Here is a 56,368-nt window from a genome sequence, read left to right as displayed (position 1 = left end):
GTCACGCCGTCATGCAGGTCTTCGCCCGGATGGATCTCGTAGCAAACGTCGACGCCGTTTTCGTCGGCGTGGTTGAGGATCGGCGTCCAGCGCTTGGCAAGTTCGTCGAAGGCGGTCTCGACGAGACCGGCGGGGCGCTGCGGCCATGGATAGATGAACGGCCAGGCAAGTGCTCCGGAGAAGGTCGCATGTGCCTTGATGCCGAGGTGCTTCGACGCCGTCAGCGCCATCTTCACCTGCTCGACAGCCCATTCCTGGCGGGCCTTCGGATTTCCACGCACTTCGGGCGCGGCGAAACCATCGAAGGCTTCGTCATAGGCTGGATGCACGGCGACCAGCTGGCCCTGCAGGTGGGTGGAAAGCTCGGTGATTTCGACGCCGTTCTGGCGCGCAACGCCCGCGAACTCGTCGCAATAGTCCTTCGAGGATGCAGCCTTCTTCAAGTCGATGAGCTGGCCCGCCCAGGTCGGAACCTGCACGCCCTTGTAGCCGATATCGGCCGCCCATTTGGTGATCGAATCCCACGAGTTGAAAGGTGCGGCGTCGCCCGCGAACTGCCCGAGGAACAAGCCTGGGCCCTTGATCGTTTTCATGTCAATTCCTCCCTGAATGACGACCGTAAACGTTTCTGGTAGAGTTCTACCACGCAATTTACCGTCTGCAAGCCGATTTCGGCGAAACAGTGAATTTGCCCGACGGGGCGAAAACCTGACGTGCCAGACTTAATCACGGCATGCCCTCACCCGCAAGATGTACGTACCGCATTTATGCCTTCTCCCGGCGATTGCCGATCGGAACGAGCCGTTTCGATGGACTTCCGGCCGCCCCGTGATACTCTCCTTGCACCAGGAGGTTAGCGCATGACGCGGCGACTGGCAGCAATCTTGGATGCGGACGTCGTTGGCTTCTCCCGATTGATGGGAATGGACGAAGCGGGCACCTTCGCGACGCTGAAAGCTCACAACAGCGAGATCATTGTTCCCGCGATCACGCGCCAGCACGGACGCGTGGTGAAGTTTGTGGGCGACGGCCTGCTGGCGGAATTCGCGAGCGTGGTGGACGCGCTGGCCTGCGCAATGGAAACCCAGATCGCGCTCCGCGAGCGCAATGAGAGTATCGCGTCTGAACGACAGATGCTCTGGCGTATCGGCATTCACGTCGACGATGTTCTCGTGGAGGATGACGACATCTTTGGCGAGGGCGTCAATGTGGCGGCGTGCCTGCAAGGCTTGGCACCGCCCGGCGGGATCTGCGTCTCGCAGCAGGTTCGCGACCAGGTGGGCTCGAGGCTCGCATTTCCCGCGACCGACTTCGGCAACAGGCGGCTGCAACACATCGATCACCCTGTCCGCGTCTGGCGCTGGTCGCCCTACCAGAACGGACACGTGTGGCCGGAGCCCGTGGCGAGTTCTCCGCCGCCTGTTCAGAAGCGCCCCTCGATTGCCGTACTCCCGTTCGCCAACATGTCGAGCATCGAAGGGCAGGAGCATTTTTCGGACGGCTTCACCGATGAGCTGATCGCGACGCTGGCGCGGTGCCGCTGGATGCTCGTCGCTTCGCGCAATTCCTCCTTCAGCTTCAAGGGACAGGCGGTGGATGCGCGAAAGGCCGCGCAGGACCTCGGCGTGAAGTATGTGCTTGAAGGCAGCATCAGGCGGTCGGGCGCAAAAATTCGGGTGACGGCACAGCTGCTCCACGGCAGCGACGGAACGCTCCTTTGGGCCGAGCGCTACGACCGCATGCTGGCGGATATTTTCGAGGTTCAGGACGAGATCGCATCCGAGATCACCGGAACGATCGAACCCGAGCTCGGCGTCATCGAATTCGCCGCCCTTCGCGAGCGCCCGCCGGTCGATATGACGGCATGGGAAATCTATCTGAAGGGGCTCTGGCACCTCTACAGGTTCACGCTCGACGATCTCAACATGGCCAAGGATCTGTTCGAGCAGGCAATCCGCGTCGATCCGAGCTTTGCCCAGGCACAGGCGCGGCTCGCCTACGTGCATATCCAGCTCGGCTGGTACGGCTCCGTGGAGGAGCGCGGCGGACGCATTTGCGAAGCGATCGACCTTGCCGAGCACGCAATCCTGCTCGACCAGAAGGAGCCGGCCGCGCATATGGCGCTTGGCCGGGCGCTCGCGCTTGACGGCGCGACGCAGGCCGGCATCGCGCATCTGCGCAATGCGATCGCATTGGACAGCAGCTTCGCGCAGGCACATTTCGCTCTCGGCCAGGCGTTGTGTTACGCGCAACGGCCCGAGGAGGGAATGCCTGAGATCAGGGAAGCCTTTCGCCTCAGTCCGCGCGATCCGCATTTATGGACTTTCTACAACATGCTTGCGATTGCCCATTATCAAATGGGGAACATGAACGAGGCCGCCGAGGCGGCGCGGGCATCGCTGCGATCTCCGAACGTGACCTTCTGGCCGGCGCTGATCCTGGTTGCCATTCTCGGCCGACAGGGCAAGGCAGACGAAGCCGGCGAGGCCATCGGCATTCTTCATCGTTTTCGTCCGGGAATGAATCTCGCTGCTGCGCGACGGGAATTCTACTTCGGCGACAATGCCACCATGACAGAGGCGTTCGTCGATCAGTTCGCCGCCGATCTGGCGAGCGCCGGTCTACCGCAGTGACGAAAAGAGCGCCCGTTCCTTCGAGCGGGCGCCCTCGACTATCAATGGATCAGAACGGCGAATCCGGGAAGTAGAAGTCCTTCGCGTTGTCCTTCGTCACCAGCGTCGCATCGAGGATATAGGTGCCGCGAACCGGAACCTGATCGTAGAGCGAAGCAGCAGTCAGTTCCATGGCGGTACCCACCATCGCCGGCGGATAGAGAACGTCGACCGGGATCAGCTTGTCGCCGTCCATGACCTTCTTGACCATGTCCTTCGAGCCGGCACCGGCCACGACATACTTGATGTCGGTGCGCTTGGCCTGCTCGATTGCCTGCAGCACGCCGACAGCCATGTCGTCATCCTGGCACCAGACCACGTCGATCTTCGGATACTTGGTCAGGTAGTCCTGCATCACCTTGAAGGCATCGTCGCGGTTCCAGTTGCCGAACTGGCGGTCCAGAACCTTGACGTTCGAGCCGGCGATACCCTTGTCGAAGCCATCCTGGCGCTGCTGGTCGATCGGGATCGGCAGGCCGCGGATAACGACAACCTGCGCATCAGGCGTCGTGTCCTTGATGTACTTGCCGGCGACTTCGCCGAGCGCCGGATTGTTGCCGGCAACGTAGATGTCACGGACGGAGTTGTCGTTGGTGCTCGGTGCACGGTCGACCAGCGCCACGAAGGTGCCCTTGTCCTTGACTTCCTTGATGGCGTTGACCAGCGGATCCGGATCCGACGGCAGGATGACCAGCGCGTCCATGCCCTGCGTCGCCAGATCCTGCACGGCGTTTGCCTGGCTTGCGGCATCAGGCGACGTCTTGACGATCACGGTGAGGTCAGGGTGCTCGGCCATCAGAAGCTTGGCGACGCGCTCGGCATGGAACACCACGCCGGAGGTCCAGCCGTGGTCGGCCGCCGGGATCGATACGCCGATGGTCTTCTTGTCCGCCGAGTGAGCGACGCCGGCGAGCAGCGCCGCTGTCACGACCGCCAAACTGAATAGTGTCTTACGCATGTCTATTTTCCTCCCATTAAACCCCAGGGCTTGCGAATCTTGAGACCGAGCGCCCCGCCGACCCGGCCAATCCCTTGCTACCTGCGCGCCAGCGACCGCTGCACGAGCATGGCAATGATGATGATCGAACCCTGGATGGCGCCGATCAGATATTCCGAGATGAAGTTGGACAGCAGCATGATGTTGCCGACGAGTTCCAGGATGAAGGCACCGCAGATCGTGCCCCAGACACGCCCTGCCCCACCCTTCAAGGCCGTGCCGCCGACGACGACCGCGGTGATGGCCTGCAGTTCCCACAGGATGCCCGTCGTCGCCGATGTCGAACCGAGACGCGGCACATAGAGCAGCACGGCGATCGCCACGCAGAGTCCCTGGATGACAAAGGCGATGGTGCGCACGCGGTTGACCGCGATACCGGAATAGCGCGCCACGTCGCGGTTCGAGCCGACGGCCACGACATGGCGACCGTAACGCGTGCGATAGAGAATGAAGGCAGCGACGGCGGTGACGGCGAGGATGACGACGATCGGCACCGGCACGCCGGCGATCGAGCCGAAATAGACCGGGCGATACAGTGCCTGCTGCTCCGCCGAGCGCAGCGTGATCGCCCCGCCCTGCGACAGCCACGTCGTCAGCCCGCGATAGATCCCCATGGTTCCGAGCGTAGCGATGAACGGCTCGATCTTGCCGAGTGTCGTGATCAGCCCATTGGCGAGCCCGCACAGCGCGCCGGCAACGACAGTGAAAACCACGGCGACCACCAGCATCAGCACCGGATTGGCGATGATCCCGGAATTCATCAGCAGGATCATAAGGCTGGCAACGAAAGCCACCATCGAGCCGACAGAAAGATCAAGATCGCCGGACGAGATGACGAAGGTGGCGCCAACCGCGATGATGGCAATGAAGGCGCTGCGGGTGGCGACATTGGCGAGATTGGTAATGCCGATGAAGTTCGGATTGACAAGCGCACCGACGACGAGCAGCAGGGCCAGCGCCGCGAAAGGCGCGACTGCCCTGAGGTCGATATCCCGCCAGGAGCGTCGTCTGATCTCCCTGGTCTCCTCGTTCACAGTCATGTCCAAAACCATCCTCCCGTCGCGTCCCTGCTGGGCACGTAATCTGTCTTGCCGCGTGCGCCGCGGCTGTTGTTATTTGTCGCCTCAGGCAGCCTTCTTCTTCAGGCCCGCTGCATAGCGCATGATCTCCTGTTCGGAGATTTCGTCACCTTCAAGCACGCCGACGATACGCCCCTCGCGCATGACCGCCACCCTCGTACAAAGGCCTATGACCTCCGGCATTTCGGATGACACGACGATGATTGAGCGGCCGTCGCGGGCCAGCGCCGAGATGAAGTGATAGATCTGCTGCTTGGTGCCGACATCGATACCGCGCGTCGGCTCATCGATGATGATGATCTCAGGCTCCGTTTCCATGACCTTGGCCAGCAGCAGCTTCTGCTGGTTTCCGCCCGACATGCGACCGGCGACGATATTGGCGTCGCGCACCCTGATATCGAAGCGACGCCGCGCCTTGGCCAGCGCCGACGCCTCGCTGCTCGGGCTGAGATAGCCGTGGCGCGAATGTTGACCGAGCGATTGCAGCGTCAGGTTCGCCATCATGTTGGAGCCGAGCAACAGCCCCTTCGACTTGCGATCCTTCGTCATGTAGGCAAGCCCGCAGCGGTTGGCTGCGTGCACATCACCGGCCGGAACCGTCTCGCCCTTGATGATGACTTCGCCCGATGTACGGCTGCGCAGCCCGGCGATTGCCTCCATCAACTCCGTGCGACCCGATCCGATCATGCCGGAGAAGCCGATGATCTCGCCCTTGCGCACCTCGAAGCTTGCATCCTGGACATAGCCGGTCGACACGGATTCGACCAGCAGCACGACTTCCTCGTCGACATCGGGCTCCACCTTGGTCGGATAGAGACTGGAAAGTTCGCGACCGACCATCAGCTGCGCGATCGATTCTCCGTCGAGCAGCGAGGTTGGCGACGTCTTCACCCATTGGCCGTCGCGCAGTACCGTGACGCGATCGGTCAGTTCCATGACCTCGTCGAGCTTGTGCGACACGAAGACGAAGCTCGTGCCCTTGTCGCGCAGCTTGCGCACCTGCTTGAACAGGAAATTGGTTTCTTCCCGCGACAGAACGGCGGTCGGCTCGTCCATGAAGACGACGCGGGCATCGCGGCTGATCGCCTTGGCGATTTCGACCATCTGCTTGTCGGCGATGGACAGCGTGCTGATCAGAGCGTTCTCATCGACATGCGAACCGAGAAGATCGAGCGCCTTGCGCGTTTCCGCACGCATGTACTTGCGGTCGAGAACACCGAAGCGCGTGACCTCGCGGCCGAGAAACAGGCTTTCGGTAACGGTCAGGTGTTCCGCGAGATTGAATTCCTGGTGTATGATCACGATGCCGAGTGCTTCGGCGGCTCCGTTGGGCGGCAATGTCACCGGCTTGCCGTCGAGGATGATTTCGCCCGAGGTCGGCTGCTCGAAGCCCGACATGACCTTCACCAGCGTCGATTTGCCCGCGCCGTTCTCACCCATCAGCGCATGGATTTCACCAGCGCGAAGATCGAAATTGACGCTGAAGAGGACCTGCACACCATTGAAGGACTTGCATATGCGCCGGGCGGACAACACCACCGGCGCCGCCTCGACAGTCTCCACACTCATGATTTCCTCCCTGCGGACTCCCATCCGCCTGAGCCTATGTAAACCTTTACATACCGCATGTAAAGGTTTACATCATTGCTTTACACAGATCTGTCTGGTTCGACCTTTGACGTACCGTTCAGTCTGTGTAGTGTCGCCGCGAATGCAGCCCCAAGGCAGAACGCAGTGTCGAATTCCGCGCCCGCAACAATCGAAGACGTCGCCAGAATCGCCGAGGTTTCCATCGCGACGGTATCGCGGGCAATCCACACGCCGGAGAAGGTCGCGAACTCGACTCGGCTGAAGGTCAACCAGGCGATCGCAATCACAGGATACACGACGAACGCCATGGCGCGCAGCCTGCGACTTGGCCGTTCGAACATGATTCTGGTGGTGGCGCCCGACATCGGCGACCCCAATTTTTCCAACATTCTGGTCGGCCTGGAGAATGAAGCCCGCGCCCATGGCTACGGCATTCTGATCGGCCATACGCAGAACGATGCCCAGCGCGGCCTCGAATATCTCAAGTTCCTGAATTCGAACCAGGCGGCGGGACTGATTCTCTTCACCGGCATCCTGCCCTTCGGCCATCAGACAATGACGGCGAGACTGCCGCCGAGCGTCGGCGTGTTCGAGCCGGTCTTCAACGGCGGCATTCCCTATGTCGGCGTCGACGATACCGAAGGCGCGCGCAAGGCCGTGGACCTGCTGCTTGCCGAAGGCCACCGCAAGATCGCCTTCATCGGCGATAGCAGAACCCGACTTGCCTACTCCCGGCGCCGACAGGGCTATGACGAGGGGCTCGATGCGGCCGGCGTTGCCCCGGATCAGCGCATCGTGCTCGAGGGCGACGGCACGCTTGAAAGCGGACGCCATGCCGTCGAACAGCTTTTCATGCGCGATACGCTGCCGACCGCATTCATGTGCGTCAACGACCAGACCGCCATCGGCGTCATGATCGGCCTCGGCGCCCGCGGCTATGACATTCCCCGCGACTTCTCCGTCACCGGTTTCGACGACGTGCCGCAGGCCGTCTTCATGTCGCCACCGCTGACGACGATACGGCAGCCTCGGACAGCTATCGGCAAGCAGGCGATGGCCCTGCTGCTGGAACTCCTGTCGGACGGACGGCCAACAGAGACCGAAATCCTGCTGCGCCCGGATCTCGTGGTCCGCAACTCCGTTTCGGCGCCGTCGCGCAAATGGACGAAGCGTTGAGTTCTGACGCCATGGCCCAACCGCAATCGGAGGGGCTGGATTTGAAGATACACCCGGCATCGCCTGGAGAGCGCTCGTGCGGCAATTGTACCCTGTGTTGCCGGCTGCCGGATATCGACGAACTGTCGAAGCCGGCAAACACGTGGTGTGTAAACTGCGTCGCCGGACATGGATGCGCGATCTACGACGACCGGCCGAAGCTTTGCCGGGATTTCCTTTGCCTCTGGATGACGGACGCCAGCCTTGGCCCTGAATGGGAGCCGTCAACGGCAAACATGATGGTGTATGGCCAAGGCCAGCAGACGACCATTCTCGTCGACCCCGCTCACCCCTCGGCATGGAAAGAGGAACCATATCAGGCGCAGCTCCGCCAATGGGCAATCGATGCCGAACAGCGCGGTGGCTACGTCATCGTCTTCGTCGGTGATGACGTTTTCAAGATCGACCCAACAAGATCCGCCACCGCGTCTTGATTGGGGTACGCGCCGACGTTTGACATCGGGCGCCGCGACAGCAATCAATACGCGAAAAGCGTTGGAGATCTGCACTGTGTGGGAACTGACCCAAAATCTGGCCGGCGTACTTCTGATTGCGCCTCGGCTGCTGGTTGCTGTCGTGCTCGGCTCGCTGGTCGGCATCGAGCGCCAATGGCGGCAACGGCATACGGGACTGACGACGCACGCGCTCGTCGCCCTGGGTGCAGCCATCTACACCTCGTTGCCTGCCCTGCTTCACGACATTCCTGACGTCAGAATGGGCGGACAGGTTGTCACCGGCATCGGCTTTCTCGGAGCCGGCCTGATCATGCGGGATGGCACCAACGTGCGCGGGCTGAGCACCGCCGCAACGGTCTGGGCGACCGGCGCCATCGGCGTGCTCGCCGGCTACGCCATGCTGCTTGAAGCGATCGAGGCGACGATCCTGATCATTGCGATCAACATCGGCCTCCCCCGTCTGGCCGTCTATATCAGCGCCCTGGCGCCCTCACATGAGGCGATCGAGCGCTTCTACGTCATCGAACTGAAATGCGCCGCCCATGACGAAGCCAAGGTACGCACGCAGCTTCTGCAGGCGCTGACCGCCAGCAAGCTTCGCCTTCATTCCATGGAAAGCCATGCGGTCGAGGATGCCAGCACCGCCGAGGTAAAAGCCGTGGTCTTCAGCGTGCGCGAAGAGGACAAGCTGATCGAGCAGGCGATCGGCCAGCTCAGCCTCGCGCCCCACGTCTTTTCCAGCAGTTGGACGTCCACCGGCCCGCCGGAATAATCGGTCAAGTGGCAGTGTTGCCCGACGCCATTGCCGCGGTCATGATGGCGGCGATTCCATATCGGATAATGCGGGTTGGTTGATGCGTATCTTTCTCGTTCGCCACGGCGAATCCCTCGGCAACCTCAACGAACAGGCGTACGGCCAATTCGGCGACCACAATGTTCCCTTGAGCCAATGGGGCCATCGTCAGGCGCTGGACGCCGGCCGTGCCATCGCCTCGCATCTGGCCGCAGCACGAGACATCGGCTCCGTGAGGTTGAGCATCTGGTATTCGCCCTTTCTGCGCACCCGACAAAGCAAGGACGCGCTTCTCAAAGCACTCCCGGCCGAATTCGTGGGCGATGTCAGGGAAGACTACCTGCTGCGGGAACAGGATTTCGGCCTGTTCACCGAAATCTATGACCATGCCGAGCAGAAACAGAAATTTCCCGATGAATTCGAGAAATGGGCAAGGCTGCGCAACAATAGCGGCAAATTCTACGCCCGACCGCCGGATGGCGAGAGCCGTGCCGATGTGGCGCAACGCGTTCGCCTGTTCCTGCAAACGCTCGCGCAGGACATCGATTTCGGCAACGACAACATCGTCATCGTCGGCCACGGCGTGACCAACAGGGCGTTCGAAATGAACTTCCTGCATCGATCCGTCGACTGGTTTGAACGCTCCGACAACCCGGCCAATGCCGACGTCACTCTCATCGAAGGCACGCGAACGGACGGCTTTACCTCAACACTTCTCCACCACGCCGCCGATCGCCAGCCGGAGCAGGAAGCCGAATTGCGGGACGCGTATGGGGCGGAGGTGATCTTGACCACCCCGCCTCGGCGCTGACGCGACCAACAAAAAAGGCCGGGAAACCTTCGCTCCCCGGCCCTCTCCTCCACAATCAACCGCCGATCAGACGTAACGGTTGACGATGTTTTCGAGCAGTTCCTGCTTGCCGGACTTCGGCTGCGGGTTGATGTCCTTTGCTTCGACCCACTCGGCGATCTGCTCGAGCGAGTATTCGCCGCGGGCGAGCTTCTGGCCTTCGGCCGAATCCCAGCCGGCGTAGCGGGCGTCGAGCGGGCCGGACAGAGCCTTGTCCTCGATCATGTTGGCGGCAGCCTTGAGACCGCGGGCGCAGGCATCCATGCCGCCGATATGGCCGATCAGCAGATCTTCCGCGTCGAGCGACTGGCGGCGCAGCTTGGCGTCGAAGTTGGTGCCACCGGTGGTGAAGCCGCCGCCCTGCAGAACCTGATAGTAGGCGAGTGCCATTTCAGGAACGTTGTTCGGGAACTGGTCGGTATCCCAGCCGGACTGGTAATCGTTGCGGTTCATGTCGATCGAGCCGAAAATGCCGAGCGCGTTGGCAAGTGCCAGTTCGTGCTCGAAGGAGTGGCCGGCGAGGATCGCATGGCCCTGCTCGATGTTGACCTTCACTTCGTTTTCGAGGCCGTGGTTCTTCAGGAAGCCGTAGACCGTCGCGACGTCATAGTCGTACTGGTGCTTGGTCGGCTCTTGCGGCTTCGGCTCGATCAGGATCGTGCCCTTGAAACCGATCTTGTGCTTGTACTCGACGACGAGGTTGAGGAAGCGGCCGAGATGGTCGAGTTCCTTCTTGAGGTCGGTGTTGAGCAGGGTTTCATAGCCTTCGCGGCCGCCCCAGAGAACGTAGTTGGCGCCGCCGAGCTTCATCGTGGCGTCCATGCAGGTCTTAACCGTCGCCGCGGAGTAAGCGAATACATCCGGATCCGGATTAGTGGCGGCACCCGACATGAAGCGGCGGTTCGAGAACAGGTTAGCCGTGCCCCAGAGCAGCTTGGTTCCGGTCGCGGCCTGCTTTTCAGCGAAGTAGTCGACGATCTCGTTCAGGTTCTTGGTGTTCTCGGCGAAGTTCTTGCCTTCCGGACGCACATCGGCGTCGTGGAAGCAGTAGAACGGTGCGTCGAGGATCTGGAAGAGTTCGAACGCGACGTCGGCCTTCAGCTTGGCAGCCTTCATCGAGTCTTCGAACCAGGGGCGCAGGAAGGTGCGTCCGCCGAAGGGGTCGCCCCCCTCCCAGGCAAACGTGTGCCAGTAGGCGACGGCAAAGCGCAGATGGTCTTCCAGGCGCTTGCCGAGAACGACTTCGTCCTTGTTGTAGTGGCGGAAGGCGAGCGGATTGGTGCTCTCAGGGCCCTCATACTTGATCTTCTGGATGTCGCCGAAGAATCCGGTGCTCATGTGTGTTTCCTCCTATGGAACGAATGCAACTGTCAAAGTTCCCCTATGCCTGCCGGCATCTCCCCCACAAGGGAGGAGAAGGCTGGTGGTCCGCCTCTCGTCTCGAAAGGTCGGCCCTGGGGCAAGAAGCCCCTCCCCCTTGTGGGGAGGGGTTGGGGAGGGGTCTTCCGACACCTCCCGGTATTTAAGTCTCAGTGCTGCAGCGATTTGATCGCCGGGTAGAGAGCGCGATAGCGCTTGTAGGCATCCTCGTAGGCGCCGGAGAGCGCCGCGACAGGTTCGATCGTGCCCGCCGTCTTCGGCGGCGTGCAGACGGCAACCGGATCAGCACCGGTGGCGGCGATCAGGCCGAGGCGCGCTGCGCCGAATGCCGCGCCGAAGTCGCCATCGGCGGGCAGGTCGACGGGAACACCCAGCGCCGTTGCGATCGAGGCCAGCCAGTAGCGCGAGCGCGAGCCGCCGCCGATCGCCGTGACGCGGGAAATATCCGTGCCCGCAGAGCGCAGCGCTTCGAGATTGTCGCGAATGGCGAAGGACACGCCTTCGAGAACCGCCTGGGTCAGCACCACACGGCTGCTCTCATGCTCGAGGCCGATGAACGCGCCGCGGATGACGGCATCGTTATGCGGCGTGCGCTCGCCGGAGAGATAAGGAAGGAAGGTGACGCCTGACGGAGCCTTCAGCGTTTCGCCGAGTTCAGTCGTCAGATCGGCAGCCGACTTTCCAGTCACGCTGGAATGCCAGTTCAGTGCGTCCGTAGCCGAGAGGATGACACCCATCTGATGCCAAGTGTTGGGCAGCGCGTGGCAAAAGGCGTGTACGGCGCTTTCCGGCTTCGGCAGATAGGCAGCATTGGCCGCAAAGAGAACGCCCGAGGTGCCGAGCGACACGAAGGCCGCGCCATCGCTGACTGTGCCCATGCCGCAAGCCGAAGCCGCGTTATCGCCGGCGCCACCGGCAACGACGACGCTTCCAGACATGCCCCAATGACCGGCCAGCTCGCCGCGCAGCTTGCCGCCCTGCTCCGTGCCTTCGATCAGGTGCGGCATCTGCTTTTCATCGAGACCGGTCGCAGCAAGCAGCTCCGAAGACCATTTGCGCTTGCCGGTATCGAGCCAGGAGGTGCCGGCGGAATCCGACATCTCCGAGATGTGCTCGCCAGTCAGCCAGAGGCGCAGGTAATCCTTCGGCAGCAGCACCTTGGCGACCCTGGCAAAGATCGCAGGCTCATGCTTGGCAACCCAGGCAAGCTTCGGTGCGGTGAAGCCGGGGAAAACGATGTTGCCGGTCAGCTTGCGGAAGCGCGGATCGGAATCCAGCGCAGCCGCTTCGACGTAGGAGCGCGTATCGTTCCAGAGAATGCAGGGGCGCAGCACCTTGTCGTCGGCATCGAGCAGCGTCGCGCCGTGCATCTGTCCGGAGAGACCGATGCCCTTCACGGCGGCGAGCTCCTTCGGGTGCTTTGCCTTCAGTCCGGCAACGGCTTCTTCCGTCGCGCGGATCCAGTGCGAGGGTTCCTGCTCCGACCAGCCGGAATGCGGGCGCGAGACGTCGAGCGAGCCATTGGCCGAGCCGATGATCTTCTGATCACCGTCGATCAGCATGGCTTTGACGCCGGAGGTTCCGAGATCGAGACCCAGATACATGTGTTTCTCCCTTTGCCGTTACGGCAGATTGTCTTTTAGGAATATGTCGAGACGGATGCGCTCCTGCGCCTCGATGACGGCAAGCCCGTCCGCCTTCGCCTTGAGGACGCGGATGGCGCTGCGCACCTCGTGGCCGGCATCCTGGTTCAGGATTGCGTCAATGGTTCCGTCGAGCAGCGCCGCGCGCGTATGTGTCGTCAGCTCGTGGGCGATGACCGTCAGCGACCGATCGACCGCCTTTTCCTTCAACGCCCGGATCAGACCGCGATTACCTGCACCGAGGCTGTAGACCCCGATGATACCGCTTTTCTTCGACAGCGCGTCCGCCACCAGCATATGCGCCATTTCGGGGTCGTCGCGGCCTTCGATGACAGGCAAAATGGAAAGCGATGGAAACTCCGCTGCCATGACCGCCGCAAAACCCTCGAGGCGCTCACGATGGTCGCGTACCAGCATCGAGCCCGCCAGCACCGCGATCTCGCCCGTGGCGCCACCGAGGAAGCGCCCGAGCAGCCGCGCAGCCGTGCGCCCGGCGGCAATATTGTCGACGCCGGCATAGTGGTGGCGCTGCGAACCGGTGAGATCGGAAACGAGCGTCACGACAGGAATGCCATCCTGCACCAGACGGTCGACGGCATCGCGCACCTCCGGCGCATCGGTCGCAACCAGCGCGATCCCCGAAGGCCGCTCCTCGCCAAGCTCATTGAGGATCTGCACCAGCGCGCCCGGATCGAACGCCGGCACTTCGATCGTTCTGATATTCGTTCGCTCCACCGACGAGCGCGCAACGGCCGCGCGCACCTCGTCGTTCAGCCCATGCATGAAGGAATTGTCGCTGGCCGGCAGGATGAAGACGAATGAGTACGTACGGCCCTTCGCGAGGTTGGCGGCAGCGACATCTCTGATGTAGCCGATCTCGCGGATCGCGTTCTCGACCTTCTCCCGCGTCACCTTGCGCACACCAGGACGCTGGTTCAGCACCCGGTCGACGGTCGCAAGGCTGACGCCCGCGGCAGCGGCAATATCGTGAACTGTGGGCCTCATCACTCCTCCTGACGAGACCTTTAGCTCCAAATTTGATGTACGTAAATCAAAATTTGCAAGTACGCCTTCTTATCGAAGGTCCGCCGGCAATTTTTCAATGAATGAAGCCCGATTTCCAGCTGAGCTGGAAGGCCAGAAACAACAACGCCGGCCTAGTGTCCCTGGCCGGCGTTGCGAAAATAACTATCGGATCGTCAGTGGCCTCCGCCACCCCCGCCGCCGCCCTGCGGCGCCGGCTTATCGATCAGCACGATGCCGACGATCATGGCGACAAAGAGCACGGTCAGCAGCATAAAGATGTCGGCGAACGACAGCACCATGGCCTGCTTCGTGACCATGCCGACCATCTGCTTGATCGCGACAGCCGCACCGTCCATGCCATAGGTATCAAACTTCGACGTCATATTCTTGATCTGGTCGGTGACGATCGGGTTGCCCCAATCGAGACCTTCCCGAATACGCTGGTAGTGCACGTCCTGACGGTTTGTCAGAAGCGTGTTGATGACCGCCAGACCCACCGCCCCGCCGAGGTTACGGGTAAGGTTGAACAGACCCGAGGCGCCGCGCATGCGCGAAGGCGGCATGGTTCCAAGCGCGATGTTGTTGATCGGCACCATGCACATCATCAGACCGAAGCCGCGCAGGATCTGCGGAATGAAGAGTTCGTAGAAATCCCAATCCGTCGTCACGCCGGTCATGATGTAAGTGCCTGCGGCGAAGCTCATGAAGCCGAACGCCATCATCAGCCGCAGGTCCATCTTCGCCGAAAGCTTGCCGGCGATCGGCGCGGTGAAGAACATCGCAAGACCGGACACGAACATCGTTTCCCCGATCATCAGCGAATCGTACCCCCGGATGCGACCGAGATAGAGTGGATAGATGTAGGTCAGGCCATACAGACCGATACCCATGACGAAGGAAAACAGCGAGCCGACGGCGAAGTTCCGGTTGCTGAATGCCCTGAGATCCACGACGGGGAAATCGACCTTGAACGCACGGTAGAAGAACACCACGCAGCCGATGGCCGAAGCCACGGCACCGATCGTGATGTTCTGGTCGTTAAACCAGTCGTTGGAATTGCCTTCTTCCAGCACGTACTCAAGCGCGCCGAGGAAAACGCCCATCGAGAGCAGACCCCACCAGTCGAACTTCTTGATCAGCGCAAATTCAGGCTTGTCGAAATCGATGAAATTCCAGGTCACGATCGTGACGATGATACCGGGGATGATGTTGACCAGGAACAGCCAATGCCAGGAGAAGGCATGGCTGAGATAGCCGCCGACCGTCGGGCCGATGGTTGGCGCCAGCGTCGCGATCAGGCCGATGATCGGCGAAACGATGCTGCGCTTGGACGGCGGGAAGATCGTGAAGGCTGCGGCAAACACCGAGGGGATCATACCGCCGCCGATGAAGCCCTGAATGGCACGATAGACGATCATCTGGTCGATGTTCGTCGCCGTCGCGCAAAGCGCGCTTGCCAGTGTGAAGCCGGCGGCTGAGGCAGCGAACAGATATCGCGTGGAAACGATGCGCGCCAGCGTGCCGGACAGCGGAATCATGATGACTTCCGCGATCAGGTAGGAGGTCTGCACCCAGCCGATTTCGTCCGTACCGGCGCTCAGACCAGCCTGGATTTCCGCCAGCGAAGCCGACACGATCTGAATGTCGAGGATCGACATGAACATCCCAAGCACCATCGCGAAGAATGCGATGAGCTTGCGTGGATCCATGTGGTCCGTTGCGGCCGGGGTGGCCGGAACGGTTCCAACTGTTGCGCTCGCGGCCATGGGCCTACCTCGTCAGACGATATTACTTGGCGGCTTCCGGTGCCGTGCGCGTGTCGACGTCGACGACGACGCTGAGACCGGCGCGCAGGCGGCCGCTGTCGAGCGCGTCCTGCGGAAGCGCAATGCGAACCGGAACGCGCTGGATGATCTTCGTGAAGTTGCCGGTCGCGTTTTCCGGCGGCAGCAGCGAGAAGACCGAGCCTGATGCCGGCGAAATCGATTCGACGGTACCGACGATCGGGTGATCGTCATAGGCGTCGACATGGACGTTCACCTTCGAACCAGGAACCAGATGCTGGATCTGCGTTTCCTTGAAGTTTGCGTCGATGTAGAGCTGGCGCACCGGAACGAGTGCCATCAGGCGCTGGCCGGGCGATACCAGATCGCCTTCCTGAACCGAGCGGTTACCGACGACACCATCATAAGGCGCCTTCAGAACGGTAAACGACAGGTCGCGGGCTGCCTTGTCACGGGCAAGCTCGAGCTGGCGGATCGTGCCTTCGGCTTCGCGGCGCTGCGCCTGCAGCAATGTGACGTTTGCCTCGGCCGACGCGATCGCCGCGTCACCACCGACGAGGTTGGCCTTCGCCTGGTCGAGCGCGATATTGGCGGTATCGAGAGAGGCCGTGGTACCGACAGACTTGGCCTGCAGGTCGCTGGCGCGCGTCTGGGTGATCTGGGCACCGCGAACGGTGGCTTCCAGGGCAACCTTCTGTGCCTTCGCCTGATCAAGGCTTGCCTCGCCGCCGGCGATCTGCGCGTCGATGCGCTGCAGCGACAGCTTTTCGGTATCAAGCGAGGCTTCCGCCTGATCGAGCGCAATCTTGTAGTCGCCATCGTCGAGCGTGGCGAGAACGTCGCCGGCCTTGACCTGCTGGTTGGCAACCGCGTTCACCTTGGCAACGTAACCGGTGACCTTGGGAGAGATCGTCGCGATATCGCCTTCGATATAGGCGTCGTCGGTCGAAACCATGAAGCGGCCGGTGGTCCACCAGTCGTAGCCATACCAGGCGGCGCCTGCCAGAAGGGCAAGACCCACGATCGGCAGGACAAGGCTGCGCTTTTTCTTCTTTTCACCGGGTGCTGCCTGCACGTCGGCAGGGGTCTGCGGCGTGCGCGGAGCCTCTGCTGTGGTGACTACTGCTTCCTCAGCCCGAGCCTCGCTATCAGCGGTTTCGCTAACGATGCGGGCGACATTGGCTTTTTGGCTGAACGACATGGGCGACTACCGGTAAATCGAGTGAAACTAATCGAACTGAACGGTTCGGTTCAGTTGACATAGAACCTTTTTACGTTCATATCAAGATGTATCGAACCACCGGGTTCGATTTTGTTAACGAAACATTCGCAATTGCGAACATGGTTAAGGAGCTATGACAGAGCTTTCCGACACGCACGTAGAAGAGTCTCCCTCGACCGGCGGCAGATGGGCCGCGGGTGAAGACCCTGCGAAGCGCAGGCAGATTCTCGACGGCGCTCGCCGCGTCTTCATGAAACTCGGCTTCGACGCCGCAAGCATGAACGATGTAACGCGCGAAGCCGGAGTGTCAAAGGGTACGCTCTACGTCTACTTCGCCAACAAGGAAGAACTCTTCACCGCAATGATGGAAACCGAACGCGCGGCCTTCGTCGCAAGCGTTCGCAACACATTGAAGGAAACGAGCGATCCTGCCACCGCGCTTCATAATTTCGGCATCACCTTCGTCGCGCACCTGACCGACGAAAAGGTCATAAACGCGATGCGCACCGTGATCGGCGTGCGCGACCGCATGCCACACCTCTGTCAACGCTTCTTCACCGGACCGGAGAACATTCGGACCGTGTTGAAGGATTTCCTGACATCGCAGGTTCAAGCCGGCCGGTTCGAAATCGACGATATCGATCTTGCCGCGCGCCAGTTCCTGGAGCTCTGCGGCGGCAGTTTCTTCAAGCTGCGCCTGTTCGGCGATATGGACGTGCCGCCCCCGCAGCATGAGATGGATCATGTCGTCACCGGCGCGATACGCGTCTTCACCGCCGCTTACGCTGTGAAACCGCAGGGCTGACCGCCCGTTGATATCTTCGCGGGTCTATTCGAAAATCCCGCAATAGCGATCAAACCCGGTTGGCGGCTATTCCTTATGAAGGAAGCCGCAACCAAGGGAATGACAATGAGCGCTATCGGCAGGGCAATCTGGTTTATCGAAAGCCACTTCGGCGACGATATCTCGCTGGAAGAGATATCCGACGTGGCCGGGCTTTCGCGCTACCACCTGTCGCGCGTTTTCGGCCTTGTGACCGGCCACTCGATCAGCGGCTATATTCGTGCCCGGCGCCTGAGCCTCGCAGCGCTTGCCCTGATCAAACATTCATCGAGCATCCTCGAGGTTGCCCTCGACGCGGGCTACGGCTCGCACGAGGCTTTCACCCGTGCCTTTCGTGACCAGTTCGGCATCACGCCCGATGCTGTGCGCAAGCAGGGGCACACACGCAACCTCATGTTACTGGAGCCGATCAGAATGGACCCCGCCCGCCTTACCGATCTCGAACCGCCCCGCTTCGAAACGCTGCCTTCGATGCTTTTCGCCGGCCTGCAGGAAATTTATCCCTATGGGGGCAACGCCGCGATCCCATCGCTTTGGCAGAAGTTCAACACCTATGAAGGCAGTATTTCCGGCCAGCGCGGCACCGCCGCCTACGGCATATGCACCCACATAGCTGGCGAAACCGAGAAGTTCCGTTACATGGCCGCCGTGGCCGTCGATGACGGCAGCGATCTGCCGGAGGGTTTTGCGACCCTGAAGATCCCGTCGCAGCGCTACGCGGTCTTCGCCCATCGCGGCCACGTTTCCGGTATTCCGGCAACGATGCACCAGATCTTCGGAACCTGGTTGCCCGTCTCCGGCATCGAATTCGCGGACATGCCCGATATGTTCGAACGCTACGACGAGCGCTTCGATCCCTATACCGGCATGGGCCTCACGGAAATCTGGATCCCTGTCAGGGAATAAAGACCGGCTTGCTTTCGTATATCCCCTTGCGCCCTTGCCAAGGCAGGCGGCGTCTTTACATTGCGAGCGTCCGTTCATGTGGCGCAGGGGGAAACATACGCCGATGCAAGACATCATGCTGCTCGTTCAGGACCCCGCCGCCTGGGTGGCGCTCATCACCCTGGTGGTGATGGAAGTGGTCCTCGGGATCGACAACCTCATCTTCATTTCCATTCTCACCAACAAGCTCCCGCCGGAGCACCGCGAAAAGGCCCGCCGGATCGGCATCGGCCTTGCGCTCATCATGCGCCTGGCGCTGCTCGGAACGGTTGCCTGGATCGTCAAGCTGACGACGCCGGTCTTCGAGCTCTTCGATCACGGCTTCTCGTGGAAGGACATCATCCTCATTGCCGGTGGTCTCTTCCTCCTGTGGAAGGCGACAAAGGAAATCCACCACAATGTCGACCCGGCCGATCACGATGAGGATTTCATTGCGACATCGGCGACGGCCGGCTTTACCGCCGCAATCGGCCAGATCCTCCTGCTCGACCTGGTTTTCTCGGTCGACAGCATCATCACCGCCGTCGGTATGACGCCGCATCTGCCGATCATGATCGTCGCCGTCATCGCGGCCGTCACCGTCATGCTGGTGGCAGCAACGCCGCTCGCCAACTTCATCGAAAGGAACCCTTCGATCGTCATGCTGGCTCTCGCCTTCTTGATGATGATCGGGACGACGCTGATCGCCGAAGGCATGGGCTTCCATGTACCGAAGGGCTACGTCTACGCCGCCATGGCCTTCTCGGCGCTCGTCGAGCTCCTCAACATGCTCGCGCGCAACGCGCGGAAACGAAAGAAGGCCGCCGCGAGCGGGCATTGATCCAACGACGCCCGGCATCGCCATGATGCCGGGCGACATGGCCCAATGGCTCAGAGGTCGAGCCGCATGCGCAGGCAGACCCCGGTCGGATCTTCTGCCGCCGCTCGCTGGCCGAAGTCCCGGAAGCCGGCTTGCTTATAGAGCCGGCGCGCTGCGGTGTTGGAACCATAGACCCAGAGCGACAGCCACGGCGCGCCCTGCGACCGCGCGAAATCCGCGATCTGCCTGATCAGCAGCTTCCCGGCACCCTGCCCTCTCAATCTCGGCGCCACGGCAAAGCGCCGGAGATGCAGGACGTTTTCGTCGAGCGTTTTCAGACTATAGATGGCGACGATATCGCCCGCATGATCGACGCCGACGAAATAGGAGCCATCCGCGATCTCGCTTTCGAGCCAATCCGCCGTGAGCGGGTTCGGAACCTCTGGACCGCCCCAGCGTGTCGCATCGTCGTGGTTGGCAAACCATCCAGCAACGATCGCGGCGTCGCTCCCCACGGCGCGACGATGGCCGATGTTCTCGATGCCGGATGCGGGCTGTCCCATTCCTCTTCGTCCATTTGGGAGGACAAGCCGTCAAAGCATGTCCCCGAGGCTCCAGTGATTGCCCCAGCGAGCGTCGATCTCGTCATCGACGTTCTGGTAGCGGATATCTGTCGATAGCCTGATTCGGTTGGCAGCGCTCTGGTTTGCCGTTGAGGCGTGGATCATGTATGGACTGTGCAGCATGACATCGCCCGCCTCATAGTCGGCAACGAGCCACCGCGTATCGAAGCGTTCCGCCATCTCGGGCAGGTCCTTGGATACCCAGCCGCCCGCCGTCATGTTCCGGTTGAACGCACTGATCCTTTCTTCCGGCGAAAGCCCCTTGCTCTTCTCCTGAAATTCGACCTCCATGCGCGTACCGATCGCATGCGACCCCTCGAGATAAACCAGTCCTCCCATCTCGACAGGCGTATCGCCAAGCGGGATCCACGCGGTGACGATCCGGCTGGTGCCGCCGCGCAGATAGACAAGATCGTAGTGCGCGGGCGTCACCACCGGCGTTCCCGGGCGGGTGAACCGCATGATCTTGCGCTTGTGCAGATAGGAGATCCCCGACAGGAACTGATCCATGAACTGGGCCAGGCGTGGCTGGGCACAAAAGCCTTCGAAAACGACCGAGCGCACCAGCGACATCAATATCCGATCGGCCAATTGCTTCTCCGGCTCCCCACTGGAGGCCAAGCCCAACACCGGGTCAGACCCGGCTTCGGTCAGACCGGATTTTTCCAGATGCGAGAACACCCAGCCGCGAAACGCCAGAACGTCATCCCGCTTCAGAAAACCTTTCAGCCACACATATCCGTGCTGATCGTAGCGCTCCCGGATTTCTTGCAGCCCGATCGCCGGATCCGTCGGCATCAGCCTGCCCATCCGGTTCGGTGCCGTCGACAGCCGCTTGCCCTCGGCAAACAGCTCAAGCGCAGGCTCGTTCGTGGATTGAAGCGCAAGACTTGACATTTCGATCGCCTCCCAAGCGAATGCAATATCGAATTCTCACTCGGAAACATGATAAAAGCCATGGACGGAAACACAAGCTGGACTTTTCGCTCATGAACGACGCAGCCATCGCGCTCTATCGCTCGCCGCCGGCCGGTGCAGCAAGCCTTGCCGTGACCGGCTTCGGACGCCAGCGCGTCGCGACCCGAATAGATAACCGCCGACTACCGACGCATGCCGTGGTGCTGGTGGAAAAGGGCGGCGGCACATTGCACACGGGCAAGACCGGCACGGTCGAGGTTACCGGCCCGGCGCTTTTCTGGCTTCCCGCCGGAACACTGCATGGCTATGGGCCCCATCCGGGCGAAACCTGGCAGGAGCGCTGGGCATTGTTCGCCGGCACCTTCGCCGACGAGTGGATCCGCCAGCGCCTGATCGAGGAGGCGGCGCCCTTGGTGCCGCTCGAAAACCTGCGCGAGATGCAACATCTCTTTGCTAGCCTTCATACCGAATTCGCCGAAGACAATCCGCTGGGTCTTGCCGCATCGTCGGCTACCTTGCACCGGATCGTCGTGGAAGCCGCCCGGCAGGCAGCCCGCGCGGCAGAGACCAGGAAGACAGACGCGGTCATCGAGGAGGTGATCGAGGCGCTGCAGTGGCGGTCGTTCCAGCCGGTCGACATGGCGGCGCTCGCCAGGGAATTCGGCCTGTCGCCGGCAACTTTGCGCCGCCGCTTCGCTGCGGCAACAGGTCTATCGCCCAAGGCCTTCCAGCTGCGCCTGCGCATCGACCACGCCAAGCAACTGCTGACGACATCGGACCTGACAATCGAGGCGATCTCGCTTGCCACCGGCATCGACGACGCCTTCTACTTTTCTCGGTTGTTCCTGGATAGAGAGCGGTGCTCGCCGAGCGAATTTCGCCGCCGGCACCGCCGCGGCTGATAGGATCAGCCGGCCGCCAGTTCCTTGTCGATCGCCTGCAGCAGCCGCTGGTCGTCGGCCGTAACATCGGGCGCGAAACGAGCGACGACCTTGCCGTCGCGGCCGACGAGGAACTTCTCGAAGTTCCACAGCACGCCCTTGTCGCTTTCGGTCGCGAGGCCGCGATCCACCAGCTTCTCGCGCATCGGCCCTTCGCCCGTGGTCGGGAGGCCCATTCCCGTCAACAGTTTGTAGAGCGGATGCTGGTCGTCACCCTTGACCGAGATCTTCGAGAAGATCGGGAATTTCACGTCGTAGGTCAGCGTGCAGAACTCGACGATCTCTGCGTCCGTGCCCGGCTCCTGGCCCTTGAAGTTGTTTGCCGGAAAAGCAGCGATTACGAAGCCGCGCTCGCGCTTGTCCTCGTACAGCTTCTCCAGCCCCTCGTACTGCACCGTGAGGCCGCACTTGGACGCGACATTGACGACAAGCACCACCTTGCCGCGATACTCGCTCAGCGTCGTTTCGCGGCCATCGGCAAGCGTCACGGGCACAGACAAAAGATCGGTCATTGAAATTCTCCAACATGAAATTGCGACGGGGAAGCTATACCCACTCATTCGTTTGTCCAGCGGATAGATGGACGCCTGCCCGCAAAAATTCGCGAACGAGCCGCGATCGGAACTTTGCCCGGGCCCCGGCATTGATAAGTGGTTCTTCCGGCACAGTTATCGGACGAACCTCGCCGCCAGCCCAGATCCTCGGAGCAGCATGACAACCCCGCAGATTCTCGCCTTCAGCGTCATTGGCCTCATGATGATGGTCTTCATATGGGACCGATTTCGCTACGATCTGGTGGCCTGTTGTGCACTGGTACTGGCGGTTTGCGTCGGCATTGTACCCTTCGACAAGGCATTCTCCGGTTTCAGCGACGATATCGTCATCATCGTCGGCAGTGCGCTCGTGGTCAGCGCCGGCGTTGCCCGTTCAGGCATTGTCGACATTATGATCAAGCGCTTCTTTCCGAACCTCAACACACCGCACACGCAGCTTGCGCTTCTGCTCGTGGTGGTCGCGGTGCTCTCGGCCTTCATCAAGAACATCGGCGCGCTGGCGATCATGATCCCGGTCGCCTTCCAGTTTTCGCGCAAAAGCGGCAAGCCGCCATCGCTCTACCTGATGCCGATGAGCTTTGCCGCGCTGTTGGGTGGCCTCATGACGCAGATCGGCACATCGCCCAACATCGTGGTTTCGCGTTTGCGCGCCGAGATCACCGGCCAGCCGTTCACGATGTTCGACTTCACCCCTGTCGGCGCCACGCTGGCGCTGGTCGGCGTGGTCTTCCTGATCTTCTTTCATTGGCTCGTGCCCGAGCGCCGCAACGAAAATCCTTCGCTGGAAGAGGCGCTGGATACCAAGGCGTACTTTTCCGAGGCCACGATCGGCGAAGCATCGCCAGCCGAGGGCAAGCCGCTCAACGACCTCCTGAAGCTTGCCGATGGCGATGCGGTGGCCACCGCCATCCTGCGCGGCCATACCCGGATGTCGCCGTTTCCCGACGTCGTGCTGAAAAGCGGCGACACGGTGCTCCTCGAGGGCAGCCCGGATGCACTCGACCGCATGGTCTCGAACGCTAAGCTCAAACTATCCGGCAAGCCGATCGTCGAACCGACCGAACGCAGCAACCTCATCTCCATCGAGGCGGTCATAACATCGGAATCGCAACTGGTCGGCTGGTCGGCACGGCAGCTGTCGCTGTCCAACCGCCGTAACGTCAATCTCCTCGCCGTCTCCCGGAAGGGGCACCGGCTGAACGAACGCTTGAGCGAAGTGCGGCTGCGCGCCGGCGACGTGCTGGTATTGCAGGGCAGCCGCCGCACGCTGCCGGCTTTCCTGCAGGAATTTGCCTGCCTTCCGCTGGCCCAGCGAGAAATCATGCTCGGCACGTCGCGCCGTGCCTACCTGCCGCTGCTCATCCTGCTTGCGGCAATGGGCGCAACGGCAACCGGCTTCGTGCCGGTCGCTGTCTCCTTCTTCTGCGCGGCCCTCGCAATGGTCGTCTTCCGGGTGATCCCGCTGGTCGATGTGTACAAGGCGCTTGATGCGCCGATCCTGATCATGCTCGCCGCCCTGATCCCGGTATCCGACACCTTGAGAACAACAGGCGGCAGCGAGCTGATCGCCGGTTGGCTTGGCCATCTCGCCGCCCAGATGCCGCACTACGGCGCGCTGGCACTGATCCTGATAACGGCAATGGCGGTAACGCCCTTCCTCAACAACGCCGCTACCGTGCTGGTCATGGCGCCGATCGCGGCGAGCTTTGCCCAGACGCTCGGCTACAAGCCCGACGCGTTCCTGATGGCGGTCGCCATCGGCGCCGGCTGCGATTTCCTCACCCCGATCGGCCACCAGTGCAACACGCTGGTCTTCGGCCCCGGCGGCTACCGCTTCAGCGATTATCCGCGTCTCGGATTGCCGCTGTCCTTCATCATCATTTTCGTCAGCGTGCCGCTACTGCTCTTTGTCTGGCCCGTCACCTGAGCTGACTGGGCGGCATTTTCCTTGACGTGTGCAACCGAATATGGCCTTAAAGCCAGCCAAACGGACAATTGGCGGAAGAAGCACCCAAAATGCCCTTTTCCGGCCGGTTTCCTGATCCAGTTATCTGCATTCTTTCCGGCCGAGCGTCGCTTTCTCTCAGAAAGCCGTCCGGCATCTATTTGACGGGCACATAAAATGACAGCTTCCGGCGTCCGCGTCCGCATTGCTCCCTCGCCGACCGGCGAGCCGCATGTCGGCACCGCATATATCGCACTCTTCAATTATCTTTTCGCCAAGAAGCACGGCGGCGAGTTTATCCTGCGTATCGAAGACACCGATGCCACGCGCTCGACACCAGAGTTCGAGACCAAGGTGCTCGACGCTCTGAAGTGGTGCGGCCTGAAGTGGTCGGAAGGTCCGGATATTGGTGGTCCCTATGGCCCTTACCGCCAGAGCGACCGCAAGGATATGTATCAGCCCTACGCCCAGCAGCTGCTGGACAAGGGCCATGCCTTCCGCTGTTTCTGCACGCCTGAGCGTCTGACCGAAATGCGCGAAGCCCAACGCGCCGCTGGCAAGCCGCCGAAGTATGACGGGCTATGCCTCAAATACTCTGCCGAGGAAGTCTCTTCCAAGCTCGCATCGGGCGAAAGCTCCGTCATCCGCATGAAGATCCCGACCGAGGGCTCCTGCGACTTCACCGACGGCGTTTACGGCGACGTCTCGATCCCGTGGGATTCAGTTGATATGCAGGTCCTCATCAAGGGCGACGGCATGCCGACCTATCACATGGCCAACGTCATCGACGACCATCTGATGAAGATCACCCACGTCGCTCGCGGCGAGGAGTGGCTGGCTTCCGTGCCGAAGCACATCCTGCTTTATCGCTACTTCGAATGGGACCAGCCGGTGTTCATGCACCTGTCGCTGATGCGCAATGCTGACAAGTCGAAGCTGTCGAAGCGCAAGAACCCGACTTCGATTTCCTATTACACGGCGCTCGGCTACATCCCCGAAGCGTTGATGAACTTCCTTGGCCTGTTCTTCGTGCAGATCGCCGAAGGCGAAGAGCTGCTCGATATCGATGAACTCGCGGGCAAGTTCGACCCTGAAAACCTCTCGAAGGCCGGCGCCATCTTCGACATCCAGAAGCTCGACTGGCTGAACGGCCGCTGGATCCGCGAGAAGATGTCGGAAGAAGAGTTCCAGAGCCGCGTACTGACCTGGGCGATGGAAAACGATCGCCTGAAGGCCGGCCTGGCGCTGTCGCAGTCGCGCATCTCGAAGCTCGGCGAGCTTCCCGATCTGATGGGCTTCCTTCTGAAGTCGGACCTCAACCTCGATCCGTCCGCCTTCGCCAAGATCAAGTCGCCGCCCGAAGAGATCCTTGAGATCCTGAATACCGTGCAGCCGGATCTGGAAAAAATCCTCGAGTGGAACGTCGAATCCATCGAAGCCGAACTGCGCGCCATCGGCGACCGCATGGGCAAGAAGCTCAAGGTCATCGTGGCCCCGCTCTTCGTTGCCGTATCAGGCTCGTCCCGCTCGCTGCCGCTGTTCGACTCGATGGCAATCCTCGGCCGTTCGGTCGTGCGCCAGCGCCTGAAGCTTGCCGCCCAGGCCGTTGCCTCCCTCGTCGGCCCGAAGAACTGAACCGGACGTTTGCATCATGACTGATAAGACCGAAACAGCGACCCTTTCCTCCGACGCAACCGAAGTCCGCGCCCAGAAGCTGAAGCTGCTGCGCGAACAGATCGGAGACGTCTATCCGGCGCATTTCCACCGGACGATGACGAACGCCGAGCTGGCGGAGAAGTACAAGGACCTCGAGGCAGACGTCGAGACGCAGGATGTCGTGACCGTCGCCGGCCGCGTCTATTCCTCGCGCAACTCCGGCATGTTCATGGATATCCATGACGCCGGCGGCAAGATCCAGATCTTCAGCCACAAGGATGTGACGCCGGAAGAAGCCCGCAACATGCTGGGTATGATCGACATCGGCGACATCATCGGCGTAACCGGCACGGTGCGTCGCACCAAGCGCGGCGAGCTGTCGATCAACGCCCGCGAAATCACCATGCTGACGAAGTCGCTGCTCCCCATGCCGGAGAAGTGGCACGGCGTTTCCGATATCGAGATCCGCTATCGCAAGCGCCACCTCGACATCATGACCAACGAGGAATCGAAGCTCCGCTTCCAGCAGCGTTCGAAGATCGTCTCCGGCATCCGCCGCTTCATGGAAAACGACGGTTTCATGGAAGTCGAAACGCCAATGCTGCATTCGGTATACGGCGGCGCCACGGCAGACCCATTCAAGACGCACCACAACACGCTGAAGCAGGATATGTATCTGCGCATCGCGCCGGAATTGTTCCTGAAGCGCACGCTGGTTTCCGGCCTCACCGACAAGGTGTTCGAGATCAACCGCAACTTCCGCAACGAAGGCGTCTCGACCCGGCACAATCCTGAATTCACGATGATGGAGTGCTACTGGGCCTACGCCGACTACGAGGACATCATGGACCTAGTGGAGCGGCTGTTCGAAGGCCTGGCGCTGTCGATCCACGGCACGACGGACTTCCCCTTCGGCGACAAGACGATCTCATTCAAGGGTCCGTTCAAGCGTGTTCCGATGCCTGACGCCGTCAAGGAAGTGACCGGCCTCGACTTCCTGGCCATGAAGACGGACGAGGAAGCCCGCGCTGCTGCCAAGGCTGCCGGCTTTGAAGTCGAGAAGGATTGGACCTGGGGTGAATGCCTTGCCTTCATCTTCGAGGAGAAGGTCGAGGGCACGCTGATCCAGCCGAGCCACGTCACCCACTTCCCGAAGGACATTTCGCCCTTCGCCAAGGAAGTACCGGGCGAGCCGCGCCTCGTCGAGCGCTTCGAGACCTATTGCAACGCATGGGAACTCGGCAACGCGTTTTCGGAACTCAACGATCCGGAAGAACAGCGCCGCCGTATGGTCGAGCAGCTGGAGCAGGCGCATGCCCGCGGCGAAAAGGAAAAGCAGCTGGACGACGAGTTCCTGGATGCGATCGATCAGGGCATGCCGCCGGCAGGTGGCCTCGGTATCGGCGTTGACCGCCTGATCATGCTTTTGACCAACGCGCCGTCGATCCGCGACGTCATCCTCTTCCCGGCTCGACGCAGCAAGACGGACTGAGCAGACCCAGGGATACCAAAAGGCGGCGGGACCCATCGATTCCGCCGCCTTTTTCTATGGCATGAAATCAGTGGCCGGCGGCCGGTGCGGCCTCGGCTGTGGGCGCTTCGGCGGGGGCGGCACCATGCCCGCCACCTTCTGCCGGCTTCTCTTCCTTGGCTTTGCCCTTGGCAGCCTTACCTTCGCCCTCACCGCCTTCAGTCGCGGCGACGGCAATCGGATCGATACAGTCCGAATAGTCCTTGAACGACGCGTTCAACGCCGTGATCTCGTCTTCCGGCAGGTCGACCCGCTCGCCGAAGAAGAGGCCGTTCGAAGCGGCAGCCCCATCGTAATAGCGCGCGGTGTAGGTCTTGCCGTCCAGGCTTTCGACGATCGGATCCGGGTGCGGGATATAGACCACGTCGGCGCCGATAGCCCGGCCGCGAATATCGGAGCGCAGTGTCGGGCCATTCGTATCGAGAACGACGACCTGCACCAGATCCGGCTTCTCTGCCTCGTAGACCGCCTTGGCCACACGCAGGGCCGTCTTGACCCGAGTCATTCCGTCCGTCGGCTCCGTCTTGATGTACTTACGGATCCAGACACGGTCCTGCTTCTTGATGGTGACGAGGTTGACGTCAGTGCATGCGACTCCGTTCACGGTCTCCGCTGCGGGACCGAGTAAATTGTCCTTACCGATATACAGTGCTGCACCGCCGGAAACGCCCGCGAGAAGGGCAATTCCGCCGATGATCAACACCAATTTCCGGGAAGGCCGGAAGATGCGCAGTAAGGCCTTCACGCCAACTGCTCCGCCATCAAGAGACTCCAACGAGATACAATCGCGTCCGACGCTAGAGAAATGACGTTTCTGAATGCTTAAATACCGACCTCAACTTTGCGTCAGTACGGGATTAATCCCAAAAAAGGTCCAAGCTTTTCGCATGCTTGCCACTGGGCTCGCCCCCATGCTCTAACAGCGCATGGTCTTCACGCTTCGCCAGATTCAGTATTTCGTCGCCGTCGCCGAGCAGGGGTCAGTCACGCGTGCCGCGCAGAACCTTTCGATCTCGCAATCCTCGGTTACGGAAGCGCTGAAAGAGCTGGAAACCGACCTTGGAGTCGAGCTGTTCGACCGGCATCCGCGCGGGCTGTCCATTACCCACAATGGCCACCAGTTCCTGCGCCACGCGACGAAAATCCTCGCCAGCGTCTCCGACGCCCGCGGCAGCTTTTCCGGCAAGCAGAACGAGCTTTCCGGCAAACTGAACATCGGCGTCACCTCGCTCGTGGCTGGCTATGTTCTCTCCGATCTGCTGGCGCGCTATCGCCGCGCCTGCCCGGGCGTAGAGGTTAGCGCCATCGAGGACAACGGCGGCTATCTCGAACATCTGCTCGTGGGCGGCGAGCTCGACGTCGCCGTCATGGTCATCTCCAACCTGCGCGACCGCATGGCATTGCAGGCGGAAATTCTGGAGACCTCGCCCTACCGTCTCTGGCTGCCGCTCGGCCATCCGCTGGTGTCCGCGGATATCATCTCGATTGCCGATATCGCGCGCGAGCCGCTGATCATGCTCACCGTCGACGAAATCGAGGAAAACACCGGCAAGCTGCTCTCGGCCCTTGGCGCGCGACCGCACGTGGCCTTCCGCACCCGCTCGGTCGAAGCGGTGCGCAGCCTTGTGGCAACGGGCGCGGGCGTTGCGCTGCTTCCCGATCTCGTTTACCGCCCCTGGTCGCTGGAAGGCGACCGCATCGAAAGCCGCGACGTATCCGGTTCACTCCCGGTCGTTCAGGTTGGTATGGTCTGGCGAAAAGGCTCCAGCCTGCCGCAGGCCGCGCGCGACTTCGTCGGCATCGCCGAAGCCATGCGTTCAGGCCGCCCGCGATAGCCTGATATCGGAAATTCCGATAGCGGCTTTCTGATAAATGAATTTGCGAAAGCGGCTTTTTCGCGTCACCTTTCTGTTGGGAACAAAACGCCGCAAAAGCGGCATCCAACCGGGAGACAGACGATGAAGTATCTTCTGAAATCGTGCACGGTTGCGCTCGCGAGCCTGAGCTTCGTGACGCAGGTTGTGGCCGCAGAACCGCTGAAGGCTTTGGGCAAGGGCGAAGGTGCGGTCAGCATCGTGGCCTGGGCCGGCTATATCGAGCGTGGCGAAAGCGACAAGAATTACGACTGGGTCACCAGCTTCGAGAAGGAAACCGGCTGCAAGGTCTCGGTGAAGACCGCCGCCACCTCCGACGAAATGGTCTCCCTGATGAACGAGGGCGGCTTTGACCTCGTCACCGCTTCGGGCGACGCCTCGCTACGCCTCGTTGCCGGCAAGCGCGTCCAGCCGATCAACACCGATCTGATCCCGAGCTTCAAGAACGTCGACAAACGCCTGCAGGACGCACCCTGGTACACCGTGAACGGCGTCCACTACGGCGTCCCCTATCTCTGGGGGCCGAACGTTTTGATGTACAACACGGACGCCTTCAAGGATAAGGCGCCGACCAGCTGGAACGTCGTGTTCGAAGAACAGAACCTGCCCGACGGCAAGTCCAACAAGGGCCGCGTCCAGGCCTATGACGGCCCGATCTACATCGCAGACGCCGCTCTTTACCTGATGGCCCACAAGCCGGAACTCGGCATCAAGGACCCCTACGAGCTGAACGAAGACCAGTACAAGGCAGCCCTCGACCTGCTGCGCGGTCAGCGCAAGCTCGTCTCCCGCTACTGGCACGACGCCATGATCCAGATCGACGACTTCAAGAACGAGGGCGTGGTTGCTTCGGGCTCCTGGCCGTTCCAGGTCAACCTGATGCAGGCCGACAAGCAGAAGATCGCCTCCACCTTCCCGGAAGAGGGCGTCACCGGCTGGGCTGACACCACCATGCTGCATGCCGACAGCGAACATCCGAACTGCGCCTACATGTGGATGGAGCATTCGCTGTCCGCAAAGGTGCAGGGCGATGCTGCTGCCTGGTTCGGTGCCGTTCCCTCCGTTCCGGCTGCCTGCAAGGGCAACGAGCTGATGACGGATACCGGTTGCGCCACGAATGGCTATGACCACTTCGACAAGATCAAGTTCTGGAGAACCCCGACGGCCAAGTGCACGACGCAGAGCGAATGCGTGCCCTATCACCGCTGGGTGTCAGACTATATCGGCGTGATTGGCGGGCGCTAAACGGCCGCAGCGACGAACTCTTCCTCCTGAGGAGGAAGATGTCCGAAGGACGGATGACGCGGGAGACGCAAGAAGCGAGCGTCCCAGTGATCAGCGAAGACGAACTTAGCCGCGCACTGCTCGTCCGCCCTTCGGATTACCGACCGACTTGAAACAAATGGCACAGCCAATCGACCGAACCACCACGTTTGGCAGAGTGGGCATACCCATGCCCTCTCGACACTTCGCTCTCCCTCCGGGGAAGAGAACAAGACGAGCAAATCGGAGCCTACCATGACCCCCGCAGTCCGTTTCCAACAGGTCTCACGCCATTTCGGCCAGGTTCGGGCCGTCGACAGCGTCGACCTCGAAATCGCGCCGGGCGAATTCTTCGCGATGCTCGGTCCGTCCGGCTCCGGCAAGACCACCTGTCTGCGCCTGATCGCCGGCTTCGAGCAGCCGACCGGCGGCCACATCGAAATCTTTGGAGAGACGGCCGAGGGGATCCCGCCCTATCGACGCAACGTCAACACGGTCTTCCAGGACTACGCCCTGTTCCCGCACCTCAACATTCTCGACAACGTCGCCTACGGGCTGATGGTCAAGGGCGTAGCCAAGGCCGAGCGCACGAAGGCCGCCGAGCAGGCACTGGAGCTGGTAAAGCTTCCGGGCTACGGCGCGCGCAAGCCCGGCCAGCTCTCCGGCGGACAGCGGCAGCGCGTGGCGCTCGCCCGCGCCCTCGTCAACAAGCCGAAGGTCCTTCTCCTTGACGAACCGCTCGGCGCGCTTGACCTGAAGCTGCGTGAGCAGATGCAGGAAGAGCTGAAGAGCCTGCAGCGTGCGCTTGGCATCACCTTCGTCTTCGTAACCCACGACCAGGGCGAGGCCCTGTCGATGGCCGACCGCGTCGCCGTCTTCAACAACGGCGGCATCGTCCAGGAAGGCACGCCGCACGACATCTACCGTCGTCCGAAAACGCGCTTTGTCGCCGATTTCGTCGGCTCCTCCAACGTCATCGCGCCAGACCTGATGACCGCGCTCGGCGGCGAGAAGCGCTGGGCGAGCCTGCGTCCAGAAGCGATCCATGTCACCGGCGACGGCGTCGAGGCCCGCGTCGAAAATGCCAGTTTCCTGGGTGCGGCAACCCGTCTGACGGTTGCGACCAAAGGCACGCGCCTGCATGTGATGCTGCCGGCCGGCGCCAATGTTCCCGATGTCGGCGCAAACGTCCGTCTGGCCTGGCAGCCTGTCGACGTACACTACATGGATGACGCAGCATGACCGTCCTTGCTCTCACCAAGCCGGCGGCGCTGCGCGAGACCTCGATCCTGCCGGGGCGGGGCGGGCTCTTCGGCCGGCTCTCCGACGCCTTCTGGCGGCACCCGAAGCTGCTGCTCATCCTGATGCTGACGCCGCCACTGCTGTGGCTCGGCATCATCTATATCGGCTCGCTGATCGCGCTGCTCCTGCAGAGCTTCTTCTCGATCGACGATTTCTCCGGCCTGGTGAACTACGAGTTCACGCTGGCGACTTACGCTCAGCTCCTCAGCCCGACGAATTTCGACATCATCATCCGCACCATCATCATGGCGGCATTGGTGACGCTGGCTTCCGCTGTCGTTGCCTTCCCGATCGCCTACTATGCGGCCCGCTATGCGCAGGGCAAATGGAAGGCGCTGTTCTACCTCGGCGTCATGCTGCCGCTTTGGTCCAGCTATCTCGTGAAGATCTACGCCTGGAAGCTCATCCTCGCCAAGGAAGGCATCCTCACCTGGATCTTCGACAAGCTGTACCTGTCCTGGCTGCTCGACGGCATCCTTAACCTACCCATCATCGGCGGCAACTCGTTGTCGGTCAGCTACCTCGGCACCTTCCTCGTCTTCGTCTATGTCTGGCTGCCCTACATGATCCTGCCGACACAGGCGGCACTCGAGCGCGTCCAGGGCAATCTGATCGAGGCCTCGTCCGATCTCGGCGCGACACCCAGCCAGACCTTCCGCACGGTTCTGTTCCCGCTGGCGCTGCCCGGCATCGTCGCCGGCTCGATCTTCACCTTCTCGCTGACATTGGGCGACTACATCATTCCGCAGATCATCGGCTCGTCGCGGCTTTTCATCGGCCAGGCGGTCTATGCGCAACAGGGTACCGCAGGCAACGTCCCGCTCGCGGCCGCCTTCTCCGTCGTCCCGATCGTCATCATGGCCATCTATCTCTGGCTAGCCAAGAAACAGGGGGCCTTCGATGCGCTCTGACCGTTCACAGCGTTCGCCGCTGCTCCTGAAGATCGCCGCCGGCGGCGGCCTGCTCTTCCTCCACCTGCCGATCCTTCTGATCTTCGTCTACGCCTTCACGACCGAAGAGAAGAGCTATCAATGGCCGCCTCCGGGCCTGACCCTGCAGTGGTTCGGGATCGCCTGGAACCGGCCGGATGTCTGGGCCGCCCTCGGACTGTCGGTGCAGGTCGCGGTGATTGCAACATCGATCGCGCTGATCCTCGGCACGCTCTGCGCCGCCGCAGTGAGCCAGACGCAGTTCTTCGGACGTGAAGCGATCTCGCTGTTGGTCATCCTGCCGATCGCGCTGCCCGGCATCATCACCGGCATCGCGCTGCGCTCCGCCTTCAGTCTGTTCGACATCCCGTTCTCGGTCTGGACGATCGTGCTCGGCCACGCGACCTTCTGCGTCGTCGTCGTCTACAACAACGCCGTCGCCCGTTTCCGCCGCACCTCGGGATCCCTGATCGAAGCGTCGATGGACCTTGGCGCCGATGGCTTCCAGACCTTCCGGCACGTGATCCTGCCGAACATCGGCACGGCGCTTCTGGCCGGCGGCATGCTCGCCTTCGCGCTGTCCTTCGACGAGGTCATCGTAACCACCTTCACCGGTGGTCAGCAATCGACCCTGCCGATCTGGATGCTCGAAGAACTCATCCGCCCGCGCCAGCGCCCTGTTACCAACGTAGTCGCGATGGTCGTCGTGCTCGTCACCTTCCTGCCGATCCTGGCAGCCTACTACCTCACTCGCGACGGCGACCAGGTCGCCGGAGCCGGCAAATAAACAGGAAGCGGGATAACCCCCATCCCGCCCCTCAAAGACAAGGGAGAACATAATGGACACCGCGATGCTGATTGGGTCCCGCTTCGAAGCGGGCACGGAAACGGAAGAGCACATCCTGAACCCAAAGACAGGTGAAACAGTGCTTGACCTGCCGGAAGCCTCGCTTGGCCAGATCGACGCCGCCGTGGACGCAGCGGAAGCCGCGTTCAAGCACTGGTCGCAGACGACGCCGGGCGAACGCTCCAGCTACCTCCTGAAGATCGCCGATGCGATCGAGAAGGATGCCGCAGGCTTTGCAGCCCTCGAAGCGTTGAACTGCGGCAAGCCGATCAATGCCGTGCTCAACGACGAAATCCCCGCTATCGTCGATTGTTATCGCTTCTTCGCAGGCGCGGTGCGCAACCTGCACGGCCCAGTCGCTGGCGAATACCTGCCCGGCCACACCTCGATGATCCGCCGCGACGCCGTCGGCATCGTCGGCTCGATCGCGCCGTGGAACTATCCGCTGATGATGATGGCGTGGAAGCTGGCGCCGGCGATCGCGGGCGGCAATACCGTCGTCTTCAAGCCCTCGGAACAGACGCCGCTGACAGCCCTGAAGATGGCGAAGCTGCTCTCCGCAATCCTGCCTGAAGGCGTCGTCAACGTCATTCTCGGCCGTGGTGAAAGCGTCGGCAACGCGCTGATCAACCACCCGAAGATCTCGATGCTATCGATCACCGGCGACGTCGCGACCGGCAAGAAGGTGCTGCAGGCCGCTGCCAAGACCGTGAAACGCACGCATCTGGAACTCGGCGGCAAGGCGCCTGTAATCATTTTCGACGACGCCGATATCGATGCGGTCGTCTCAGGCATCCGCACCTTCGGCTACTACAACGCCGGCCAGGATTGCACCGCCGCCTGCCGCATCTATGCCGATGCGAAGGTCTACGACAAGTTCGTCGCCGACCTCTCCTCGGCCGTCTCCTCGATCAAGTTCAACCAGGCCGATGATACCGAAAACGAAATCGGCCCGCTGATCTCCAAGCGCCAGCGCGACCGCGTCGAAAGCTTCGTCGCCCGTGCCGGCGAGCACAAGCACATGGAAATCACCACGGGCGGCAAGACATCAGGCGACAAGGGCTTCTTCTACACGCCGACCGTTATCGCCGGCGCCACACAGGAAGACGAGATCGTCCGCCGCGAGGTCTTCGGCCCCGTCGTGTCTGTCACCCGCTTCACGGATGTCGAAAACGCGGTCACCTGGGCCAACGACAGCGACTATGGCCTCGCCTCGTCCGTCTGGACCAAGGATATCAGCCGCGGCATGAAGACCGCCGCCCGCCTTCAGTATGGCTGCACCTGGATCAACACCCACTTCATGCTCACCAACGAAATGCCGCATGGCGGCCTGAAGCAATCAGGCTACGGCAAGGACATGTCCGTCTACGCACTGGAAGACTACACGGCCGTCCGCCACGTCATGATCAACCACGGTTGATCAGCGATTAGCCACGGTTGATCCGCGCGTGCCGGGCCAGTCGCCCGGCGCGCAACCCAAAAACAATAAATACGCAAAGGGGAGTCCACATGAAACGCCGTACCATTCTTGCCGCCTTCGGCGGCCTCTGCCTCGCCTCGACGCTGACAGGCGCGCCGGTCTATGCCGCCGATCTGGCGCCGCTTGAAGTGGTCCAGCAATATCTGGCCGCATGGAACGCCCATGACTCAGCCAAGGCTGCCTCCTATTTCGATGAAAAGGTCAGCTACTACGACGCATCCGTCGGCAAGCCGACGGTCGGAAAGGCCGAAGCCAAGGCCGGCGTCATCGACAGCTTCATGACCGCCGTACCGGACCTGAAATGGGTCATGCGCGGCGATCCGATCGTCAGTGGAAACAAGGTTTCCTTCGAGTGGACCTTCTCGGGTAACAACAGCGGCCCCTGGGCCGATGGCACCAAGGCCACCAACAAGTCCTTCTCCTTCGACGGCGCCTCGGTCTTCGTCATCGAGAACGGCGCCATCAAGCAGCAGTCGGACTATTATGATGCTCTTGGCTTCTACAAGCAGCTGGGCCTGATGTAACCGACAACAAACCTTCGGCGCCCGCAGAAAAGGGCGCCGTTGGCCTACCGCCTAGCCCACAGTCCGGCCTGTGCTGATTGCAGCGACCGCAATGGAACAAATTTCCTCGCACCGCGTCATCTAGACGATGAACACAGAGGAAAAAATCCATGCTTAAATGGGCTCTCATATTTTTTGTTATTTCGCTGCTCGCCGGCTTCTTTGGTTTCTCCGGGGTTTCGGCGGCAACCGCGACGATTGCCCGCGTTCTCTTCGGCATCGCGCTGGTGATCTTCCTGATCTTCCTCATCCTGGCGCTGATGGCCGGACAGGCGATCCTTTAACCTGTTTTCGTCCGTTGCGCGGCAAATAGAGGCACCGAGTCCTTGAAGCCTTTCAGCGACACGGCGCCCAGCCCCTGAAAAGCAAGACCACGTTCTGCCGCTTCCGCGGCAGTTCGTGTATTTGGGCAAACGAGTGTCTGCGACGGCCCGGCAACCGCTGAAACGCGGGCCGCGAGATTGACCGTCCTGCCGAAAATATCGCCGTCGCGCGGTACCACCTGCCCTGTCGCCACACCGACCCGCACGGGAGGAAGATCGTGCTGCCGGCTTTGCTCGACGAGGCAAAGTGCCGCCTCGACCGCCGAAGCGGCGTCCGGGAACAGCATCATCACGCCATCCCCCAAAGGCTTGACGATGCGTCCCTCGCAGGTACCCGCAAGCCGCTGCGCGATCGCCTCGAAGCGAGCGGCCTTCTCCGCAGCCGGCGCGTCTCCGATCTCATGCGTCAGGCCGGTGAACCCCGAAAGATCGGCGAAGGCCACCGCCGGAAGGCTCTCCTCCTCGCCCTGCTCCATGCCATGTTCGCGCAAGGCTTCCTGAAGCCTGCCGACAATGTTGTCGAAAACCGCCTCCTCCAGCATCCTTCGTTGCAGCAGGAACAGCACCCGAAATCCGATCCGCTGCAACGCCAGACGCCGACCCGCCGAGATCTCCAGAAGCTGATGATAGCTGATGCCGGCATTCAGCATCGGCTCCTCGACCTCAGCGCGGAAGAGGTCACGCATGGTGTCGACACACCGTCGCACCGAATGGCCGAAGACGCGCAATACCCGCTCCATCCCGGCAGCTGATGCGCCGAGCTGCATGCATTCGGCGATAAGCCGCACGAACTCCATATCGTCCTCGCGAAGCGGGTGCCCGGCTGACAACAAGGGCAGACTTGCGCTGGCTCGGAGACCATTCACTGTATCGAGATCGACATTTCCAGCCGCGACTTCATCGTCGACCGATGCGCTTGTCATGGTCACCGGCTCGAACATAAGTTGGCTGGCGAATTCGAACGAGAAGATCTGCCGTTTCAGCCCCTCGTCCAGAACATCGAGGCCGATGCCGGCATCCTGCAGCGCCAGGATCAGCCGAAGCCTGCTGACATCGCTGAGGGTGTAGCCCAGCGAGCCGGGATCGAGGATCTGCCGTCGCTCGAGAGCGGCGAGCCGCGCATCATCGCAGCCGGCAAGCATCAACAATCTCTCACGCGTCAACGCTTCCATCGCAGCAACCTCTGGATAAAGAGATTGCTTTCTACATCAAAGCCGTGTGCCGCTCCACGCAGCCAATCGGGTTAGAGGAGGCTTGCTCCGACATTGATGGCAAGCGCCAGGATCGTTGTGTTGAACAGGAATGACAGAACCGAATGCAGCAGTGTCAGCTTGCGCATTCCGGTAGATGTCGTTGCCACATCAGCGGTCTGCGAGGCAACGCCGATGGTGAAGGAGTAATAGAGGAAATCCCAGTAGACTGGCTCCTCTACCCCCTCGGGGAACTTCAGCCCCTCACCCTTGTCGTCCCCACCATAGAAGCGATGCGCATAATGCACCGTGAACAGGGTATGCAGAAACACCCAGGAGATCAGGATGGTGACGATTGCCGCCAGCGCTCTTCCAAGCGCAACGCCCGGCGCCGCCTCCTTCACGGAATGCAGTTCGAGGCCGATGCCGGCGATGCTGGCAACCGCTGCCGAGATCGACAGGAAAAGCAGCAGTGTGTCGGAGAAGTCTAGATCTTCGGACCTTTTGCGGATCGACGCGACAGTTGCCCTCAGCATCCGCCGCCACGTGGCGGCAATGAAGACAACCGCGGCGACGTTCCAGCCCGCCAGTACGTTGCGGGCGTTGACCTCGCGCGTCGTTAAAAGCAGGAAAACCAGCAGGCCGACGAAGAGAGCAACGAACACGGCGGCATGCTTGCGTATCAACTGCACCAAGCGGTTTGTCTGGCCGTGTCGTTCGTATGCCATGAAATGCTCCGCCGGTACGAGATTACCTTTGATATCAGCTTGATACAGGCAAGAGCAATATAGGGCTCAGCCCGTCCAGCCGCCATCGACGACGTGGATCTGGCCGGTAGTGAAGCCGGCCTCGTCGCCGGCGAGATAGGTGACCAGCGCGGCGATTTCCTCCGGCGTTGCAATCCGTCCCATCGGCTGGCGGCCGATGAAATCCTTCAAGGCCTTCTCGTAGTCGCCGGTGGCACGCAAGCGATCATGCAGCGATGGACTGTCGACCGTGCCGGGGCAGATCGCATTGGCGCGGATGCCCTTGGCGACGAAATCGGAAGCGATCGACTTGGTAAGACCAATCACCGCCGCCTTCGAGGCGCTGTATGCGAAACGGTTCGGAACGCCTTTCACGCTCGATGCAACCGACGCCATGTTGACGATCGAGCCCTTCCCTTTCGCGAGCATGCCCGGCAGGAAGGTCCGGCAGGTCGTGTACATGGCCTTGGCATTAAGGTTGAAGGAGAAATCCCAATCCTTCTCCTCGCATTCCAGAATCGTCCCGGCATGGACAAAGCCGGCGCAGTTGAAGAGAACGTCGATCGGACCGACCTCGGCCGCGAAGGCGCGAACGGCATCGCCATTCAGGACATCGAGCACATGCTTTTCAGCACCCTCCAGCGTGGAAAGCGTCGCCTGGTTGATGTCGGTGGCATACACTTGGGCGCCGAGTGAAATGAAGCGCTCCGCGCTGGCGCGACCAATACCCTGCCCGGCCGCCGTGATGACGACCTTCTTGCCTTCCAAACCGTGGCTCATGACCTCTCCCATATGCTGTGGCGCTTGCGACGCATTCATTCATATGCAAACATTATATTCATTATGCCGTCAATCACATTGTCCCAGACAGGATGCTGACGCAGCGCACGGGAGGCCTGTTCAGCGTGGCGCCATCGGGCGCGAAATCCGGCGTTTGGGAAATGCGGCGGCCCAGGAAGCCAGAGCATGGATGGGAGGAACCGCATGCTGTTCGACGCACACCTGCACATCATCGACCGGGGGCGGCTTGACTACCCCTGGCTTCCCGATGTGCCGGCGCTCAATCACGATAGCCTCTATGAAGACTATGCCCGTGACGCCCTGCGCTGCGGCATCACCAATGTCCTGCACATGGAGGTCGATGTCGCGCCACAGCAGATCGGCAGCGAGACCACCTACGTCAAGGAAATCAGCGCGCGCCCGGGCAGCCTCGTGCGTGGCGCCATTGCCGCATGCCGTCCGGAGGAGGATGGCTTCGCCGCCCATCTGGAAAGTTGCCTCGCCGATCCTTTCATCAAGGGCTTCCGCCGCGTGCTGCATGTGGCGCCCGATGACACGTCGGAACGGCCGCTCTTCCGTGACAACATCAGGCGCTTGGCAAATACCCGCCTGACCTTCGACCTCTGCGTCTTCCCGCATCAATTCGAACGCATCCTGACGCTGGTCGATCTCAATCCGGATGTGCGTTTCATCCTCGACCATTGCGCCAACCCGCCGATCAAGGACGGAATGAGCACCCTCTGGCGCCAGGGAATCACTGAATTTTCCCGCCGCCCCAACGTCACCGCGAAAATCTCCGGCGTCATCGCCTATGGCGATCTCGAAGGCTGGTCGGTCGACAGCCTGCGTCCCTATGTCGAGCACACGATCCAAAGCTTCGGCTGGGACCGCGTCGTCTGGGGCAGCGACTGGCCAGTCTGCACGCTGGGCGGCGGCCTGACGCCATGGGTGGCGGCAACCCATGCCCTGACCGCTGGCTGCAGCGCCGATGAGCGCGACAAGCTCTACCAGGCCAACGTCAAACGCATCTGGTCCGTCTGATCGCAGAACGACCCGTGCCAAAAACCGAGACAAGTGGATTTCACTCAAATCCACTTGCGGGTACTATGTGACGCGTTTGCTTCCAGCGGTTGTTTCCATATGCAGGAGACTTCAGGCATGGCCGAGACATCGATACACCGCCGCCTCGCCGCAATACTCGTCGCCGACGTGGTCGGTTACTCGCGGATGATGGAGGCCGACGAGGTCGGAACATTCGAGCGACTGAAGGAACGCCGCGCTCAGGTGCTCGACCCCGTCATACGCGACCATAGCGGTCGCATCGTCAAACTGCTGGGTGACGGAGTCCTGGTCGAATTCGCCAGCGCAATCAACGCGGTCGAGGCCGCGCTAACGCTTCAGCAAAGGATGACGGAAGCGAACAAGGGCCTTCCCGAGCAAGGACGGGTCGTGCTCAGAATCGGCATCAATCTCGGCGACGTGATCGGCGAAGGCTCGGACATCTACGGGGAAGGCGTCAATGTCGCAGCGCGGCTCGAAGCGCTGGCCGAACCGGGCGGAATCTGCCTGTCCGAAAAGGTCCACAATGAGGTTCGAGGCAAGATCCCCGTTACCATGAAAGACTTGGGACTGGTGCAGCTCAAAAACATTGCAGCACCAGTCAGGATTTTTGGCATGGAAACCGCTCGCACGATATCATGTGCCATCCCCCCGCCTGGAAAGGAATTCACAACCGTCGCCATTCTCCCGCTGACAAACATATCGGGAAGCGCGGAACAGGACTATTTCGCGGACGGCATCACCGAAGACATCATTACCGAACTGAGCCGGTTCAAGAACCTTTCGGTCGTCGCACGAAATACGACATTCGCCTACAAGGGCCAGTCGGTGAATGTCGCCGAGCTCGGCCGGCAACTCGGCGCGGATTTCATCCTGGAGGGTAGCATACGGTTGCTCGGGCAGCGAATTCGCGCCACTGCGCAACTCATCGACGCGCAGACGGGCGCACAGGCATTTGCCGAGAAATTCGATCGGGAAATGGCCGACATCTTCGCTGTCCAGGACGAGATCGTCGAAGCGATTGTCGGCCGGCTATTTTTCAATCTTCAGGATGTCGCTGGCGCCGTTCGTGGAAGAAGTTCCACGACAAGCATCTCCGCGTATACGTCCTGGCTGCGAGCTGGTGCGGCCTGGCGCAACGGCGACGAGCCAGGTGCCCGCGCACACATGCACGAGGCGATACGGATCGATCCGCAATATGCGCCCGCGCTCGCATCACTCGGGCTGCTTTACGCATACTGGCGGTTCAGTGAGCCAGGTGCCGCGACCGATCTTGAACGCGACGAGCAATGCCGACACTTCATCGCGCGTGCGATCGCCCTGGACAAGAATGATCCGTTCGTCCTGACGAGCGTCGCTGCCAGCCTTTTACTGATCGGAGACATTCAAGACGCCCTTCGCTACTCGGAGATCGCCATCTCCATCAGTCCGCGAGACATAAACGTTCTTGTCGCCAGGGGCATGATCGTCTCCTACGCCGGAAGGCACGAGGAAGGCCTCGCCATGGTCGAGCGCGGCTGCAAGTTCGAGCCGATCTTGCCTCCGGCGTTTCTTTCGAGCCTCGGAGATTGCTACTATCTGGCACGCAGGTTCGACGAAGCGCTGACTGCTTATGGAGCACTGATCGATCCGCCGTATTTTTTCCGGTTAAATCAAGCCGCCTGTCTCGCCCAGCTCGGCAGAACAGAAGAGGCTTTCGTCATGGCGCGGCAGAAACCCCATGCATTCGACGTCGAGATTTATGCTCGGAACACAGTAAAGCTATGTGCTTTGCCGGAAGATGGGAGACTTTGGCTCGACGGCATCCGCAAAACGGGACTACTTGCTTCTTCCAGCAGTCTCTAGCGATCGGCCAAAAATAAAGGGCGGCGCCATCGGCACCGCCCTCTCTGTTCGAATGCTGGAAAGCCTTAAGCGGCGGCCAGCTGCAGTTCCTTCTGAACCATCGCACGCAGCGTGCCGAGATCCTTGGCGAAGGCGCGGATGCCTTCGGCGAGCTTTTCGGTCGCCATTGCGTCTTCGTTCATCATCCAGCGGAAGGTCTTTTCGTCGATCGCGATCTTCGGAGCAGGCTTCGTCACCTCAGGCGACAGCTTGCGCTCGAGCTTGCCCTGATCGTTGGAGAGCTCGTCGAGCAGGTTCGGCGCGATCGTCAGGCGGTCGCAGCCAGCCAGCGCTTCGATTTCGCCGGCGCTGCGGAACGAGGCCCCCATGACGATCGTCTTGATGTCATTGGCCTTGTAGTAGTTGTAGATGTCGCGGACGGAGAGAACGCCCGGATCTTCCTCAGGCGTGTAGTCCTTGCCGGTCGACTTCTTGTACCAGTCGAGGATACGGCCGACGAAGGGCGAGATCAGGAACACCTTGGCATCGGCGCAGGCAACGGCCTGAGCCTTCGAGAAGAGAAGCGTCAGATTGCAATCGATGCCTTCCTTCTGCAGAACTTCAGCGGCGCGAATGCCTTCCCAGGTGGATGCAAGCTTGATCAGGATGCGATCCTTCTCGATGCCGCGTTCCTTGTAGCCGGCGATGATGCTGTGAGCCTTTTCGATGGAAGCCTTGGTGTCGAAAGACAGATCGGCATCGACTTCCGTCGATACGCGGCCAGGAACCAGCTTGGAGAGCGCGGCGCCGACGGAAATCGCCAGGCGATCCGCAACCGCGGACGACACGGCTTCGGTGTTGCCGCCCTGCTTTTTGCCCCAGGCAACGGCTTCCTTGATCGCATCGGCGAACATCGGCGTACCGAGCGCCTTGAGAACGATGCTCGGGTTGGTCGTGCAATCGACCGGCTTCAGGCGGGCAACAGCCTCGATGTCGCCGGTATCGGCAACGACCGTGGTAATCTCGCGGAGTTGGTCAAGCTTGGATGTCATGATCGATAGTCCTTTTGACTTGAGCTGCGAACCGGGACGAAACCGCCCGGGAAAGAGGTGATCTACGGACATGTCCGCACGTAAAATTCAGCCGCTTCTGCGCGATAGGCATGACGCAAGTCATCGCTGGTGACCTGCCGTGTGCCCGCACCTTTCCTCCTCGAACAGACAGTGCGACGTGTTGCAAAGACTATCGCTATTCCAGTCGCTATATGTCAAGGACATTTGTGTATTTCAATTGACATAAGTGTCACACCCGTCATTATCGGCGCACATGCTCATGCCACGGATCTCGGAAGAGATAGGGCGCAATTCGGTTCGGAGGAGATGTGGTCAAGCTCAAACGCGGCACGCACACCGCTTATTCGGAAGCCTCCTCCCTCAGACTGCGCGCGGCGTGGCTCTATTATAACCAGGGATTGACGCAAAAGGATGTCGCCGAGCAACTCGGCATCAGCCGCACCACCGTCATCCGCCTGCTCGACGAGGCGATGAAGCGCAGCGAAGTCCAGATCTGGATCAACGATTCGATCGGCGACTGCGTCGAGCTCTCGGTGAAGCTGGAGCGGGCCTACGGCCTCGACGAGGCGATCGTCGTGCCCGCACCCGCAAGCAGCGATGCAACCGCGCTCGCCAAGAGCGTCGGTCTGGCGCTGGGCCAGTTCCTGTCCGAAGCCATACCCGACAACTATACGATCGGCGTCGGCTGGGGGCGCACCATGACGGCCTCGCTTTCCAGCTTCCGTCCGCCGCGCCGCGACAATTGCAAGGTCGTCTCGCTGCTCGGCGGCATCGTCGCCGTGCACCAGACCAACCCGATCGACTACACCTGGCGACTGGCGAGCCAGCTCGGCGCCGAATGCTACATGTTCCTCGCGCCGCTACTGGTGGATTCCACCGAGACCAAGCGCAACCTCATCGAAAAGTGTGGTCTCGACGCGATCTACCGCCTTGCGGAAACCCTTGACCTCGCCATTGTCAGCTGCGGCGATATCGGCCCTCACTCGACGTCCCTGTCGGAAGGCTGGATATCGAAGTCTGAATTGCAGGAACTGATCGATGCCGGCTGCGTCTGCGATACCATGTTCAATTTCCTCGACAAGGACGGCAACACGGTCGACCATTCGATCAACAGCCGCGTCATGTCGGTCGATCTCGACACGCTGAAGAAGGCAAAGCATATCGTGCTGTCCTCGGGAGGTGCCCACCGCGCGGTCGCGATCAGCGCCACCATCAAGCGCATCGGCTGCAACACGCTGATCACGGACGAGGGCGCGGCAAAGGCGCTGCTGGACCTAGCCGAAGCGGCCTAGAACCAGACATCGCCGACCGTGCGCCCGTCCAACGGCAGGTCGTCGAAACTGTGCAGTCCATCGAACCGCTGCAGGGGAATGTCGGCGACATCGGCCGGCTCGGCAAGACGAAGATTGACGGCAATTCGCGTCCGTCCATCTTCACCTGAAGTCAGGCTGCGCCAGCTCACAAGGTTTCCACAACGCCTGCAGAAATTGAAGGAAATTTGCCGGGAGCCCCGAATGTAGGAGGTGAGCGATGCGTTCGGATCCTCGACATGAATGCCCTCGCCGTCATAATCGTAGGCCCAGAGCACCCCGTAGCGCCGACAGACCGTGCAATTGCAGATCGTCGCGTCCGGAATGGCACCCCGGAAGGTCCAGCGAACCTCCCCGCAATGGCAGGATCCGCGCGTTATCTTGCCAACGCTGTGCCCATGTTCATCCCCGGCCATCGACGCCCCCTTCAGCGCAACCGGCACAGCCGCGACAATTGCGATTGCGCCCAGTTGCGCGCGAAGTCCTGCGTATCGGAAAGCCCCGACAGCAGACCGCCCATTTCGCCGTCTATATCAAGGTGAGCGTCGGTGATCTTGCAGGCCGCCGGGTCGAGCGACACGGTGACGGTCACCTTGCCGTCCACCGGGTCCATCTGAAAGAGCGAGTCGTCGCCGGTCTCGCAGGTCAACAGCGCCGTGGCCCTGACAGAAGCCAGACCGTTGTCTTCCGCGCAGACATCCGCGGACAAGACCTTGAAGCTACTTGTCCGATTGGGGCCCACCGGAAGCTGTTCGCATAAACGCGCGGTCGAAATCGCCTTCGCGACGGCCGGCCATTCCGGACTCTCGGTCGCCGATTTACAGGCTGCCCAGGCCGGGGCCAGCGATACCGCAAATAGGCCAATTGCAATCAAGACGATCCTGCAAGGCATCTCCCCAGGCTTCATTCCCGCCTCCTCCAGACCCAGCCAGAGGATCAAACCCGTGATTCCCGGATTTTTGATGGCAACGATTGGAGCTCGTCGAAAGAAGGGCCCTTTTGGCGGCTCCAGCCTCAATGCGGAAGCTCCCTAGCCTTGTTGGTTCCAATGGCGACAGGCAATTGGCGAAGGAAATGAACCAGGGCCGCCGCCCTACTCAATGACTTCGGTGACCGCTTCACGACGCCAGCAACATGCGCCTCGCCCGGCTGAGCGCTCGCTTCTGGCACGATCTGATCCTCACGCGCATCGGGAGCCGGCCGATAGATTTTACCTTGGTCGAGAGAGAGAATGGTCAAGGTCGTCAGCATCGTGAACCTCCTGGCAACTCGCGCTCGGTAGCGCGGCAAGGAGCAATCTCGATCAGACGATCGTTTTGTGTCCTTAAGCGAGGCGTAAAAAGCTGCAAAATATTCCAAAGGTGCTGACCGCTGTCAGCCTTCGGGCAGGCCAGCGAGCCACAGCCCGTCGAGGATGGCGGCAAGACGGCTCGGATCCTTGGCGGGCTGCCCGGCCCTGATGCTCGCAATCGTCACCCCCGGAGCCATCCTCATCAGCTCATCCAGGAAGTGATGCGCCTCAGGCATGCGCCCGAGATGCGCATTGGCCGCGATCAGCATCCAGTAGGTCGGATCGAAGTTCGGATTGACGGCAAGTGCCCGCGTCGCCGAAGCCACGGCCTCCTCATAGTCCCCCAGAACGACCTGCGCATGCGCTGTTCCGCACAGCGAGAGGTGCGCAAACATATCGCGTGGCGAAAGCCTGCTTGCCCGGCGCAACAAGGCGAGCGCCATGCTCAGCTCTCCACAATGGAGCGTCGCCACCCCAGCCGCGGCGACGACGAGCATATTGTTCGGATTGGCCTCGACGGCTGCGGCGAGGACGGCCATCCCCCAATCATATTCCCTCGCCACCTGCACCAGCGCCATGGCGCAATGCGCCATCACGGCCGGATCGCCGGCCGCCTTCTCCAGCCCGCGTCGCGCAAACTCGAAACAGGCCTGGCGATCATTGGGGCCGACGGACGGCCAGCCCATGGTGATACGGTGCTCCAGTGCCCAGGCGGCAAGGCCGAGCAGTTGGGCATTGTCGGGCTCGAGTGCCAGGGCTTCGGTCAGCAGCGCATAGGCCTGTACGTTTTCGCTGATCGATTCCGCCAGGATCTTGGAGAGCGCCGATAGCGCGGCGTCGTAGGCTGCGATGCTGCCCGGCCGCTCTCGCCGCGTACGCTCTATTTCCGCTGTGCGGATACGTGGCTCGACAACCGTTGCGACCTTCTCGGTGATCCGATCCTGAAAATTGAACACGTCGTCGAGCTCACCGTCGAAATTCTGAGCCCACAGATGCGCGCCGCCAACTCCGTCGACCAGCTGAGCCGTGATCCTCAGTCGATCCCCCGCCCGCCGAATGCTGCCTTCCAGCACGTAGCGGACGCCCAGTTCCTCCGCCACCTGCCGCACGTCGACATTACGGCCCTTGTAGACGAAGGAGGAGTTACGGGCGATGACTGAGAAGCTTCGAAAGCGGCTGAGTGCCGTTATGATGTCGTCCACCACACCATCGGCAAAGTAGTCCTGATCGGCACCTGCCCCGAGATTGGCAAAGGGCAGAACGGCAAGCACCGGCAAAGGGCCATCCGGCTCCTCCGACGCCGCACCCACCCCGGCTAGACGATAGCCGACGCGGGGCACCGTTGCGATCCAGTCATCGCCTGTCGGCGTCCTGCCGAGTGCCTTGCGGAGCGCTGCGATCTGGACCGTGAGATTGCCGTCCTCGACCACCAGCCCCGGCCAGCCACGCTCCATGAGCTCCGTCTTCGAGACGGTTTTCCCGCCCGCGTCGAAAAGGGCTTCGAGAAGAGCCAGACCGCGCTGGCCGAGAGCAACGGATTTTCCGTTCCGCTGCAGCGTTCCGCCGGCGGTATCGAGAACAAACGGACCAAAAGCCTGGCGGGACCGTATCATGCGGACAATATATCGCGCCGCCAACGCAGTGAAAACCGTCAATCCCAGGCCATCGTTGCACGCCTCGGCCACCCCCGTGGTGGCCGGCGCGCTTCACATCAGGCGCGTCCGTATTCCCAGCCAAGCATCGCGCGCTTGCGCGTCAGACCCCAGTGATAGCCTGTCAGAGCGCCGCTCTTGCCGAGTGCGCGATGGCACGGGACCACGAAGGAAATCGGGTTAGCACCGACGGCAGCACCCACCGCGCGCATCGCTGTCGGCTTGCCGATGTCGTTGGCGATGTCGCTGTAGGTCACCGCTTTGCCAAACGGGATCTTCAACAGGCTCTCCCATACCCGCACCTGGAAATCCGTGCCGATCAGCACCACCCGTAGCGGTTGGTCCGACGTCCAAAGACCCGGCTCGAAAATTCGCTCGGCGTAGGAGACGGTCGCCTGCCGGTCTTCGACGTATTCCGCATTCGGCCAGCGGCAGGTCATATCCTCGAGGCAGGCGGCCTCGTCTCCGATATCACTGAAGGCAAGGCCGGCGAGGCCGCGATCGGTGACCATGACCAGCGCGATGCCGAAAGGCGACGGGTGGAAGCCATAACGGATGGTCAACCCGCCACCGCGGGCCTTCCATTCACCCGGCGACATTGCCTCATGGGTCACGAACAGATCGTGCAGGCGGCTCGGGCCAGAGAGACCGACCTCGATCGAAGTCTCGAGCAACGGCAGCTCTTCCTTGCGCAGCAGGCGCTTGGCATGGTCGAGCGTCACGGCCTGCAGGAAGGCCTTCGGCGAAAGCCCCGCCCAGCGGGTGAACGTCTTCTGCAGCTGTGTCGGCGACTGCTTGAGGCGCGCGGCGATCGTCTCCAGCGATGGCTGGTCGCGATAATCCTCGGTAATCAGCTCGATGACCTGGCGAACGGTCTCGTAGTCGGGACCGTCGGGCGTGATGTCATTGTTCAGGTTGGCTATCATGTTCATGATCTTTCTCCTTGTACCAAGGAGATAGTCAAGTGGACCCTGGCGAGCCACCCGATTCTTGCGCCGCGGCTATATGCGCTGCTTGACCGTCGCAAGCGCCCTCTTGAACCCCTTGGCGAAGCTCTCGCGATCGTCAGGGTTGAGAAACGAGCCGATATCCGTGCCCTGCCCGCCGCCAGAGATATGCATGGACAGAATGCCGATCTCCTCGTGACGGCGCACGAAGAAGCGCGTCCAGAACGGGTTGAAATGATGCTCGACCATCCGGCCCGACGGCGTAAACTTTCGCACGGAGATATCTGTGCGCGAGACCATCACTTCCTCGCGCGCCCGGCCGGAGCGGTAGTTCAGCCAGAACGCGCCGTAGAGCAAAAGGAAATCCAGCCCGAAGAAGAAGCCGATCGGCCACGCGCCTGTCGCAATGAAGAACATGCCGTACATCAAGCACACGCCGCCCGTCAGCAGCAGAAGCACCTTGAAACCCTTGCGGCCAAGTGACCGGTAGGGAAAGAGTTCGGCTGCAAAAACAGGCTGTTCGTCGGCTCTGTCGGCGTTGCTTTCCATCATGGCTGCCGAGTATAGATTTTCCATGCCCAATCCGAAACTCAAATCCGCCGCCACATCGTCGCAGACGACGAAAGTGATCGTTCGCCGCAAGACGTCGAAAGCTGTCCGCTCCGCCTATACCGAGGCCGAGCGCGAGGAGATTTTTCGCCGCTTCTCGATCCAGCGTCCTGAGCCCAAGGGAGAGCTGGAGCATTCCAATCCTTTTACGCTGGTCGTGGCCGTCGCCCTTTCCGCGCAGGCAACGGACGCCGGAGTCAACAAGGCCACGCGCGCGCTTTTCAAGGTCGCCGACACGCCGCAGAAGATGCTGGATCTCGGCGAGGAACGGGTTCGCGACTACATCAAGACCATCGGGCTCTACCGCAACAAGGCCAAGAACGTCATTGCGCTCTCACGGATGCTGGTCGACGTCTTCGGTGGTGTGGTGCCGCAGACGCGCGACGAACTGGTGATGCTTCCCGGCGTGGGCCGCAAGACGGCAAATGTCGTGCTCTCCATGGCCTTCGGCCAGGCAACCATGGCGGTCGACACCCATATCTTCCGTATCGCCAATCGCATCAAGCTCGCGCCCGGCAAGACGCCCGACGAGGTGGAAGAGCGCCTGATGAAGGTGATCCCCAAGCACTACCTCTACCATGCGCATCACTGGCTGATCCTGCACGGCCGTTACACCTGCAAGGCGCGCCGCCCCGAATGCGAGCGCTGCGTCATCGCCGACATCTGCAAGTCACCGGAGAAGAGCTGCGATATTCCGGCACCGCTGGTCGAGCTCCCGCCGCAGATGATCGGCGAAGCGGTCGACTAACCCGCCAAAGGCATCCGCACGCCCAGCTCCTTTCGCGAGAGCAGCTTGTGCAGGTGCACCATCATGCCCGCGGCAAAGAGCGGCGTCAGCAGGTTGACGAGCGGAATGGCCAGAAATGCTGCGATGACGAGCCCGGCGAGAAACACGGTCGCCGCGTGCTTGGCGCGAAACAGCCGCGCCTCCTCGGGCGACCTGAAGCGCATCGCGGCAAACTCGAAAAACTCGCGACCGAGCAGATAGCCGTTCACCAGAAAGAACGCGATCAGATTGACGCCCGGCACGAAGAGCAGAAGAACCGCCACGATATTGCCGGCGATGACCACACCGAGAAACTTGATCGAACTGACAAGCGCGGATGCGAGCGGCATCGCCGTGCCGGGGGCGTCTTCGCGATAGTCGCGTTTCTCGATCACCTCCGCCACGTCATCGAGAAACAGGCCGGCAATCAGCGCGGTCACAGGCGAGAGCAGGAGCGCCAATCCGAGCGCCAGCCCGATGCCTGCCAGCACCAGAAAGACAAAGCTCAGCCACCCCGCCCAGTCTGGCAGCGCAGGAAAGAAGCTGGCAATCCAGGGAAATACCAGCGTGATGAAGGTGCTGCGCAGCGCTAGCCACAGACCGACAAGAACGAGGATCGTGAGCCCCAGCACCTTCCAGAACACCGATCGCGTTTCCGCCGCGAAAAGATTAGCAACTGCAAGGCGCGCGGCATGAAAGATCATTTTGACGTCTCCGGTTGTGGCCAAGATGTATGAATCTGATCTTTGAACGGCAAGGCTGAAAATAATTGGGTGCATTGTCGGAAATCTTGTTCAGAAATACATATTAATATATAGTCATCTAACATTAGAAATTGCTTTGGCCTGGGCAGCTTCCGGAATATTTGCAAGCGGCAGGGTTTTCCTTGTGCATCCGAGAAACGGGTCCGGAAGATCAGGAAAGGCGCCGTGGAAGACTTCGTTCACAAACTCCGGCAGTATGCAAAATCCGGCACACCGGCGGAGCGGCGCATTGCAAAATACTTTGCCGAACATCTGAGCGACCTGCCATTCGAAACCGCCGCATCCGTAGCCGACAGACTTGACCTCAGCCCCATGACGGTTGGGCGTTTCCTGCGCGCTCTGGGCTATCAGGGACTGGACAGCGTCAAGGTCCAGATCCGCGAGGTTTCCCCCGTTTCGGCCACACAGATGCAAGCATCCATGACCGAGTTGCAGACCGACGTCGCGGAAGGCAAGCCGCTTGCAGTGCTGGTGTCGGAGCAGATCCAGGGTCTCCACCACATATACCATCTCACTGGTCAGCCGCAGTGGCGCGAGGCGGTATCGATGATCGGCACCGCACGCGAAGTCTTCGTTGCGACGCATGCGGGTCTTTCGGGCTTCGCATCACACTTCTGCCAGCAACTGACGCAGGCCCGAGACGGCGTGCACTCGCTCGATGGCACCGGTAGCCGCTTCGCGGAGCTTTTCGCGCGGTTGAACGGTGATGATGCGTTGCTGATCATCCTCGACAGCCATCGCTTCGGCAAGGCCCGCCTTCTGGCGCGCACCGCACGGCGATACGGATACAAGGTCATCCTGATCACTGCGCAAAGCACCAACTGGATGCCGGATCAGGCCAACCTTATACTGCCCCTGCCCGCAGCCCGTACCGGCGATGCCGACAGCCTGCCACCCCTGATGGCCCTGCTCGACTGTCTGTCGACGGCCGCTATCCTTGCAGCCGGCGACGAAGCAGCACAGCGCACGCGACGTATGGGCGAGTTCGGCACCATGCTTGGTGAAGGCTCAAACCGCTGACGTCTGGGTAGCGCCAACAGAAAAGCGGAAGCTCACTCCATCGTCTCCAGCTCGGCGCGATGCCGATACATCGCTAGAAGTCGGCGGTAGTCGCGATCATAGATCGCGCGCTTGTCCTCGTTGGGTAGCAAAACATCGCCCCCCGGATACATCGCAAGGCCGGCGCTTGGCAGATCCCGATGCAGCCCGCAGGACACGGCCGCCGCCATCGCGGTCCCGAGCAGCACCGCTTCGTTCATCTTGGGAACCACGACCTTGCAGCCTGTCGCATCCGCATAGAGCTCCATGAGGACAGGGTTCTTCACATGACCGCCGGCCACGTGGAGGGTGTCCGGCGCATAGCCGTAGTCCCGCATCTGCTCGAGGATGTGGCGAATACCGAGCGCAATCGCCACACCCGTGCGCCAATAGAGCGCGCAGAGCCCATCGAACGAGGTGTCCAGCGTAAGCCCGCTGATGCCGCCCACCGCATGCGGATCGGCGTGTGGTGATCGATTGCCGTGAAAGTCGGGCAGTACGAAAATCCGGGCGCCGAAATTGTCGCCCTCCTCCACACGCAGCTGCGCGATGCGGGCAACGATCCTCTGGTGGATCGCCGCCGTCGGCTCTCCGCCTGCGGCATGCATCCGAACAATATGATCGAGCAGCGCCCCTGTCGCCGATTGGCCCGCCTCGACAAGCCAGGATTCGGGCAGCACGGCTTCGTAATACGGCCCCCACATGCCGTGACTTGGCTTCCGCTCCCGCGAAAAGGAGACGATGCAGCTCGACGTGCCGGCAATCAGCGCCAGCTGCCGCTCGAGCTTGTGCGGGTCATGGGCAGCGCCGCCAAGTGTGCCGAGCGCTCCGGCATAGGCATCGACCATGCCTGCCGAGACGTGGCAACCGGTCGTCAGGCCGAACGCCGACGCGGCCTCCTTCGTGAGTGTCCCCACACTCTGGCCCACGGCCACTGTGTCATCAGGCAACCGTCCCCGTTCCTGCAGGTCTTCGAGACCGATCTGCTCGAGAAAATCCGCCTGCCAGCCCTTGTCGAGATGTGCGAGATAGTTCCACTTCGCCGTCAGCGTACAGCGCGACCTTGCCAGCGCGCCCGACGCCTTCCAGGTCATGAAGTCGGCGAGGTCGAAGAGATAGCCGGTATTCATCCATGTGCCCGGCAGCTTCTTCTTCAGCCACATCAGCTTCGGCATTTCCATCTCGGGCGACATGAAATGCCCGGAATGCTCCATGACGGGGTGTTTCGTGGCCGTGCAGAAATCGGCCTCCTTCAGCGCCCGGTGGTCGAGCCAGACGATGGTGTCGAACCGCCGCTCGCCGCCGGTGGAAACGCTGATCTGGCCGCCATCGACGTCACGCACGACGAGCGAACAGGTGGCGTCGAAGCCGATCGCGCCGACCGATTCCGGTGCCGCGCCGGATTGCTCCATGGCCTTGCGCACGGAGATGCAGACAGCGGACCAGATATCTTCTGAATCATGTTCGGCGTGGTTCTCACGCGGCCGGTTCATGAGGATCGGGTGTTCTGCCTTGCCCAGCAGCTGGCCACGGATATCGAAGACGCCAGCGCGCGCGCTGCCGGTGCCGATATCGACCGCGACCACATGCTGAGGCATTAAAGGTGCATCCCGTCCCGTTTATGTTTTCGGACAAGGTGTATCAAATCCGGCATCGCGTCAAACACCGCTTCGGGCGAAAGCCGGTCAAGTTCAGCGCGATAGCCGGCGAAATTGGCGTGCGAGCCGCCGGTGAAGGCAAATACCGTCATGCCTGCGGCCTTGGCCGCTTCGATGCCCGCGGGGCTATCCTCGATCACGACGCAATCGGCGGGATCAACATGCATTTCGCGCGCCGCATGCAGAAAAAGGTCGGGCGCCGGCTTGCCGTTTTTCACCATCGTCGCGCTGAAGATGTCGGGCAGCCGATCGATCAGGCCGGTCACCGTCAGCGACAGGCGAATGCGCTCCACCTGGCTCGACGACGCCACGCAACAGGGAATGCCGAGGCCATCGATCGTTGCGGCAACGCCATCGATCGGCTTCAGCTCCTTGCGAAAGCGCGCATAGAGATTGGTGCGCAGCTGCTCGAGGAATTCCTGCCCGGGATGAACGTTGTACTCGTTCTTCATCGCGTCGATGACAGTCGCCAGGCTGCGCCCGAGGAAGCGGCCATAGACCTCGTCCTCGGTAATCGGCACTCCCAGATCGTTCATCGCCTTGACGAGAACGCTGACCGAGATCGGCTCGCTATCGACGAGCACACCGTCGCAGTCGAAGATGACCAGCCGTGTTTCAGCTTCAGCCATGACAGATCCAATCGCAGTTGGTGCAGAAGATCCCCTCCACCAGACCGGCAGAGGGTGGCGGCAGCAGCGCCGCCACCTAATCCTTACACAGCAAGCTTGTTGTCGAGATAGAGCTGCAGGGTCTCGCGCGTGCCCTTTTCCCACAGGGTTTTCAGCGCGTGGGCAAAGCGCTTGCGGAACACCTCGGATTTCGACACCTCGCCGAAGATGTCATCGAAGGCGAGGAAGGCCATCGGATCGTCCTTGGCCTTCAGCGCCGCCGCATGCAGCCGGTCGGCGCTGGCGTCGTTGAAGACGATGTCCTTGCCGCTGTCAGTCTTGCCGGCGAAGTAACGGCACCACAGCGCCGATACCAGCGCGAGGCCCACGACATCCCGGCCCTGGGTCAGATTGTCGAGCGTCGACGGCAGGATGAACTTCGGTTGCCGGTTCGATCCGTCCTGCGCGAGCCGCGGGATGGTGTCGGCAATCTTCGGGTTGAGCAGCCGATGTTCGATCAGCGCAAAGTAATCCGTCAGCGACGTATCCGGCACCGGCGGCACGATCGGGATGATCTCTTCCTTCTCCAGCTTGGCGAGGAAGGCGCGGATCAGCGGATCTTCCATCGAGTCATGCACGAAATGGATGTCCATCAGCGCTGCCGGATAGGCGATCGCCGCGTGCCCGCCGTTCAGGATGCGGATCTTCATGTGTTCGTAAGGCGTCACATCCGGCACGAAGGTGACACCGACCTTCTCCAGCGCAGGCCGCCCGGCGGTGAACTTGTCTTCCAACACCCACTGCTTGAACTCTTCGCAATAGACAGGCCAGTTGTCTTCGATGCCGAAGGCGTCCTTCAGGAGATCGATCTCGCGCTGTCCCGTGGCGGGTGTGATACGGTCCACCATCGCGTTCGGGAAGGCGACATTCGCCTTGATCCAGTCGGCAAAGGCCGGATCGGACAGGCGTGCGGTACCGACGACGGCATTCGACGTGACGACCCCGTTATGCGGGATGTTATCGCAGGACATGACCGTGAACGGCTCGATGCCCTTCTCTTTGCGCGCCTTCAGGCCGGCAACGATCAGGCCGAAGACCGTCTTCGGTTCGGACGGATTCTGTCCATCAGCCGCAATTGCCGGATGGCCTGGGTTGAACTTGCCGGATGCGTCGATGAAATATCCGCCTTCGGTGATCGTCATCGAAACGATACGGATCGTGGGATCGGCGAGCTTGGCGATGATCGTCTTTGCGTCCCCGACCGGCAGGATGTCGATCATCGGCGCGGTGACGCGCGCGGCTGTCTTGTTGTTGTCCTGCTCGACGACTGTTGTCAGGAAATCCTGGGCGGCGAGCTTGTCGCGCATTGCCGCATCGGAGGGCAGAATACCCGCGCCGATGATCGCCCAGTCATGATCCTTGCCCAGATTGAACAGGTCGTCGAGATAGATCGCCTGATGGGCGCGGTGGAAATTGCCGACGCCGAAGTGCACGATGCCCGCCTTCAGCGACGCCCGCTCATAGGCCGGCACAGTGGCCGTCTTTGCCGCGTCGGAAAGCGTTGCCAGCGATAGTTTGCACGTCATGTCTCAGTCCTCTTGAAGGTCTTCGGGGCCAGCCATGACCCCGGGGGCCTGTCGGCCCCGGTATCGGCGCGCCGGGCACCTCGTCCGGCACGCGCTGTCATCTCTACCCCGGAAGCCTTGCTCAGATGGCGAGGCCTTGCTCGTTGAACTTGTGAATCCGTGCCTTGTCGGCGGTCAGGTAGACGGTGTCGCCGGCCTTGGCCGGGAAGTCGCCGCCGCCGCGCGCCGTCATCTGCCCGATGCCCTCGACATCGACATGCAGGAAGGTGTCGGAACCGAGATGTTCGGCGACGGTAATCTTACCCTTCCATTCGCCGCTCTCTGTTGAAAGCTGGATATGTTCGGGACGCACGCCGAGCGTCTGCGAACCCTGCTTAACGAAGTTCATCTTCGGCGAACCGATGAAGCCGGCGACGAACAGGTTGCGCGGCTTGGAGTAAAGCTCCATCGGCGAGCCGACCTGCTCGATGTTGCCTCGGTTCAAGACGACGATCTTGTCAGCCATGGTCATGGCCTCGACCTGGTCGTGGGTGACATAGATCATGGTTGTCTTCAGCTGCTGGTGCAGTTCGCTGATCTCGAGACGCATGTTGACGCGCAGCGCCGCGTCGAGGTTGGACAGCGGTTCGTCGAACAGGAAGGCCGACGGCTGGCGAACGATCGCACGGCCGATCGCCACGCGCTGGCGCTGACCGCCCGAGAGAGCGCGCGGCTTGCGCTCAAGATAGTCGGTGAGATTGAGTACGCGGGCCGCATCCGCCACCTTCTTGTCGATCTCGGGCTTGGCCATGCCAGCCATCTTCAGCGGGAAGGCGATGTTGCTGCGGACACTCATATGCGGATAGAGCGCGTAGGACTGGAACACCATGGCAAGCCGGCGTTCCGACGGCGCGGTTTCGGTGGCATCCTTGCCGTCGATGACGATCTTGCCGGCGCTGACGTCCTCGAGGCCGGCAATCAGCCTGAGAAGCGTGGACTTGCCGCAGCCCGACGGGCCGACGAAGACGACGAACTCGCCGTCCTTGATCTCGAGGTCGATCGACGGGATGACCTTGGCTTCGCCGAAGACCTTCGAGACTTTCTGAAGGGTAATGCTGCCCATGTTTCTCTCCCTGGTATCTTATTTGACCGCGCCGAAGGTCAGGCCGCGGACGAGTTGTTTTTGGCTGAACCAGCCGAGGATCAGGATGGGCGCGATCGCCATCGTGGAGGCTGCCGAAAGCTTGGCGTAGAACAGGCCTTCGGGGCTGGAATAGGAGGCAATGAACGCTGTCAGCGGTGCCGCTTTCGAGGCACTGAGGTTCAACGTCCAGAAGGCTTCGTTCCAGGCGAGGATGATATTGAGGAGCAGCGTCGAGGCAATGCCCGGCACCGCCATCGGCGTCAGCACGTAGATGATTTCCTTGGCAAGCGATGCACCGTCC

54 protein-coding genes (2 of these 54 only partly in view) are annotated in these 56,368 nt (G+C 61.4%); 25 read left to right on the top strand and 29 right to left on the bottom strand.

All coding sequences use genetic code 11. The features are described from left to right. A protein-coding gene (locus A6U87_RS28590) for a sugar phosphate isomerase/epimerase (protein WP_065694705.1) crosses the window boundary here: on the bottom strand, window positions 1–593 show its 5' portion. Its footprint begins 460 nt before the window's first position; the window shows 593 of its 1,053 coding nt (coding positions 1–593); it begins with the start codon at window positions 591–593; its stop codon lies off the left edge, out of view. 267 nt (window positions 594–860) lie between these two features. Here A6U87_RS28590 and A6U87_RS28585 point away from each other — a divergent pair, with 267 nt between their 5' ends. Beyond that, window positions 861–2,633 (top strand): adenylate/guanylate cyclase domain-containing protein, encoded by a 1,773-nt coding sequence (locus tag A6U87_RS28585; RefSeq protein WP_065694704.1) that lies wholly within the window; start codon window positions 861–863, stop codon window positions 2,631–2,633. Window positions 2,634–2,682: 49 nt separating this feature from the next. Here the strand turns inward: A6U87_RS28585 and A6U87_RS28580 are convergent, their stop codons facing one another. The 3 genes from A6U87_RS28580 to A6U87_RS28570 all read right to left on the bottom strand — a co-directional run bounded on the left by A6U87_RS28580 (window position 2,683) and on the right by A6U87_RS28570 (window position 6,317). Continuing rightward, entirely contained in the window at window positions 2,683–3,630 is a 948-nt protein-coding gene (locus A6U87_RS28580; RefSeq protein WP_065694703.1) for a substrate-binding domain-containing protein, read from the bottom strand. 77 nt (window positions 3,631–3,707) lie between these two features. Next, on the bottom strand, window positions 3,708–4,709 hold the full coding sequence (locus tag A6U87_RS28575; protein WP_065694803.1) for an ABC transporter permease: 1,002 nt from the start codon (window positions 4,707–4,709) through the stop codon (window positions 3,708–3,710). Between the two features lie 84 nt (window positions 4,710–4,793). Continuing rightward, the gene (locus A6U87_RS28570) at window positions 4,794–6,317 is read right to left on the bottom strand and encodes a sugar ABC transporter ATP-binding protein (protein ID WP_065694702.1); all 1,524 of its coding nucleotides are present in this window, start codon (window positions 6,315–6,317) and stop codon (window positions 4,794–4,796) included. A gap of 165 nt (window positions 6,318–6,482) precedes the next feature. Between A6U87_RS28570 and A6U87_RS28565 the strand changes: the two genes are divergently transcribed. The 4 genes from A6U87_RS28565 (at window position 6,483) to A6U87_RS28550 (ending at window position 9,612) form a co-directional block, all read left to right on the top strand. Next, the gene (locus tag A6U87_RS28565) at window positions 6,483–7,514 is read left to right on the top strand and encodes a LacI family DNA-binding transcriptional regulator (protein ID WP_065694701.1); all 1,032 of its coding nucleotides are present in this window, start codon (window positions 6,483–6,485) and stop codon (window positions 7,512–7,514) included. An 11-nt stretch (window positions 7,515–7,525) separates the two neighbouring features. After that, window positions 7,526–7,987 carry a YkgJ family cysteine cluster protein gene (locus A6U87_RS28560; RefSeq protein WP_065694700.1) on the top strand — a complete coding sequence of 154 codons (462 nt, stop codon included), beginning with the start codon at window positions 7,526–7,528 and terminating at the stop codon, window positions 7,985–7,987. 76 nt (window positions 7,988–8,063) lie between these two features. Then, window positions 8,064–8,780, top strand: a complete 717-nt coding sequence (locus A6U87_RS28555) for an MgtC/SapB family protein (protein ID WP_244499587.1) — start codon at window positions 8,064–8,066, stop codon at window positions 8,778–8,780. An 82-nt stretch (window positions 8,781–8,862) separates the two neighbouring features. Next, complete coding sequence (locus tag A6U87_RS28550; protein ID WP_065694699.1) at window positions 8,863–9,612, top strand: histidine phosphatase family protein; 750 nt, start codon at window positions 8,863–8,865, stop codon at window positions 9,610–9,612. A gap of 66 nt (window positions 9,613–9,678) precedes the next feature. Here A6U87_RS28550 and xylA read toward each other — a convergent pair whose 3' ends face one another. The 5 genes from xylA to A6U87_RS28525 form a co-directional block, all read right to left on the bottom strand. Next, window positions 9,679–10,989 (bottom strand): xylose isomerase, encoded by a 1,311-nt coding sequence (gene xylA, locus A6U87_RS28545; protein WP_065694698.1) that lies wholly within the window; start codon window positions 10,987–10,989, stop codon window positions 9,679–9,681. A 191-nt stretch (window positions 10,990–11,180) separates the two neighbouring features. Further along, a complete protein-coding gene (gene xylB, locus A6U87_RS28540) occupies window positions 11,181–12,635 on the bottom strand; it encodes a xylulokinase (protein WP_065694697.1) in 1,455 nt (484 codons plus the stop codon). Window positions 12,636–12,653: 18 nt separating this feature from the next. After that, window positions 12,654–13,679, bottom strand: a complete 1,026-nt coding sequence (locus tag A6U87_RS28535; RefSeq protein ID WP_065694696.1) for a LacI family DNA-binding transcriptional regulator — start codon at window positions 13,677–13,679, stop codon at window positions 12,654–12,656. Window positions 13,680–13,873: 194 nt separating this feature from the next. Beyond that, window positions 13,874–15,466 (bottom strand): DHA2 family efflux MFS transporter permease subunit, encoded by a 1,593-nt coding sequence (locus A6U87_RS28530; protein ID WP_065694695.1) that lies wholly within the window; start codon window positions 15,464–15,466, stop codon window positions 13,874–13,876. A 22-nt stretch (window positions 15,467–15,488) separates the two neighbouring features. Further along, window positions 15,489–16,685 (bottom strand): HlyD family secretion protein, encoded by a 1,197-nt coding sequence (locus tag A6U87_RS28525; RefSeq protein ID WP_065694694.1) that lies wholly within the window; start codon window positions 16,683–16,685, stop codon window positions 15,489–15,491. Window positions 16,686–16,839: 154 nt separating this feature from the next. On the opposite strand from A6U87_RS28525, the gene A6U87_RS28520 reads away from it, so the two are divergent. The 3 genes from A6U87_RS28520 to A6U87_RS28510 all read left to right on the top strand — a co-directional run bounded on the left by A6U87_RS28520 (window position 16,840) and on the right by A6U87_RS28510 (window position 19,315). Beyond that, window positions 16,840–17,511, top strand: a complete 672-nt coding sequence (locus A6U87_RS28520; RefSeq protein ID WP_065694693.1) for a TetR/AcrR family transcriptional regulator — start codon at window positions 16,840–16,842, stop codon at window positions 17,509–17,511. Window positions 17,512–17,616: 105 nt separating this feature from the next. Continuing rightward, a complete protein-coding gene (locus A6U87_RS28515) occupies window positions 17,617–18,456 on the top strand; it encodes an AraC family transcriptional regulator (protein ID WP_065694801.1) in 840 nt (279 codons plus the stop codon). A gap of 103 nt (window positions 18,457–18,559) precedes the next feature. Further along, on the top strand, window positions 18,560–19,315 hold the full coding sequence (locus tag A6U87_RS28510) for a TerC family protein (protein ID WP_065694692.1): 756 nt from the start codon (window positions 18,560–18,562) through the stop codon (window positions 19,313–19,315). Between the two features lie 50 nt (window positions 19,316–19,365). Here A6U87_RS28510 and A6U87_RS28505 read toward each other — a convergent pair whose 3' ends face one another. Beyond that, complete coding sequence (locus A6U87_RS28505) at window positions 19,366–19,857, bottom strand: GNAT family N-acetyltransferase (RefSeq protein ID WP_065694691.1); 492 nt, start codon at window positions 19,855–19,857, stop codon at window positions 19,366–19,368. A gap of 30 nt (window positions 19,858–19,887) precedes the next feature. Next, a complete protein-coding gene (locus A6U87_RS28500; protein ID WP_065694690.1) occupies window positions 19,888–20,814 on the bottom strand; it encodes a phytanoyl-CoA dioxygenase family protein in 927 nt (308 codons plus the stop codon). Window positions 20,815–20,906: 92 nt separating this feature from the next. Between A6U87_RS28500 and A6U87_RS28495 the strand changes: the two genes are divergently transcribed. Further along, window positions 20,907–21,737 carry an AraC family transcriptional regulator gene (locus tag A6U87_RS28495; RefSeq protein WP_065694689.1) on the top strand — a complete coding sequence of 277 codons (831 nt, stop codon included), beginning with the start codon at window positions 20,907–20,909 and terminating at the stop codon, window positions 21,735–21,737. Between the two features lie 5 nt (window positions 21,738–21,742). On the opposite strand, the gene A6U87_RS28490 is transcribed toward A6U87_RS28495, so the two are convergent. Beyond that, a complete protein-coding gene (locus tag A6U87_RS28490) occupies window positions 21,743–22,288 on the bottom strand; it encodes a glutathione peroxidase (RefSeq protein ID WP_065694688.1) in 546 nt (181 codons plus the stop codon). Window positions 22,289–22,487: 199 nt separating this feature from the next. Here A6U87_RS28490 and A6U87_RS28485 point away from each other — a divergent pair, with 199 nt between their 5' ends. The 3 genes from A6U87_RS28485 (at window position 22,488) to lysS (ending at window position 27,423) form a co-directional block, all read left to right on the top strand. Then, window positions 22,488–24,257, top strand: coding sequence for an SLC13 family permease (locus A6U87_RS28485; RefSeq protein WP_065694687.1), 1,770 nt, complete (start codon window positions 22,488–22,490; stop codon window positions 24,255–24,257). Window positions 24,258–24,452: 195 nt separating this feature from the next. After that, window positions 24,453–25,910, top strand: coding sequence for a glutamate--tRNA ligase (gene gltX, locus A6U87_RS28480; protein WP_065694686.1), 1,458 nt, complete (start codon window positions 24,453–24,455; stop codon window positions 25,908–25,910). A 16-nt stretch (window positions 25,911–25,926) separates the two neighbouring features. Then, the gene (gene lysS, locus A6U87_RS28475; protein WP_065694685.1) at window positions 25,927–27,423 is read left to right on the top strand and encodes a lysine--tRNA ligase; all 1,497 of its coding nucleotides are present in this window, start codon (window positions 25,927–25,929) and stop codon (window positions 27,421–27,423) included. Between the two features lie 67 nt (window positions 27,424–27,490). Here the strand turns inward: lysS and A6U87_RS28470 are convergent, their stop codons facing one another. Continuing rightward, window positions 27,491–28,207, bottom strand: a complete 717-nt coding sequence (locus A6U87_RS28470; protein WP_065694684.1) for a hypothetical protein — start codon at window positions 28,205–28,207, stop codon at window positions 27,491–27,493. A 181-nt stretch (window positions 28,208–28,388) separates the two neighbouring features. Between A6U87_RS28470 and A6U87_RS28465 the strand changes: the two genes are divergently transcribed. From A6U87_RS28465 to A6U87_RS28430, 8 genes are all read left to right on the top strand, one after another. Continuing rightward, on the top strand, window positions 28,389–29,297 hold the full coding sequence (locus A6U87_RS28465) for a LysR family transcriptional regulator (protein WP_065694683.1): 909 nt from the start codon (window positions 28,389–28,391) through the stop codon (window positions 29,295–29,297). Between the two features lie 123 nt (window positions 29,298–29,420). After that, a complete protein-coding gene (locus tag A6U87_RS28460; protein ID WP_065694682.1) occupies window positions 29,421–30,581 on the top strand; it encodes an ABC transporter substrate-binding protein in 1,161 nt (386 codons plus the stop codon). Window positions 30,582–30,854: 273 nt separating this feature from the next. Then, complete coding sequence (locus A6U87_RS28455) at window positions 30,855–31,841, top strand: ABC transporter ATP-binding protein (RefSeq protein ID WP_065694681.1); 987 nt, start codon at window positions 30,855–30,857, stop codon at window positions 31,839–31,841. Beyond that, window positions 31,838–32,812: an ABC transporter permease gene (locus tag A6U87_RS28450; protein ID WP_065694680.1), complete on the top strand. Its 975-nt coding sequence runs from the start codon at window positions 31,838–31,840 to the stop codon at window positions 32,810–32,812. The genes A6U87_RS28455 and A6U87_RS28450 overlap by 4 nt, the downstream gene beginning before the upstream one ends. Beyond that, window positions 32,802–33,617, top strand: coding sequence for an ABC transporter permease (locus tag A6U87_RS28445; RefSeq protein ID WP_065694679.1), 816 nt, complete (start codon window positions 32,802–32,804; stop codon window positions 33,615–33,617). Before A6U87_RS28450 ends, A6U87_RS28445 begins: the two co-directional genes overlap by 11 nt. 52 nt (window positions 33,618–33,669) lie before the next feature. Next, window positions 33,670–35,097, top strand: coding sequence for a gamma-aminobutyraldehyde dehydrogenase (locus tag A6U87_RS28440; RefSeq protein WP_065694678.1), 1,428 nt, complete (start codon window positions 33,670–33,672; stop codon window positions 35,095–35,097). 89 nt (window positions 35,098–35,186) lie between these two features. Next, entirely contained in the window at window positions 35,187–35,681 is a 495-nt protein-coding gene (locus A6U87_RS28435) for an ester cyclase (protein ID WP_065694677.1), read from the top strand. A gap of 149 nt (window positions 35,682–35,830) precedes the next feature. Then, on the top strand, window positions 35,831–36,004 hold the full coding sequence (locus tag A6U87_RS28430; protein ID WP_065694676.1) for a DUF1328 domain-containing protein: 174 nt from the start codon (window positions 35,831–35,833) through the stop codon (window positions 36,002–36,004). Here the strand turns inward: A6U87_RS28430 and A6U87_RS28425 are convergent. The 3 genes from A6U87_RS28425 to A6U87_RS28415 form a co-directional block, all read right to left on the bottom strand. Further along, window positions 36,001–37,215, bottom strand: coding sequence for an adenylate/guanylate cyclase domain-containing protein (locus A6U87_RS28425; protein ID WP_065694675.1), 1,215 nt, complete (start codon window positions 37,213–37,215; stop codon window positions 36,001–36,003). The two genes, A6U87_RS28430 and A6U87_RS28425, sit on opposite strands and share 4 nt — an antisense overlap. A 71-nt stretch (window positions 37,216–37,286) precedes the next feature. After that, window positions 37,287–37,961, bottom strand: coding sequence for a DUF1345 domain-containing protein (locus A6U87_RS28420; RefSeq protein ID WP_065694674.1), 675 nt, complete (start codon window positions 37,959–37,961; stop codon window positions 37,287–37,289). A gap of 66 nt (window positions 37,962–38,027) precedes the next feature. Further along, the gene (locus A6U87_RS28415) at window positions 38,028–38,759 is read right to left on the bottom strand and encodes an SDR family oxidoreductase (RefSeq protein WP_065694673.1); all 732 of its coding nucleotides are present in this window, start codon (window positions 38,757–38,759) and stop codon (window positions 38,028–38,030) included. A 204-nt stretch (window positions 38,760–38,963) separates the two neighbouring features. Between A6U87_RS28415 and A6U87_RS28410 the strand changes: the two genes are divergently transcribed. Both A6U87_RS28410 and A6U87_RS28405 read left to right on the top strand, forming a co-directional pair. Next, window positions 38,964–39,800: an amidohydrolase gene (locus tag A6U87_RS28410; protein ID WP_065694672.1), complete on the top strand. Its 837-nt coding sequence runs from the start codon at window positions 38,964–38,966 to the stop codon at window positions 39,798–39,800. Between the two features lie 117 nt (window positions 39,801–39,917). Beyond that, a complete protein-coding gene (locus tag A6U87_RS28405; protein WP_065694671.1) occupies window positions 39,918–41,663 on the top strand; it encodes an adenylate/guanylate cyclase domain-containing protein in 1,746 nt (581 codons plus the stop codon). Between the two features lie 65 nt (window positions 41,664–41,728). On the opposite strand, the gene tal is transcribed toward A6U87_RS28405, so the two are convergent. Further along, the gene (tal, locus tag A6U87_RS28400) at window positions 41,729–42,694 is read right to left on the bottom strand and encodes a transaldolase (RefSeq protein ID WP_065694800.1); all 966 of its coding nucleotides are present in this window, start codon (window positions 42,692–42,694) and stop codon (window positions 41,729–41,731) included. 329 nt (window positions 42,695–43,023) lie between these two features. Here tal and A6U87_RS28395 point away from each other — a divergent pair, with 329 nt between their 5' ends. Then, window positions 43,024–44,007, top strand: coding sequence for a sugar-binding transcriptional regulator (locus A6U87_RS28395; protein ID WP_065694670.1), 984 nt, complete (start codon window positions 43,024–43,026; stop codon window positions 44,005–44,007). On the opposite strand, the gene A6U87_RS28390 is transcribed toward A6U87_RS28395, so the two are convergent. From A6U87_RS28390 to A6U87_RS28365, 6 genes are all read right to left on the bottom strand, one after another. Next, the gene (locus A6U87_RS28390; protein ID WP_065694669.1) at window positions 44,004–44,441 is read right to left on the bottom strand and encodes a GFA family protein; all 438 of its coding nucleotides are present in this window, start codon (window positions 44,439–44,441) and stop codon (window positions 44,004–44,006) included. The two genes, A6U87_RS28395 and A6U87_RS28390, sit on opposite strands and share 4 nt — an antisense overlap. 11 nt (window positions 44,442–44,452) lie before the next feature. Further along, complete coding sequence (locus A6U87_RS28385; RefSeq protein ID WP_244499586.1) at window positions 44,453–44,965, bottom strand: hypothetical protein; 513 nt, start codon at window positions 44,963–44,965, stop codon at window positions 44,453–44,455. A gap of 74 nt (window positions 44,966–45,039) precedes the next feature. After that, on the bottom strand, window positions 45,040–45,276 hold the full coding sequence (locus A6U87_RS28380; RefSeq protein WP_065694667.1) for a hypothetical protein: 237 nt from the start codon (window positions 45,274–45,276) through the stop codon (window positions 45,040–45,042). Window positions 45,277–45,399: 123 nt separating this feature from the next. Next, window positions 45,400–46,929, bottom strand: a complete 1,530-nt coding sequence (locus A6U87_RS28375; RefSeq protein ID WP_065694799.1) for a winged helix-turn-helix domain-containing tetratricopeptide repeat protein — start codon at window positions 46,927–46,929, stop codon at window positions 45,400–45,402. Window positions 46,930–47,027: 98 nt separating this feature from the next. Continuing rightward, window positions 47,028–47,900, bottom strand: a complete 873-nt coding sequence (locus A6U87_RS28370; RefSeq protein WP_065694666.1) for a bifunctional helix-turn-helix domain-containing protein/methylated-DNA--[protein]-cysteine S-methyltransferase — start codon at window positions 47,898–47,900, stop codon at window positions 47,028–47,030. A gap of 69 nt (window positions 47,901–47,969) precedes the next feature. Then, a complete protein-coding gene (locus tag A6U87_RS28365; RefSeq protein WP_065694665.1) occupies window positions 47,970–48,467 on the bottom strand; it encodes a DUF2244 domain-containing protein in 498 nt (165 codons plus the stop codon). Between the two features lie 22 nt (window positions 48,468–48,489). Here A6U87_RS28365 and nth point away from each other — a divergent pair, with 22 nt between their 5' ends. Then, window positions 48,490–49,272 (top strand): endonuclease III, encoded by a 783-nt coding sequence (gene nth, locus A6U87_RS28360; RefSeq protein WP_065694664.1) that lies wholly within the window; start codon window positions 48,490–48,492, stop codon window positions 49,270–49,272. Here the strand turns inward: nth and A6U87_RS28355 are convergent. Continuing rightward, window positions 49,269–49,994, bottom strand: a complete 726-nt coding sequence (locus A6U87_RS28355; protein WP_065694663.1) for a sulfate transporter family protein — start codon at window positions 49,992–49,994, stop codon at window positions 49,269–49,271. The two genes, nth and A6U87_RS28355, sit on opposite strands and share 4 nt — an antisense overlap. 225 nt (window positions 49,995–50,219) lie before the next feature. Here A6U87_RS28355 and A6U87_RS28350 point away from each other — a divergent pair, with 225 nt between their 5' ends. Then, window positions 50,220–51,074: a MurR/RpiR family transcriptional regulator gene (locus tag A6U87_RS28350; RefSeq protein ID WP_065694662.1), complete on the top strand. Its 855-nt coding sequence runs from the start codon at window positions 50,220–50,222 to the stop codon at window positions 51,072–51,074. Between the two features lie 32 nt (window positions 51,075–51,106). Here the strand turns inward: A6U87_RS28350 and A6U87_RS28345 are convergent, their stop codons facing one another. The 5 genes from A6U87_RS28345 to A6U87_RS28325 all read right to left on the bottom strand — a co-directional run. Then, window positions 51,107–52,690: an FGGY-family carbohydrate kinase gene (locus A6U87_RS28345; RefSeq protein WP_065694661.1), complete on the bottom strand. Its 1,584-nt coding sequence runs from the start codon at window positions 52,688–52,690 to the stop codon at window positions 51,107–51,109. After that, a complete protein-coding gene (locus A6U87_RS28340; RefSeq protein ID WP_065694660.1) occupies window positions 52,690–53,379 on the bottom strand; it encodes an HAD family phosphatase in 690 nt (229 codons plus the stop codon). Before A6U87_RS28340 ends, A6U87_RS28345 begins: the two co-directional genes overlap by 1 nt. A gap of 83 nt (window positions 53,380–53,462) precedes the next feature. Then, window positions 53,463–54,944 (bottom strand): mannitol dehydrogenase family protein, encoded by a 1,482-nt coding sequence (locus A6U87_RS28335; RefSeq protein ID WP_065694659.1) that lies wholly within the window; start codon window positions 54,942–54,944, stop codon window positions 53,463–53,465. Window positions 54,945–55,065: 121 nt separating this feature from the next. Beyond that, entirely contained in the window at window positions 55,066–56,046 is a 981-nt protein-coding gene (locus tag A6U87_RS28330) for an ABC transporter ATP-binding protein (RefSeq protein ID WP_065694658.1), read from the bottom strand. Window positions 56,047–56,064: 18 nt separating this feature from the next. Next, window positions 56,065–56,368, bottom strand: partial view of a carbohydrate ABC transporter permease gene (locus tag A6U87_RS28325; protein ID WP_065694657.1) — the end only. The gene runs 527 nt beyond the window's last position; the window shows 304 of its 831 coding nt (coding positions 528–831); the start codon falls outside the window, past its right edge — the gene reads right to left on this strand; its stop codon occupies window positions 56,065–56,067.

The organism is Rhizobium sp. AC44/96, from assembly GCF_001692185.1.
Lineage (GTDB): Bacteria > Pseudomonadota > Alphaproteobacteria > Rhizobiales > Rhizobiaceae > Rhizobium.
Note: the sequence above shows the minus strand (reverse complement) of the source record. Positions and strands in the feature narration are given on the sequence as shown.

Bases quoted from the DNA above. Each gene is read 5' to 3' on its own strand.
- A6U87_RS28585 (WP_065694704.1), top strand. From the start codon at position 861: ATGACGCGGCGACTGGCAGCAATCTTGGATGCGGACGTCGTTGGCTTC.
- A6U87_RS28580 (WP_065694703.1), bottom strand. From the start codon at position 3,630: ATGCGTAAGACACTATTCAGTTTGGCGGTCGTGACAGCGGCGCTGCTC.
- A6U87_RS28575 (WP_065694803.1), bottom strand. From the start codon at position 4,709: ATGACTGTGAACGAGGAGACCAGGGAGATCAGACGACGCTCCTGGCGG.
- A6U87_RS28570 (WP_065694702.1), bottom strand. From the start codon at position 6,317: ATGAGTGTGGAGACTGTCGAGGCGGCGCCGGTGGTGTTGTCCGCCCGG.
- A6U87_RS28560 (WP_065694700.1), top strand. From the start codon at position 7,526: ATGGCCCAACCGCAATCGGAGGGGCTGGATTTGAAGATACACCCGGCA.
- A6U87_RS28550 (WP_065694699.1), top strand. From the start codon at position 8,863: ATGCGTATCTTTCTCGTTCGCCACGGCGAATCCCTCGGCAACCTCAAC.
- xylA (WP_065694698.1), bottom strand. From the start codon at position 10,989: ATGAGCACCGGATTCTTCGGCGACATCCAGAAGATCAAGTATGAGGGC.
- xylB (WP_065694697.1), bottom strand. From the start codon at position 12,635: ATGTATCTGGGTCTCGATCTCGGAACCTCCGGCGTCAAAGCCATGCTG.
- A6U87_RS28535 (WP_065694696.1), bottom strand. From the start codon at position 13,679: ATGAGGCCCACAGTTCACGATATTGCCGCTGCCGCGGGCGTCAGCCTT.
- A6U87_RS28530 (WP_065694695.1), bottom strand. From the start codon at position 15,466: ATGGCCGCGAGCGCAACAGTTGGAACCGTTCCGGCCACCCCGGCCGCA.
- A6U87_RS28525 (WP_065694694.1), bottom strand. From the start codon at position 16,685: ATGTCGTTCAGCCAAAAAGCCAATGTCGCCCGCATCGTTAGCGAAACC.
- A6U87_RS28520 (WP_065694693.1), top strand. From the start codon at position 16,840: ATGACAGAGCTTTCCGACACGCACGTAGAAGAGTCTCCCTCGACCGGC.
- A6U87_RS28515 (WP_065694801.1), top strand. From the start codon at position 17,617: ATGAGCGCTATCGGCAGGGCAATCTGGTTTATCGAAAGCCACTTCGGC.
- A6U87_RS28510 (WP_065694692.1), top strand. From the start codon at position 18,560: ATGCAAGACATCATGCTGCTCGTTCAGGACCCCGCCGCCTGGGTGGCG.
- A6U87_RS28505 (WP_065694691.1), bottom strand. From the start codon at position 19,857: ATGGGACAGCCCGCATCCGGCATCGAGAACATCGGCCATCGTCGCGCC.
- A6U87_RS28500 (WP_065694690.1), bottom strand. From the start codon at position 20,814: ATGTCAAGTCTTGCGCTTCAATCCACGAACGAGCCTGCGCTTGAGCTG.
- A6U87_RS28495 (WP_065694689.1), top strand. From the start codon at position 20,907: ATGAACGACGCAGCCATCGCGCTCTATCGCTCGCCGCCGGCCGGTGCA.
- A6U87_RS28490 (WP_065694688.1), bottom strand. From the start codon at position 22,288: ATGACCGATCTTTTGTCTGTGCCCGTGACGCTTGCCGATGGCCGCGAA.
- A6U87_RS28485 (WP_065694687.1), top strand. From the start codon at position 22,488: ATGACAACCCCGCAGATTCTCGCCTTCAGCGTCATTGGCCTCATGATG.
- gltX (WP_065694686.1), top strand. From the start codon at position 24,453: ATGACAGCTTCCGGCGTCCGCGTCCGCATTGCTCCCTCGCCGACCGGC.
- lysS (WP_065694685.1), top strand. From the start codon at position 25,927: ATGACTGATAAGACCGAAACAGCGACCCTTTCCTCCGACGCAACCGAA.
- A6U87_RS28465 (WP_065694683.1), top strand. From the start codon at position 28,389: ATGGTCTTCACGCTTCGCCAGATTCAGTATTTCGTCGCCGTCGCCGAG.
- A6U87_RS28460 (WP_065694682.1), top strand. From the start codon at position 29,421: ATGAAGTATCTTCTGAAATCGTGCACGGTTGCGCTCGCGAGCCTGAGC.
- A6U87_RS28455 (WP_065694681.1), top strand. From the start codon at position 30,855: ATGACCCCCGCAGTCCGTTTCCAACAGGTCTCACGCCATTTCGGCCAG.
- A6U87_RS28450 (WP_065694680.1), top strand. From the start codon at position 31,838: ATGACCGTCCTTGCTCTCACCAAGCCGGCGGCGCTGCGCGAGACCTCG.
- A6U87_RS28445 (WP_065694679.1), top strand. From the start codon at position 32,802: ATGCGCTCTGACCGTTCACAGCGTTCGCCGCTGCTCCTGAAGATCGCC.
- A6U87_RS28440 (WP_065694678.1), top strand. From the start codon at position 33,670: ATGGACACCGCGATGCTGATTGGGTCCCGCTTCGAAGCGGGCACGGAA.
- A6U87_RS28435 (WP_065694677.1), top strand. From the start codon at position 35,187: ATGAAACGCCGTACCATTCTTGCCGCCTTCGGCGGCCTCTGCCTCGCC.
- A6U87_RS28430 (WP_065694676.1), top strand. From the start codon at position 35,831: ATGCTTAAATGGGCTCTCATATTTTTTGTTATTTCGCTGCTCGCCGGC.
- A6U87_RS28425 (WP_065694675.1), bottom strand. From the start codon at position 37,215: ATGGAAGCGTTGACGCGTGAGAGATTGTTGATGCTTGCCGGCTGCGAT.
- A6U87_RS28420 (WP_065694674.1), bottom strand. From the start codon at position 37,961: ATGGCATACGAACGACACGGCCAGACAAACCGCTTGGTGCAGTTGATA.
- A6U87_RS28415 (WP_065694673.1), bottom strand. From the start codon at position 38,759: ATGAGCCACGGTTTGGAAGGCAAGAAGGTCGTCATCACGGCGGCCGGG.
- A6U87_RS28410 (WP_065694672.1), top strand. From the start codon at position 38,964: ATGCTGTTCGACGCACACCTGCACATCATCGACCGGGGGCGGCTTGAC.
- A6U87_RS28405 (WP_065694671.1), top strand. From the start codon at position 39,918: ATGGCCGAGACATCGATACACCGCCGCCTCGCCGCAATACTCGTCGCC.
- tal (WP_065694800.1), bottom strand. From the start codon at position 42,694: ATGACATCCAAGCTTGACCAACTCCGCGAGATTACCACGGTCGTTGCC.
- A6U87_RS28390 (WP_065694669.1), bottom strand. From the start codon at position 44,441: ATGGCCGGGGATGAACATGGGCACAGCGTTGGCAAGATAACGCGCGGA.
- A6U87_RS28380 (WP_065694667.1), bottom strand. From the start codon at position 45,276: ATGCTGACGACCTTGACCATTCTCTCTCTCGACCAAGGTAAAATCTAT.
- A6U87_RS28375 (WP_065694799.1), bottom strand. From the start codon at position 46,929: ATGATACGGTCCCGCCAGGCTTTTGGTCCGTTTGTTCTCGATACCGCC.
- A6U87_RS28370 (WP_065694666.1), bottom strand. From the start codon at position 47,900: ATGAACATGATAGCCAACCTGAACAATGACATCACGCCCGACGGTCCC.
- A6U87_RS28365 (WP_065694665.1), bottom strand. From the start codon at position 48,467: ATGATGGAAAGCAACGCCGACAGAGCCGACGAACAGCCTGTTTTTGCA.
- nth (WP_065694664.1), top strand. From the start codon at position 48,490: ATGCCCAATCCGAAACTCAAATCCGCCGCCACATCGTCGCAGACGACG.
- A6U87_RS28355 (WP_065694663.1), bottom strand. From the start codon at position 49,994: ATGATCTTTCATGCCGCGCGCCTTGCAGTTGCTAATCTTTTCGCGGCG.
- A6U87_RS28345 (WP_065694661.1), bottom strand. From the start codon at position 52,690: ATGCCTCAGCATGTGGTCGCGGTCGATATCGGCACCGGCAGCGCGCGC.
- A6U87_RS28340 (WP_065694660.1), bottom strand. From the start codon at position 53,379: ATGGCTGAAGCTGAAACACGGCTGGTCATCTTCGACTGCGACGGTGTG.
- A6U87_RS28335 (WP_065694659.1), bottom strand. From the start codon at position 54,944: ATGACGTGCAAACTATCGCTGGCAACGCTTTCCGACGCGGCAAAGACG.
- A6U87_RS28330 (WP_065694658.1), bottom strand. From the start codon at position 56,046: ATGGGCAGCATTACCCTTCAGAAAGTCTCGAAGGTCTTCGGCGAAGCC.